Annotated in this window: 63 protein-coding genes, 2 tRNA genes and 3 pseudogenes (1 of these 68 running past the window's edge); 62 read left to right on the plus strand and 6 right to left on the minus strand. The window is 39.0% G+C overall.

Annotated elements, in window-relative coordinates; translation table 11 throughout:
* From BMW61_RS12335 to BMW61_RS12475, 29 genes and pseudogenes are all read left to right on the plus strand, one after another.
* Positions 1-316: transposase (locus tag BMW61_RS12335; RefSeq protein ID WP_175475186.1), on the plus strand; the 316-nt coding region annotated here is incomplete at its 5' end.
* 538 nt (positions 317-854) lie between these two features.
* Positions 855-2,666 carry a DNA methyltransferase gene (locus BMW61_RS12340; protein WP_091822362.1) on the plus strand — a complete coding sequence of 604 codons (1,812 nt, stop codon included), beginning with the start codon at positions 855-857 and terminating at the stop codon, positions 2,664-2,666.
* An 11-nt stretch (positions 2,667-2,677) separates the two neighbouring features.
* Positions 2,678-3,481, plus strand: a complete 804-nt coding sequence (locus tag BMW61_RS12345) for a GIY-YIG nuclease family protein (RefSeq protein ID WP_091822365.1) — start codon at positions 2,678-2,680, stop codon at positions 3,479-3,481.
* A gap of 437 nt (positions 3,482-3,918) precedes the next feature.
* On the plus strand, positions 3,919-4,137 hold the full coding sequence (locus BMW61_RS22935; RefSeq protein ID WP_242876737.1) for a YdbC family protein: 219 nt from the start codon (positions 3,919-3,921) through the stop codon (positions 4,135-4,137).
* Positions 4,138-4,161: 24 nt separating this feature from the next.
* Positions 4,162-5,100 (plus strand): DNA-processing protein DprA, encoded by a 939-nt coding sequence (locus tag BMW61_RS12355; RefSeq protein WP_091822368.1) that lies wholly within the window; start codon positions 4,162-4,164, stop codon positions 5,098-5,100.
* A 2-nt stretch (positions 5,101-5,102) separates the two neighbouring features.
* Positions 5,103-8,348 carry a UvrD-helicase domain-containing protein gene (locus BMW61_RS12360; protein WP_091822371.1) on the plus strand — a complete coding sequence of 1,082 codons (3,246 nt, stop codon included), beginning with the start codon at positions 5,103-5,105 and terminating at the stop codon, positions 8,346-8,348.
* Between the two features lie 4 nt (positions 8,349-8,352).
* Complete coding sequence (locus BMW61_RS12365) at positions 8,353-11,025, plus strand: hypothetical protein (protein WP_091822374.1); 2,673 nt, start codon at positions 8,353-8,355, stop codon at positions 11,023-11,025.
* Positions 11,018-11,194 (plus strand): hypothetical protein, encoded by a 177-nt coding sequence (locus BMW61_RS21920; protein ID WP_175475187.1) that lies wholly within the window; start codon positions 11,018-11,020, stop codon positions 11,192-11,194. The genes BMW61_RS12365 and BMW61_RS21920 overlap by 8 nt, the downstream gene beginning before the upstream one ends.
* 11 nt (positions 11,195-11,205) lie before the next feature.
* Positions 11,206-13,383: a sigma-70 family RNA polymerase sigma factor gene (locus BMW61_RS12370; RefSeq protein WP_091822377.1), complete on the plus strand. Its 2,178-nt coding sequence runs from the start codon at positions 11,206-11,208 to the stop codon at positions 13,381-13,383.
* A 198-nt stretch (positions 13,384-13,581) separates the two neighbouring features.
* Positions 13,582-13,887, plus strand: a complete 306-nt coding sequence (locus tag BMW61_RS12375) for a hypothetical protein (protein ID WP_091822379.1) — start codon at positions 13,582-13,584, stop codon at positions 13,885-13,887.
* Between the two features lie 98 nt (positions 13,888-13,985).
* A complete protein-coding gene (locus tag BMW61_RS12380) occupies positions 13,986-14,498 on the plus strand; it encodes a hypothetical protein (protein ID WP_139176300.1) in 513 nt (170 codons plus the stop codon).
* 29 nt (positions 14,499-14,527) lie between these two features.
* The gene (locus tag BMW61_RS12385; protein WP_091822383.1) at positions 14,528-14,764 is read left to right on the plus strand and encodes a hypothetical protein; all 237 of its coding nucleotides are present in this window, start codon (positions 14,528-14,530) and stop codon (positions 14,762-14,764) included.
* A 21-nt stretch (positions 14,765-14,785) separates the two neighbouring features.
* Positions 14,786-14,980, plus strand: coding sequence for a hypothetical protein (locus BMW61_RS12390; RefSeq protein WP_139176302.1), 195 nt, complete (start codon positions 14,786-14,788; stop codon positions 14,978-14,980).
* Between the two features lie 94 nt (positions 14,981-15,074).
* Positions 15,075-16,070 carry an HNH endonuclease gene (locus BMW61_RS12395; protein ID WP_091822389.1) on the plus strand — a complete coding sequence of 332 codons (996 nt, stop codon included), beginning with the start codon at positions 15,075-15,077 and terminating at the stop codon, positions 16,068-16,070.
* Positions 16,071-16,105: 35 nt separating this feature from the next.
* The gene (locus tag BMW61_RS12400; RefSeq protein ID WP_091822392.1) at positions 16,106-19,255 is read left to right on the plus strand and encodes a DEAD/DEAH box helicase; all 3,150 of its coding nucleotides are present in this window, start codon (positions 16,106-16,108) and stop codon (positions 19,253-19,255) included.
* Between the two features lie 31 nt (positions 19,256-19,286).
* Positions 19,287-19,640: an arsenate reductase family protein gene (locus BMW61_RS12405; protein ID WP_091822395.1), complete on the plus strand. Its 354-nt coding sequence runs from the start codon at positions 19,287-19,289 to the stop codon at positions 19,638-19,640.
* A 222-nt stretch (positions 19,641-19,862) separates the two neighbouring features.
* Positions 19,863-20,258, plus strand: a pseudogene (locus BMW61_RS22940) ((deoxy)nucleoside triphosphate pyrophosphohydrolase); the annotation flags it as partial.
* A gap of 81 nt (positions 20,259-20,339) precedes the next feature.
* Positions 20,340-20,843, plus strand: a pseudogene (locus BMW61_RS22945) (class I SAM-dependent methyltransferase); the annotation flags it as partial.
* 240 nt (positions 20,844-21,083) lie between these two features.
* The gene (locus tag BMW61_RS12420; protein ID WP_091822403.1) at positions 21,084-24,017 is read left to right on the plus strand and encodes an SIR2 family protein; all 2,934 of its coding nucleotides are present in this window, start codon (positions 21,084-21,086) and stop codon (positions 24,015-24,017) included.
* A gap of 48 nt (positions 24,018-24,065) precedes the next feature.
* A complete protein-coding gene (locus BMW61_RS12425; protein WP_091822406.1) occupies positions 24,066-24,593 on the plus strand; it encodes an NUDIX domain-containing protein in 528 nt (175 codons plus the stop codon).
* Between the two features lie 27 nt (positions 24,594-24,620).
* Positions 24,621-25,517: a hypothetical protein gene (locus BMW61_RS12430; RefSeq protein ID WP_091822409.1), complete on the plus strand. Its 897-nt coding sequence runs from the start codon at positions 24,621-24,623 to the stop codon at positions 25,515-25,517.
* 41 nt (positions 25,518-25,558) lie between these two features.
* A complete protein-coding gene (locus tag BMW61_RS22510) occupies positions 25,559-26,821 on the plus strand; it encodes a macro domain-containing protein (protein ID WP_242876729.1) in 1,263 nt (420 codons plus the stop codon).
* Positions 26,822-26,946: 125 nt separating this feature from the next.
* On the plus strand, positions 26,947-27,630 hold the full coding sequence (locus BMW61_RS12445) for a vWA domain-containing protein (RefSeq protein WP_091822412.1): 684 nt from the start codon (positions 26,947-26,949) through the stop codon (positions 27,628-27,630).
* Positions 27,631-27,690: 60 nt separating this feature from the next.
* Entirely contained in the window at positions 27,691-28,653 is a 963-nt protein-coding gene (locus BMW61_RS12450) for an ADP-ribosylglycohydrolase family protein (RefSeq protein ID WP_091822415.1), read from the plus strand.
* 531 nt (positions 28,654-29,184) lie between these two features.
* A complete protein-coding gene (locus tag BMW61_RS12455; RefSeq protein WP_091822418.1) occupies positions 29,185-29,706 on the plus strand; it encodes a hypothetical protein in 522 nt (173 codons plus the stop codon).
* 42 nt (positions 29,707-29,748) lie between these two features.
* Positions 29,749-30,018, plus strand: a complete 270-nt coding sequence (locus BMW61_RS12460; RefSeq protein ID WP_242876731.1) for a uroporphyrin-III methyltransferase — start codon at positions 29,749-29,751, stop codon at positions 30,016-30,018.
* A gap of 183 nt (positions 30,019-30,201) precedes the next feature.
* The gene (locus tag BMW61_RS12465; RefSeq protein ID WP_242876733.1) at positions 30,202-31,215 is read left to right on the plus strand and encodes a DNA/RNA non-specific endonuclease; all 1,014 of its coding nucleotides are present in this window, start codon (positions 30,202-30,204) and stop codon (positions 31,213-31,215) included.
* Positions 31,216-31,254: 39 nt separating this feature from the next.
* Complete coding sequence (locus tag BMW61_RS12470) at positions 31,255-32,502, plus strand: hypothetical protein (RefSeq protein WP_091822420.1); 1,248 nt, start codon at positions 31,255-31,257, stop codon at positions 32,500-32,502.
* A 16-nt stretch (positions 32,503-32,518) separates the two neighbouring features.
* The gene (locus BMW61_RS12475) at positions 32,519-34,597 is read left to right on the plus strand and encodes a tetratricopeptide repeat protein (RefSeq protein WP_091822423.1); all 2,079 of its coding nucleotides are present in this window, start codon (positions 32,519-32,521) and stop codon (positions 34,595-34,597) included.
* Between the two features lie 128 nt (positions 34,598-34,725).
* Here BMW61_RS12475 and BMW61_RS12480 read toward each other — a convergent pair whose 3' ends face one another.
* Positions 34,726-34,947: a hypothetical protein gene (locus BMW61_RS12480; protein WP_091822426.1), complete on the minus strand. Its 222-nt coding sequence runs from the start codon at positions 34,945-34,947 to the stop codon at positions 34,726-34,728.
* A 183-nt stretch (positions 34,948-35,130) separates the two neighbouring features.
* Here BMW61_RS12480 and BMW61_RS12485 point away from each other — a divergent pair, with 183 nt between their 5' ends.
* The gene (locus BMW61_RS12485) at positions 35,131-36,966 is read left to right on the plus strand and encodes an IS1096 element passenger TnpR family protein (RefSeq protein WP_091822429.1); all 1,836 of its coding nucleotides are present in this window, start codon (positions 35,131-35,133) and stop codon (positions 36,964-36,966) included.
* Between the two features lie 241 nt (positions 36,967-37,207).
* Here BMW61_RS12485 and BMW61_RS21925 read toward each other — a convergent pair whose 3' ends face one another.
* Complete coding sequence (locus tag BMW61_RS21925; protein ID WP_155829897.1) at positions 37,208-37,372, minus strand: hypothetical protein; 165 nt, start codon at positions 37,370-37,372, stop codon at positions 37,208-37,210.
* Positions 37,373-37,764: 392 nt separating this feature from the next.
* Between BMW61_RS21925 and BMW61_RS22815 the strand changes: the two genes are divergently transcribed.
* The 24 genes and pseudogenes from BMW61_RS22815 to BMW61_RS12600 all read left to right on the plus strand — a co-directional run bounded on the left by BMW61_RS22815 (position 37,765) and on the right by BMW61_RS12600 (position 50,345).
* A complete protein-coding gene (locus tag BMW61_RS22815; protein WP_091822432.1) occupies positions 37,765-38,079 on the plus strand; it encodes a PspC domain-containing protein in 315 nt (104 codons plus the stop codon).
* A 49-nt stretch (positions 38,080-38,128) separates the two neighbouring features.
* The gene (locus BMW61_RS12495) at positions 38,129-38,368 is read left to right on the plus strand and encodes a hypothetical protein (protein ID WP_091822434.1); all 240 of its coding nucleotides are present in this window, start codon (positions 38,129-38,131) and stop codon (positions 38,366-38,368) included.
* A 66-nt stretch (positions 38,369-38,434) separates the two neighbouring features.
* Positions 38,435-38,824, plus strand: a complete 390-nt coding sequence (locus tag BMW61_RS12500; RefSeq protein ID WP_022762044.1) for a DUF4342 domain-containing protein — start codon at positions 38,435-38,437, stop codon at positions 38,822-38,824.
* Between the two features lie 231 nt (positions 38,825-39,055).
* Complete coding sequence (locus tag BMW61_RS12505) at positions 39,056-39,355, plus strand: hypothetical protein (RefSeq protein WP_091822437.1); 300 nt, start codon at positions 39,056-39,058, stop codon at positions 39,353-39,355.
* Positions 39,356-39,381: 26 nt separating this feature from the next.
* Positions 39,382-39,618, plus strand: coding sequence for a GlsB/YeaQ/YmgE family stress response membrane protein (locus BMW61_RS12510; protein WP_091822440.1), 237 nt, complete (start codon positions 39,382-39,384; stop codon positions 39,616-39,618).
* 4 nt (positions 39,619-39,622) lie between these two features.
* The gene (locus BMW61_RS21605; protein ID WP_022762048.1) at positions 39,623-39,805 is read left to right on the plus strand and encodes a hypothetical protein; all 183 of its coding nucleotides are present in this window, start codon (positions 39,623-39,625) and stop codon (positions 39,803-39,805) included.
* Positions 39,766-39,882: pseudogene (locus tag BMW61_RS22950) on the plus strand (arsenate reductase family protein); the annotation flags it as partial. The gene BMW61_RS21605 and the pseudogene BMW61_RS22950, both read left to right, overlap by 40 nt.
* 3 nt (positions 39,883-39,885) lie before the next feature.
* Positions 39,886-40,473, plus strand: a complete 588-nt coding sequence (locus tag BMW61_RS12520) for an HD domain-containing protein (protein WP_022762049.1) — start codon at positions 39,886-39,888, stop codon at positions 40,471-40,473.
* A gap of 609 nt (positions 40,474-41,082) precedes the next feature.
* Positions 41,083-41,454 carry a hypothetical protein gene (locus BMW61_RS12530; RefSeq protein ID WP_091822445.1) on the plus strand — a complete coding sequence of 124 codons (372 nt, stop codon included), beginning with the start codon at positions 41,083-41,085 and terminating at the stop codon, positions 41,452-41,454.
* The gene (locus tag BMW61_RS12535; RefSeq protein WP_091822448.1) at positions 41,441-42,007 is read left to right on the plus strand and encodes an NUDIX hydrolase; all 567 of its coding nucleotides are present in this window, start codon (positions 41,441-41,443) and stop codon (positions 42,005-42,007) included. Before BMW61_RS12530 ends, BMW61_RS12535 begins: the two co-directional genes overlap by 14 nt.
* Entirely contained in the window at positions 42,004-42,480 is a 477-nt protein-coding gene (locus BMW61_RS12540) for a hypothetical protein (RefSeq protein ID WP_091822452.1), read from the plus strand. The genes BMW61_RS12535 and BMW61_RS12540 overlap by 4 nt, the downstream gene beginning before the upstream one ends.
* A 193-nt stretch (positions 42,481-42,673) precedes the next feature.
* Positions 42,674-43,189 carry a DUF2625 family protein gene (locus tag BMW61_RS12545; protein WP_175475188.1) on the plus strand — a complete coding sequence of 172 codons (516 nt, stop codon included), beginning with the start codon at positions 42,674-42,676 and terminating at the stop codon, positions 43,187-43,189.
* Between the two features lie 327 nt (positions 43,190-43,516).
* The gene (locus tag BMW61_RS12550) at positions 43,517-43,942 is read left to right on the plus strand and encodes a 2-thiouracil desulfurase family protein (protein WP_091822458.1); all 426 of its coding nucleotides are present in this window, start codon (positions 43,517-43,519) and stop codon (positions 43,940-43,942) included.
* 24 nt (positions 43,943-43,966) lie between these two features.
* Positions 43,967-44,200 carry a hypothetical protein gene (locus BMW61_RS12555; RefSeq protein WP_091822460.1) on the plus strand — a complete coding sequence of 78 codons (234 nt, stop codon included), beginning with the start codon at positions 43,967-43,969 and terminating at the stop codon, positions 44,198-44,200.
* Between the two features lie 40 nt (positions 44,201-44,240).
* Positions 44,241-45,299: an amidohydrolase family protein gene (locus BMW61_RS12560; RefSeq protein ID WP_026498978.1), complete on the plus strand. Its 1,059-nt coding sequence runs from the start codon at positions 44,241-44,243 to the stop codon at positions 45,297-45,299.
* Between the two features lie 103 nt (positions 45,300-45,402).
* On the plus strand, positions 45,403-45,585 hold the full coding sequence (locus BMW61_RS21610; RefSeq protein ID WP_139176304.1) for a hypothetical protein: 183 nt from the start codon (positions 45,403-45,405) through the stop codon (positions 45,583-45,585).
* A 9-nt stretch (positions 45,586-45,594) separates the two neighbouring features.
* Positions 45,595-45,969 (plus strand): DUF5688 family protein, encoded by a 375-nt coding sequence (locus tag BMW61_RS12565; RefSeq protein WP_330388522.1) that lies wholly within the window; start codon positions 45,595-45,597, stop codon positions 45,967-45,969.
* 209 nt (positions 45,970-46,178) lie between these two features.
* A complete protein-coding gene (locus tag BMW61_RS22820; RefSeq protein WP_091822466.1) occupies positions 46,179-46,559 on the plus strand; it encodes a DNA methyltransferase in 381 nt (126 codons plus the stop codon).
* Positions 46,560-47,128: 569 nt separating this feature from the next.
* On the plus strand, positions 47,129-47,386 hold the full coding sequence (locus BMW61_RS12575; RefSeq protein ID WP_091822469.1) for a helix-turn-helix domain-containing protein: 258 nt from the start codon (positions 47,129-47,131) through the stop codon (positions 47,384-47,386).
* A 172-nt stretch (positions 47,387-47,558) separates the two neighbouring features.
* Positions 47,559-47,633 (plus strand) — tRNA-His (locus BMW61_RS12580).
* 1 nt (position 47,634) lies between these two features.
* Positions 47,635-47,717, plus strand: a tRNA-Tyr gene (locus BMW61_RS12585).
* 157 nt (positions 47,718-47,874) lie between these two features.
* Positions 47,875-48,234, plus strand: a complete 360-nt coding sequence (locus BMW61_RS12590) for a helix-turn-helix domain-containing protein (RefSeq protein WP_091822472.1) — start codon at positions 47,875-47,877, stop codon at positions 48,232-48,234.
* Positions 48,235-48,236: 2 nt separating this feature from the next.
* Entirely contained in the window at positions 48,237-48,944 is a 708-nt protein-coding gene (locus BMW61_RS12595; protein ID WP_091822475.1) for a metallophosphoesterase, read from the plus strand.
* Positions 48,945-48,950: 6 nt separating this feature from the next.
* Positions 48,951-50,345 (plus strand): hypothetical protein, encoded by a 1,395-nt coding sequence (locus BMW61_RS12600; protein WP_091822477.1) that lies wholly within the window; start codon positions 48,951-48,953, stop codon positions 50,343-50,345.
* A 21-nt stretch (positions 50,346-50,366) separates the two neighbouring features.
* Here BMW61_RS12600 and BMW61_RS12605 read toward each other — a convergent pair whose 3' ends face one another.
* Positions 50,367-50,780 carry a hypothetical protein gene (locus tag BMW61_RS12605; protein WP_022762056.1) on the minus strand — a complete coding sequence of 138 codons (414 nt, stop codon included), beginning with the start codon at positions 50,778-50,780 and terminating at the stop codon, positions 50,367-50,369.
* 12 nt (positions 50,781-50,792) lie between these two features.
* Positions 50,793-51,647, minus strand: coding sequence for a Cof-type HAD-IIB family hydrolase (locus tag BMW61_RS12610; protein ID WP_091822480.1), 855 nt, complete (start codon positions 51,645-51,647; stop codon positions 50,793-50,795).
* A gap of 344 nt (positions 51,648-51,991) precedes the next feature.
* Between BMW61_RS12610 and BMW61_RS12615 the strand changes: the two genes are divergently transcribed.
* The 4 genes from BMW61_RS12615 to BMW61_RS12630 all read left to right on the plus strand — a co-directional run bounded on the left by BMW61_RS12615 (position 51,992) and on the right by BMW61_RS12630 (position 54,250).
* Positions 51,992-52,627 (plus strand): tetratricopeptide repeat protein, encoded by a 636-nt coding sequence (locus BMW61_RS12615; protein ID WP_091822483.1) that lies wholly within the window; start codon positions 51,992-51,994, stop codon positions 52,625-52,627.
* Positions 52,628-52,952: 325 nt separating this feature from the next.
* Positions 52,953-53,504: a DUF4298 domain-containing protein gene (locus BMW61_RS22525; RefSeq protein ID WP_242876734.1), complete on the plus strand. Its 552-nt coding sequence runs from the start codon at positions 52,953-52,955 to the stop codon at positions 53,502-53,504.
* A 4-nt stretch (positions 53,505-53,508) separates the two neighbouring features.
* Complete coding sequence (locus BMW61_RS12625) at positions 53,509-53,922, plus strand: EamA family transporter (protein ID WP_091822486.1); 414 nt, start codon at positions 53,509-53,511, stop codon at positions 53,920-53,922.
* Positions 53,923-53,929: 7 nt separating this feature from the next.
* A complete protein-coding gene (locus BMW61_RS12630) occupies positions 53,930-54,250 on the plus strand; it encodes a TIGR04076 family protein (RefSeq protein WP_330387423.1) in 321 nt (106 codons plus the stop codon).
* Between the two features lie 120 nt (positions 54,251-54,370).
* On the opposite strand, the gene BMW61_RS12635 is transcribed toward BMW61_RS12630, so the two are convergent.
* Positions 54,371-54,577, minus strand: coding sequence for a hypothetical protein (locus BMW61_RS12635; protein ID WP_091822491.1), 207 nt, complete (start codon positions 54,575-54,577; stop codon positions 54,371-54,373).
* Positions 54,578-54,801: 224 nt separating this feature from the next.
* Between BMW61_RS12635 and BMW61_RS12640 the strand changes: the two genes are divergently transcribed.
* Genes BMW61_RS12640 through BMW61_RS12655 form a run of 4 tightly spaced genes read left to right on the plus strand, consistent with a single transcriptional unit; the run spans position 54,802 to position 57,364 of the window.
* Positions 54,802-55,524: a DUF554 domain-containing protein gene (locus BMW61_RS12640; RefSeq protein WP_091822492.1), complete on the plus strand. Its 723-nt coding sequence runs from the start codon at positions 54,802-54,804 to the stop codon at positions 55,522-55,524.
* Positions 55,525-55,581: 57 nt separating this feature from the next.
* Entirely contained in the window at positions 55,582-56,328 is a 747-nt protein-coding gene (yaaA, locus tag BMW61_RS12645; protein WP_091822495.1) for a peroxide stress protein YaaA, read from the plus strand.
* A gap of 10 nt (positions 56,329-56,338) precedes the next feature.
* Positions 56,339-56,578: a hypothetical protein gene (locus tag BMW61_RS12650; protein WP_091822497.1), complete on the plus strand. Its 240-nt coding sequence runs from the start codon at positions 56,339-56,341 to the stop codon at positions 56,576-56,578.
* Positions 56,579-56,581: 3 nt separating this feature from the next.
* Positions 56,582-57,364, plus strand: coding sequence for a PhzF family phenazine biosynthesis protein (locus BMW61_RS12655; protein ID WP_091822500.1), 783 nt, complete (start codon positions 56,582-56,584; stop codon positions 57,362-57,364).
* 36 nt (positions 57,365-57,400) lie between these two features.
* Here BMW61_RS12655 and BMW61_RS12660 read toward each other — a convergent pair whose 3' ends face one another.
* Positions 57,401-57,671: the final stretch of a TetR/AcrR family transcriptional regulator gene (locus BMW61_RS12660; RefSeq protein ID WP_091822503.1), read on the minus strand. 275 nt of this gene lie beyond the right edge of the window; only the last 271 of its 546 coding nucleotides appear in the window; its start codon lies off the right edge, out of view; the stop codon is at positions 57,401-57,403.

Genomic DNA, 57,671 nt, shown 5'->3' on the forward strand with positions numbered 1-57,671 from the left:
AGATGTAATTCGTTTAGTGCTTGATAACCACAGTGTGCATACTTCAAGGAAAACAAAAGCTTTCTTGGAAACAATGCAAGGCAGATTTTTATTTGTATTCACTCCAAAGCATGGGTCATGGCTTAACATGATAGAAGGTTTCTTTGGCAAAATGACACGCCAGATGCTACGTGGAATAAGGGTAGGCACTAAACAAGAACTTGTTGATCGCATTTATCTATACTTTGAGGAGATAAATCAATCTCCGGTGGTGCATCATTGGAAATACAAAATGGATGAAATCGATGCAGCAGAGGATATAGCAAAAACGGTCTAGTTAATTTTTGCACGGACTACTAGTTAATTTTTGCACGGACTACTAGATGATGATAATGATATGTGGTTACCTAACATGATTACAGATATTACGCTTAAATCTGGAGATGACAGGGTACTTATTATTTGATGCTAAAAATTTGGTCGCCAGATGCAATCGAATTATGATGTGCAGAATTATAGAAATGAGAACTTATACAGATTTTTATATACGTAAAGAACTGGGATATGGAACAGACTGGTAAAGTTGCATGCATACTTTTATATGTAAAGACTGATGATGTATTCAAACCTGCTAATCAGTTTTCAATTGGAGGAAATAAGATAGCTGTAGGATAGTTGGATCTTAATTGGCGCTTTGCAGAAATATCTGCCAAATTGGAGAGGATAGTTGTAGATTTTTTGGCTGAAGCAGTATGAATTTAAAAGCGTATGCTTTATGAAAAAAATAGATCGTAAGTAGAATAATTACGAGAAAAGTAATGAAAGTATTAAAATAAAATTCTATAAGAAGAACTATGGAAGAGTGAGGGAGAAGGATGTCTGGAAGGTTGTTTCTTGGCACAGAGGCTATTGATGTCATGGAAGGAATGGCAGGAGAATCATATGATTTGATTTATGTTAATCCACCATATTTTACCAGTTATAAAGATTTCTTTTATGAAGGAGAATATAAAAGTGCACGGCATGCAGTAGCTGCTAAGACAGGAAAGAAAATCGGAGAGGTAACTATAGAAGAAACTAAAGAAGAGGAAGCTAAGGCAAGGAAAATTATATTAAAGCAATACACAGACTATATTTCACATGTTGTCGAGAATACATATCGTTTATTGAAAGATGACGGAATTGCTGTGTTCCTTGTACCGTGTAAAGAGTATGTTGATATAAACTATAAACTTGTATTTGACCAATTTTTTAAGTCTTCCACAAACGTAACAATAAAGCGGCGAGTGTCGCCTATTAGTAACAGAAATAATACGGATGACGTGTTATATTTTTGTTATAAAGCTTCAGATTATGTTTTTCCAGTGCTAAAAGAATTAAGGGATATTAAGTATTATCCAGAAAAGGATGATTTTGATAATTATCGTAAAGTACTTATGAAATCGCCAATATATTGCGAAAATTTATGCTTTACATGGCACGGTATTGATTTGTCAGAAGGTAAATCGTGGCGCTTTCCGAAGGAAAAACTTGATGAGCTGTATGATCAGAATCGAATAGTTATAAATGATAATAAAGTCTTTCTAAAAGAATATCGTACCGAGCATCCAGTAAAGGTTTCAACAGTTTGGGAGGCGGGTTATTCTAAATTTAAGAGAGCATTTCTTGATGAAAAAAGCATTTCAAGAATGTTTGATATGTTTGGAAAAGAACAAATGCGAGTCTTATGCCCGTATGAGAGAGATGGCATTTTTTCATATTTAGCAAATATTAATGGGTTTATTTGGGATTCTATTACTAGCGTAGATGTTGAGCCAGAAGCATTTGGTGAAATTCCGGAAGCTTCGTATACAACTATAAGTGATGTATGCACTGATAATAGAGTGATTTATAGGCAAGATATAGTTGCAAATACTGCAGATATTAACGCGCTACATCAAACAATAAAGGAATTGTCTTCGACATTAAAAGAAATACAGTCTACGGTTGGCATAGATGACGATGATGAAGCTTCGATAGATACTGTCATTGAAAAAATACATCAACTATATGAAACTAAAATATCAGTGTCAAATATTGAAAAAACTATGCCGGAGGCACAAGAATGGATTAATCCATATTGGGATAAGCTTGAAGACGAATCACGACATTTCATACCGATGGGTATACTTTTATACAACCTTATTGGCCAGGAAGAAAACGAGGATATTGCGCCTTCTATTATAGAATTTTGTAGAACATTTGAGGGTGAACTGTTTTCTAAAATGTTTGTAGGATATATTCAAGATTTAATAGACAGAAAAGTAACTATCGGTACATCTTTCCCGGAGGCATATCTAGATGAGGATACAAAAGTATTCGCATTTTTTTTGCAGGACTGTACAGAGAAATATCGTGAAGATTCGTCAAAATGGAAATTTGAAATAGGTAAGATGGCTCATGTTTTAACAAGAGTATTGGCAAAGAAACCCAAGAAACCAATATATGTAGACTTTAGAGCATATTTGAACAAAGCCTTTGAAGATGAATTTTTTAAAAAGGGTTTTGCAAATAAACTAGATTTTATTTCAAAACTTAGGAATTCATGTGCGCATCCATCTAGAGTTGATAGAGGGGATGCAGACGATGGGAAAAATCTTATAAGAGAAAAACTTTTAACAGTATTACAGTATTATAAAATATCTTAGAACAGGAAATAATGATGGAAGTAAAGAATATTATTTCATTTTTAGCTGAGAATAAGGGTGCTTTCAAAGTTCACTGTGGAAGAGGATCGATAGATACGTTTAAACCATTGCGACTATTTCTTCAAGACAGGGCGCTATTTAAAGCATGGCAGGAAGAACAGACACAGAAAAACTTCCAAAGAAAGTATATTCTTTCCCTTATATACTGGCGAAAGGATGAATGGATTTTTGCGGGTATATACGAGAGCTTGGATGTTAAAGAAACTCCTGATGGACCTGCGAGATATCGCTATACTACTGAACTTGTAGATGTTGCAACAGACCTAATCGGCAAATTGATTATTGGATTTAAAAAAGATTTCCGTGCTTCATATCTTTGTCTGGAAAACTATATTGATGACTTGGAAGTTTTGGAAATCACGAGAGATGTATGCAAAACAATTTTTCCTGGATATGACAATGTTAATGTTTCATGGCAAGAATTATCCGGCCTTATAGAAACAGATGCTTGGAAAACGGCCCTTGCTAACCAAAAAGGTGTATATCTGATTTCGGATTCTGTAAATGGCAAGAAATATGTTGGTTCCGCATACGGGGAGAATATGATTCTTGGACGTTGGAGGGATTATATTGCAAATGGTAATGGTGGAAATGTAGAGCTGAAAAACATAGATTTTAAGTATATTAAGGAAAACTTTCGATATAGCATTCTCGAGATATTCAAGAATACTACTGATGATGACACCATTCTTGCGCGAGAAACATGGTGGAAAGAGGTGTTAATGACAAGAGAGTTTGGGTATAACAAGAATTAGAAGGAAATTAGAATTATATAAAAGCTTATTTGTTTAAAAGAAGGAAACAATTTTGTTGATTTAGGCATTTACAAAGAACCGCTTTGGAGGTGCTAATGCGTATATTAAAAAACAATTTGTCCAGAGTCATGGCTCCATATGTTAAACGTAAAGATGGTGTGCTATGTGTAAAACGAGGAAAAGTAGATGATGCAATAAATGCAGTCCTTGAAGCATATGATAACGAGGGCTGTGCTACTGTGGAAACAAACGAAAATGGAAGAGAATACTTGATAGTCTATGCTGCGGATAAGAATCACCTTAGAAAAGTCCAAGAGTACTACATAGGAGAGTCAAAAGAGAAAAAATCTGAAGAAAGTGTTTCAAAGGCTACAGTAGAATCTTCATCTAAGAAAGATAATTCTGCAAAGGCTGATAAGCAGGAGAATAAAGAGATTATTAAGGGGGAGAATTTTGAAATCCTTAAGCAAGTTGGGGTATTATCTGAATCGTCTAAAGGATGGAGAAAAGAAATAAATATTATTTCTTGGCATGGTAAAGAACCTAAATATGATATTAGGGAATGGGATCCAGAACATAAAAAGATGGGCAAGGGGATAACACTTACAGAAGCAGAACTGAAAAAACTGGAGGATGTTTTAAAGTCTAGCCGGTAACCGTTTTAATATGAGGATTTTGTAATGAAAAAGCTCAGAGAAATTCTTTTCCTAAAAGCAGTAGGTGGTGTAGGGAATGCTAGGATTAGTAAGTTTTATCTTCAGTATTTGCGTAAGAATGATGGGATTGATGTACTAAAAGATCTTGTGTTAGCCAATGAAACAAAGGTTGATAAGGATAGTGTTAATGAGGCTATAGAAAGCTCTGGTACAATTTATAATGCAATTTTAGATAGAAATGATTTACAAGTATATACAATCTTGGATGCAGAATATCCTAATAAACTGAATGCACTTGGTAATAAACGACCTTGCATAATATATGTCAAAGGCGATGTATCGGCTATTGACGAAAGAAACATAGCAGTGGTAGGAACACGAGATCCTGTCGAGCATGCAGCAAATAAAGAGGTTTCTTTTGTAAAAGCAACCATTGAGTGTTCTGAACGTGTAATTGTCAGTGGCTTGGCAGCAGGATGCGATACTATTGCACATAAGGCGTGCATTGATGCTGGAGGTAAAACAGTTGCGGTGTTACCTTGTGGATTTGATCATATTGTTCCGGAAGAAAACAAAGCTTTTTGTGATAATATATTGGCTACAGGAGGAGTGTTAATTTCAGAGTATCCGCCTGATACGAAAGCAACGCAGTACACCTTTGTTGAGCGGGATGCCATTATTGCGGCACTTGGAGATGCGACGCTTGTTATGCAGTGTGGTATGAAGAGCGGAACTATGCACACTGTCAACGCGGCTGCAAAAATGCATCGCAAAATTGGCGTTTATAATCCTGGAGATAATGCGATTGGAGATTTTTCTGGAAATAGGTATATAATAGATAGTAAGGATGGAATTTCCATAAGCGATACGGAGGAGCTTGGAAAGTTTTTAGAATCATTGAGGGAATCAGAAGGTACTGACGAACCTGTTCAAATGACTATATTTGATATTATGGGTGATTGAAATTGGAGTTCAAACGTACTGATTCTGGAATTCAATATCTTTATGATTACTATCCGTCAAGATATTCAGAGCATAACGGCGTAAGTGAGAAGATTCTTAAATTTAAGGATAATGATGACTATGCCGTTGCTTCTTTATGCACTGATATTAAGGGTGCTATTGATGCATATTTCAAAAGAAGTCGAGAAGACTTATCTGATGTGATTGTCTGCATCGTTCCTTCACATGAAAAAGATATGTATAGCGATGCACTTAAGTTTCTTGCAAGTAGTGTTTGCGATGAGTTTGGATGTAAGAATGTGTGGAATCTTATACTCAGGACAAAGACCCATGAGAAATTGTCAGGTGGTGGAGATAGGAGTGTAAAAGGGCTTCTTGATACCATGGCGCTATACGCAGGATATGATTTAACAGCCAAAACAGTTGTGGTATTCGATGATGTTACTACTACCGGGAATACCATGGAGGCTGTAAAGAGACTGCTTAAAGAAAAAGGTGTTAAGGATATTTATGCCATAACGCTTGGAAGAACCTGTGAAGGTACAACAAAGACTGATCAACAAAATGTTGAGACGGATGACATAGAGCCGGATAATTCAGCGCGTGAACAGAAAGAAGAGATAAAAGATAGTATTTTGCCCATAAGTTCTATAAAGTATGAGGATGAACGTGAACATGCTCTTGGTGCGAAATATTCTGTGCTTTTGTGTGGGCAAAGTCTGTCTGAATATCTTGATAGTATAAAGGAATGGATTGACTATGGTATCAAGGTTTTATGGTTTGGTGACGATACTTCTGCAAAAGCACTTAATAGCATAGATAACAGCGATGATTATCAAAAAGCGCGTTTACTCCAGATTTTTGTAGTGAGCGGATATAAAGGAATTGTGATAGATGGGGATGATGAGTCTGGTCTTATTAATAGGCTGGAATCAGCATGCCCATCTTTTAATGCTGCGCAGTATAGGGTTGAGCATTGTAGCCCTGATGAACATGTTGTTGTTCAGGCAAGTGCCGGCACTGGCAAAACCTCTGTAATGATAGACAGAATAATGTATCTTATGCACACTGTTCCGGGGATTCATATGTACGATATCTATATGATCACGTTCACTAATGATGCCACGGAGGAGATGAATCGAAGGCTTCAGGATAATTTGTTGAACCGATATCATTTGACTGGAAATGTTAAGTATTTCAGATGGGTTGAAGAACAGTCCCAGATGAATATCAGTACTATTCATAGTTTTTCTTATGAAGTGCTTCGGAAGTATGGCATTAAGCAGGGATTTACCGGAAATCTTAGTATAAAGAGCTTCAAGAAAGACCGTAATGATCTGATCTTTGAATATATGGATAACCTGCTGGAAACAGATTCTTCCATAAAAGATCAAGTTGGAGAGCAGTATTATACGACGAAAGCCCTGATAGATATGTTCTGGGATGAGTGTGCAAAGGTTGGTCTGTCACATGAGGCAATTCATAACCTGAAATGGGGAGACACATTTCCTAATGAAGAATCAAACAAGTTCGGTAAGTTTGCAAAGGAAATAATCCCTAAGCTTGATGATGAGTTTTTCGAAGTAAAGCGCAAGATGGATGCAATATCCTTGAGCGATATCATAAGGGATCTACAGATGGTTCTTGGGGAATTCATAAAGCAGAAAGAAAGAGATGATGCTAGTGAGAGTCCATTATCTGGGCTAGGAATGAAGTATCTTTTTATAGATGAATTCCAGGATACAGATTTATCTCAGATAGATGTTGCTAATCAGTTGGTAAAACTAACAGGGACAAAGCTCTTTGTTGTTGGTGACGTAAAACAGAGTATATATGGCTTTAGAGGCGCAAATGACGAAGCATTTCAAACCCTGTATAAAGCACTTGATGGAAATGGAAACGGCACTGGTCATATAGACTTTTCACTGAAGAATAACTATAGAACTGCAGCAACCCTCATGCAATCAATGGACAAAATCTTTGCCAGATGGGGAAGCTCTGAGATGCTTAAATATGATGCTCCAGTAGTTCCGTTAAATAAGGATGCGTGTGGGGGGCTTGTAATATATCATTGCCTCGAACCAGAAAAACCAGACGGGGTAATACTTTCAGAGAGCGAGGAAGATAAGGAGAAGACTGAGGATTTCTTTGAAAGAAGACAGACTCTTTTTGAAGATCCATCACAGCCTTCAGCGAGAGAAATAACAGAGAATACAAAGAAAGCTCTTGATGATCTTATGGATAGGGTTGAGGAATTAAAGAAGTCAGGCAAAGATCCTGATGAGAAATTTAGAGTAGTACTGCTGACAAGAACCAATGGTCAGCTTGATCAGTTGTCTATGCTTCTTAGAAAACATAAGATTCCAAATGTGACGAAGAGGGAAGGCTATTTTTATAAAAGCGAGGCAGTGAGGGATTTTTATGCGTTAATATGTTCATTCCTATTTGAAAATGAACCGAAGTATATGTTCAATTTTTTGATGACACCTTTTGCTGGGGATGTTGGAACTATAGACATAAAGCGCATGGAGTCATTAAACGGGGATAAAGAGCAATTATGTTTATATCTGTCTGATTATGTCCGGAAAACAAAATGGGAAAAGTATAGGAACTGGCTAAGATTAAAGCCAATTATATCAGTTTTGAAGGACATAGTTGAACAAATTCCAGTAGTTGAGAACTTTATTTCTAGTACAAGGAGAGCCCTTCTGGATGATGGTTGGGATGAAGAGAATGCTAAAGCTGTAACTTATGCCAGGGCGTCACAATATAAAGCAAACCTCGAGAAGCTCATTGAGCTTATACAAAGTAATTTCAGTGAAGAGAGGCTTAGTCTATATGTGCTCTATGTTTTCTTAAAATCACAGATAGCCACAAACCGCGAGGAAGAAGAGCCTGAGACCAGAAATGATAATGATTATAAAAGTGTTCTGTGCATGACTACACATAAATCAAAGGGATTGGAGTTTGACACAATAATCCTTCCTTACACTGGGAAAAAGCTTCCGTCGAAAGAGAGAGCGGAAATGATTATTGACACCAAAGATCTTCGAGTTGGATGGAACGGAGGCGGATTAAACTTCCGGAATGAATTCTATACGGATATGCATGAGATGAAGGTGCATAAGGATAGGGCGGAAGAACATCGAATTTTGTATGTTGCAATGACGAGGGCAATAAACAAACTTATTGTTATCGAACCAATGCGACCTAAGGATGATACTTGGGCCAGCTATATAGGATTTTAAGGATATGGCAAGAAAAGTATACACCTATACTGAATTAAATAATCTTGGAAAATGCAGCTTTTGGAGTGAAATCAAGAATATTCCTCAGATTGTTGCTTCTAACGATATGAGATGGGCATTGAAAAATGATAGACCAGGGCATGAAGACGAATGGGATGGCCTTTTTGACTATGCCCTGGATTTCCATGCGATTTCCATGAATGAACTTCAGGGAGCCATTGAAGGGGGCTGGGCTGAGGATGCAAATAAGTTTGCTATATTTTCCCTGATTTCAAAAATGATTCGAGATTTAATCGATGATTCAGATGATATTTATGAGCAGAAATGGCTTCTTGGATGTATCAAAAATGTTGGTGGCATTTTTAATTCTATAAGCAGGCTTGAAGCAGCAGGTGTTAAGACAAATGAATTGTATACATTCGGGGATCAGAATGTAGAACTCCTGATAGAAATATGGAAAAAGCTTCTTGATAGCAGCATATATGATGAAAATGTTTTCGGACTTCCGCAGCTAAGAGAGCGGCTTGAATCTATAGAAAAACCTGAATTGATGCAGGAATTACTTAATAATGTGTATGGGTTTTCACCTCAGAGAAAGATATCAAAACTAGTCATACATGGTCTGTTTTATCTAACACCTTTCCAGGAGAGATTTTTGCATGCCATGGAAAAGACAGGGATCGAGCTTATTTTCTTGTTCCCTTACGACTCACGTTACCCATTTGCCTATGAAATATGGAAAAAAACCTATGGTGAAGATAAAAAATATGTGTCTATGGATAAATGGGTCAGTGCAGTAACAAATAAGGAAGACCCATGTGGTGATATTTTTGAAGGCAGAAAACCAAAGGTTAATAGGGAAGGCAGGGTCACTATTAGAGAATATGGATCCCTCATAGATTTTTCCAATGGTATTGCATGGAGTGCTGACCATGGGGAGGGCGTGTACTCTGCAGGAAGCAACGAGGCAAATGAGATTGTAAAAGCGTTTTATCCGAGGCTATATGGTGAAAGAAAGCTAATGGCATTCCCGATTGGTAAATTCATATGGAATATCAATGATATGTGGGATGAGAACGAGAATGCAATCTGCCTTTCTGAGTACAGCCTACTTGAGTGTTTTTCATCTGGATGGCTTACCCATGGGGAATATTCAGGTAAGGATTATGTAAATGACCTTACGAAGATCATGCCATTTTTCAGGGATTGCAATAGGATATCTGATTGGGAGACACGATTAGAAGAGCTTGAAGATATAGAGAAAAACTGTTTCTGGAATACTTCTAAAGGATCAGATAAGGATTCATACAGGTGGCAGCAGATGATGGGAAATCCTTTGGCTGATTTTAGCCAGTTTTCGGTCCCGGTAGAACGAGTAAAAGGCGTTATTGTGCTTATAAAGCATCTTTTATTTATAGCGCGTGAGCTTTTTGTAGACAACAGTGAAATAAATATTTCTGAGCATATTCGTAGATTAAATAAGATTCTGGATGGATGCGTAGTTACTGATGATGTATCAGAGTTGGAGCGAGAAATTGCCAGGAAGATTCTGTATAAGTTGAATACAGAAAATAATACAAGAATTAAATGCTTTCCTGCTGATGCTGCGAGGGCTTTGGAATTATATCTTGAAGGCACATATGATGAAGGTGAGATAAAAGGAAGAAACTGGGCTGTCATGCCTATGTACCATGTTGATGCAGCACATATTACTAAGAAGAAAAATGGAATTCATATCTGTTTATGTGACAATGATAGTATGCCTGGAGGTAAGGGGGCATATCCCTGGCCACTTAATGAAAATATTTTAAAGAACAGTTATGAAAAGAAGAAAAACGAACTGCTGAAATGCTGGCTGTATACGGCGGAAAACACATCCCTTGCAAATAGATATTTCATGTATTCAGCCCTAAAGCATAGGAATATATCTATATCATGGGTATCTGAGATAAGGGGAAAGAAGAGGGCAGAGTCACCTTATATCGGACTTATAAGGAGTTCTATAGATGTTAAGTATTTTGGTCCCAGGAAAAAAGGAGTTAAGTGGGGGCAGGTCGAAAATGCAGAAGTGGTAGATGCCAAGATTACTGAGCATTGCTCTGATGATCTGAACGCAGAGATTCCAAAGGAAGCCAAAATGGATTATGGAGTTTGTCCGTTAAGGTATTTATATGGATACATTGTAGATGATGCACCTAGCTTCCAGGATGAATTCATGCAGAGCTTCTCTATTACATCGCTTATTGTGGCTATTTCCAATGCCATGAAAGATAAGAACGTAAAAATTGAAGAGGTATATCAGAATGTAATGGATTTGTTCCCGGCTATAAAAAAATCAGCTAAACGACAGATTTACGATTACCTAACTGGAGATCGCAAGGATTATACGGAAGAAGATGAAGCGATAATTGGAAGAGATTTGTGTGGTGGCCTCTATTATACGGAGCAGCGACTTAGAACACACTTCCCGGATTATTCTGGACGAAAGGAAGCGCTGAAGGCATATGCAAAGCTGGATTCTGAAGAGGGTAAAAAAAGCATGAAGTTCACAAAGCCAGGTTTTGCTTATACACCAGAAGGTAAGGTAAAGAAGTCACATCCGTGTGCATTTTGCCCAAACGTGGATAACTGCAAGTATTCTGTTTTTCCAAGAGACAGGGAGAAGGTCTATGGTTAATGGAGATTTTTGGAAGGAAGTATCAAAATCCTGGGTTACAAAGAGCGATGGTATGACCAGACAAGTTAAGAAAGCATCTAAGACTATTACCAAAGAATCCAAAGAAGAATCGGATAAGCTCAGGCGAGATATGAATACATTCAACGATGATGATTTTGCGGATCTTTGAGGGAAACTACTATGGATGGGACTTTTTTGAATGCACAAAAGAAATGGCTGAAACTGACAGAAGAGCAGCAGAGGTGTGCAAACTACTCTGGAGATAAAACGCTAGTAATTAAGGCATATGCTGGAGGCGGAAAGAGTACTGTAATACAGTATATAGCAAAGAAATACATTGAAGAATACGAAGAAAACTATAATCCGAAGGCATATAATAAGGTACTTGTACTTACTTATAATAAGCCGCTTGCCAGCGCTACTGCGCAGATCCTTGGTATAAATGGTGATAGAAGACGTTTTATTAAGGTGAAGACCGTTAATAAGCACCTTTATGATATTTGTGTTGATATAGGGTTGGATAGAAAAACTGTCTGTGATGACAAAACACAGAAGCAGTTTATTCGTGAGGCTCTAAAACAGTATGGAAGAGCTAACTCTAAATGCCGTCTCTTGGATCATCCTGCATGTGATGAAACATTCTGGCAGGAAGAAATTGAGTGGATGAAGTCCATGAATGTTACTACTGTGGACTATGATTATTACATGTCCCTGGAAAGAAAGGGGCGTGGGACAAATCTTCGTATGTCGGAGACTGATAGAGCAGATGCTTTTCGCATATTTTGTTGCTACAGACATATATTAAAGCAAAATGGTATGGTCGACTGGGGAGATTTTGCACTTTATGTGGCAAGACACGGTTACCAGATATCTACAAAACATTTGTATGACCATGTCCTGATTGATGAGGCTCAGGATTTTTCACTGGCACAGATGAAAGCGGTAATGAATATCTTTAGAGAAGATATGACAATCGCTATGGACAATAATCAGAAACTTTATAATAAACAGTGGATTCCTAAAGATTTGGGAATAGATATTACAATAAAACGGCTTACTCAATCCATGAGAACTACAGCGCAGATAGACAGATTTGCGGAATCTTTAAGAAAAGGAAACGATAAATTTCTATCTGAGGATGATAGGAGTGATCATGTGGTTCCGAAGTTTAAGGGGCCAAAGCCTAATGTAGTACTGCTGAAATCCATAGAAGATGAAAAAAATTTATTGCTGGATATTGTAAAAAAATGGTTGAAAGACTTTAGTGATCAGACAATAGCGATTATTGCATCTAAGAATAACCAGCTGGATAATATTGCAACCTGGCTTAAGGAGGCTGGCATTCCAATAGAATTCATCAAGGGCGATCAGGATTTTAATATAACAAGACCTGGTGTTAAGCTTGTTACGACTCACAGTGCAAAAGGCCTGGAGTTTACCCGCGTTATTATTCCGCAATTTGTGGATGGTAATTATCCATATTCCTATTTGTATAGGCTTGAAATTGATAAAGAGAGACAGGACTATGAGGTAAGGGAGAGAAACAGGACCTATGTTGCTATGACCAGAGCGCAGCAGCGACTTGTCGTGACATGTGTAAAAGATAAAGCATCACCGTTTTTAAAGGATATTGATAAGAGTACATATGACCTAATTGATAATACAACGCAGCAAATAAGTGAAGATTTTATAGAGGATCATGAAGCGGAAGATGACGAAGACGATGGTACACTCTTAGCTTTAACTGATGAATCAGTTAAAGAGGGGGATTCGTCAGAAACAGTTGTTGATGATTCAATTACAGAGGAGTTCGAGAGAGTATTGTTTGATATCCTAGGATGTCTTAAAGAACGTGAGGAAAGAATAATTCGCCTTAGGTATGGATTGGAGGATGGAAAGAGACATACACTCGAGGAAATCGGTAAAGAATTTGGTGTAACTCGTGAACGCATCAGACAATTGGAACAAAAAGGCTTAAGAAAACTGCGGACTTTTTCAAGGCGGGATAGAATAAGGGCATATGTGGATCCAGAATTGGATATAGAAGAAATTCTCAGACAGTTTATGGAAAAAACACTGGTTATTAGACGGCCGAGGACTGCAGCAGAGCGCTTATTAGAATCTTCTGACTCAAAATATATAAATGAAGACGGTTCTATTAGCGATGACTTACCGATAGAGGAACTTGGATTATCTGATAGACCCTATAATTGTATAAAAGGGGCAGGTGTCAATACATTAGGAGAGTTATGTAGTATGAGTGTGGAGGATGTAAGAGAACTGGGCAATTTTGGTATTACCTCCATGAGGGAAGTTAGATCAGTTCTTCTTGAATATGACAGAGCATTAAAGAAATAATTTAGGAAATAGGCGGCCATATTGACCGCTTATTTCATTTTGTGGGAAATTCATCGAAAATTTTGTGCATAAGACTCAAGTTTTTATAATTCTTTAATAGCGACACTCGAACAAATGTGCGATAATACATTTACAGAATACCTGATTATATTGAACAGCACAGTTGAAAATGTTGAAGCAAGTAAAGAGAGGCTCGCTATGAAGAATGATGAGTGGAGGTTGACGCAGGAGCTACGAAGGCTACGGAAATATGGTTTTTTCCTTCAGGCAAGAAGATGCTCTGATAATCAGCATGATTATAGATATGATATTGTTTTTGCTAATTCAAATGAAATATTAGAGCCCTACTGCAGCTTAGAGGAAGTGCTGGGGATAATTAATTCAGTGGAAACTTGCCTTGACATGATAACCCAATATGGAAAATCTAGAGAAAAAGCGGAGGTTGGCACAAAAGAACAAAGATTCGATTGTGCAGGTGTGATTATTGGACAGCAAAAAGATTAAAGTGTAATCATAGAAAACAAATTGAATATGGATTGGGGATTTGAAAAAAGAATTGTTGGGGATGCAGCATCAGCTTCATTGAAAGGTAGGTAGTAGTTATGATGAAAAAGACTGTGATTGCATTTTCAACTTTTTTAGTATTTGGAATAATTGTTGGTTTTATGGGTACGACAGCTCATGCTGAAACTTGGAGAGAAAAAATAGATAGGATGAATAAGGAGTATGATCAGAAGCTTTTGGATGAACTGGAGGCAGCAGGTAATCTGACGCAGGATGCGATAGATGCGCTGGACGGTCCAAATAGCACAAGAAAACCTAATCACAAATCAAGCAGGAACAGCGGTAGTAATACCCAGAGCAACGGAACCGGAACAACACAAGGAAAGGGATGGGTTTATTCTTCGGATGAACTGCATGTAATTGGTCTTCCTGAGGGTTCAAACGGATATACGAAACCTGGTTATTACGGCGATGTAGATAAATCCTATTCATCAGGATATTCCGGTGCAGGTAAAGGTTGGGTATATGATGCGGATGAGCTTCATGTGATCGGTCTTCCTGAAGGCGAGGATGGATACACAATGCCGGGATACTACGGAGATATTGATTGATAACCTTACAGTGAGAGGGGCGTGACAATATGGAAACAATCCTCATATTATTAATAACACTTATAGTCCTGGGGTATCGGTCTTTAAAGAAGAATAGACATAAGATTATTAGAGGTGGTAAGAGAGCCTTTTTGAAGGTTATATCAATTATCCTTGCAACGTTTCTTGTATTATCAGTACTCATGACAGAGTTTTTGGAGTATATGCTTAAAAGAATTGGTGAGAAGGAACAGAAGTTGAAAACTCTGGATAAGTACGATTTGTGAAAGGTAGGTGTGAATATGTTAATGCATTTATTATTTGGTGGCGATGATGAACACGATGTAAGACTGTCAGATAAAGAGGTAGAGAAGCTTACTCAGAACATGTCGAGATCAGAGAAGAAAGAGTTCTGGCGCAGGCAAGAAGAGCTTGAAAGAGACAGGGCTGATAAGGAAGCTTGGCATTGGGCTATGGGTGATTGGGATGATGATGATTTTTGATTGATATTTAGATAATAATGATTTTATAAGTGCAGGCAGTATATAATTAGTTATACGGTTATAACAATAAAGTATCGGAGATATTAAATTAGATATGGCAGCAGGATACTTGTTAAAAGAAGCAGAGTACGAAGACAGACCACTATCAGATGATGAGATGTGGTCTGCTTTTGCATACCTTTTTTCAAGTAAATCCGTAAATGATACAAGTTATAAATTTGGATTTCTGAAATCTATTCTGGACAATTTATATAACACCGATAGTAAGCTGGTACTGACTTTTGATCAGCTTTTTGCAAAGTTTGCAGAAATTTACTGGAACCTGGTTTTGAAGCATCATATCAGACAGAAGAAACCTGGTAAACTAAATCGCCGGTCAGAATTGGAGAATGCGCTTTTATATGGCAAAGCAAAATATGACATTCTTGAAGATATTCCCTTTGAGAGTTTATCAGAAGATATGCGTATTGATATCTGTCATAAGGTCAAAATGAAATGTAAGGAAAATGTTGTTGGTGCATTGTATGCAGATCTTGGTGGGCTGTTTTATTCATTTTCCAAGAAGGGCGAGTGGATCAGGATTAATCCAAGGATGTACGAGTTCGTTTGTAAGCATAAGGTGGCTATAGAGAAGCTTAACTATTATGAATGGGCGAAGTTTCTTGAGAGAGTTAATGAGGATAGCGCCGTAGATCATCTTCTTAGCAAAATTGATGAGAGCACCCTCCGCACCCGTAGTAGTCTTGCGTATTACAGGGATATTCTATTCCAAGAATTCGAAAATAAATGCTTCTATTGTGGCAAGCCTGTCACGAAACATAGCGTAGAGGTGGATCATTTTATTCCATGGTCGTTTATAAAAGATGATCAAATTTGGAACTTTGTCCTGGCTTGTCCTGAGTGTAATAACAAGAAGAGAGATAAGTTGGCCCAGGTTGATTTCCTTACTAAGATATCTGAGCGGAATGAGATCATGATTGAGAGGGATCAGAGTAATAAGGAATCAGCAAGGCGTATAAAAATGATTTACACTTGGGCTCAGAAAAATGGCTATAACGAAATATGGACGCCAAAGAAAATGAGTGTTTAACATAAAGGTCAGTATACTGGCGTGAGGGGATACATATGTTGGAACCAGGATTATACGAGCAGGTCATAAATAAACAGATACAGTCAGAGCTTACAGGATCTTCAGATGATCTAAAGCGAGTTGAGAAGATTGATGGAGCTGAAGCATCTGAGATCCTTTCTAAGTATGTTTCGGAAGTTCTTCATAAGGCTCTGGATCGTATTTCTGATGATGAAAATCTTGAGGCGAAGATTGATCTGGTTAATAAGGTCGTTGGTCTGATATCAGAAGAAAATGATCTAAATGATCTGAAGGAATTGGCAGTAGCTGATAGTGCTGAGCAGCTTCTTGCACTGCTTTCAGAAAATGATCCTATGTACAAGATTGGCCAGCGTAATGCTAAGGATATAGTGCGTCCAGAAACATCAGTTGCTCAGAGTAGCCTGTTTACCGGGGCTATTCATGAACCGCAGATGTATTCTGAACTTCGGAAGGAAATGGAAACTGCAGATAGAATCGATATGTTGGTCTCCTTCATAAAATGGAGCGGTTTGCGGCTTCTGTTTAAAGAGCTAAAAGATTTTGTTGATCGTGGTGGGCAGCTTCGGATAATCACAACTTCTTATATGGGAGCTACGGATGTTAAAGCTATCGAAGAGCTTAGCAAGCTTCCTGGCACCGAAGTGCGCATATCCTATGATACTAAGCGAACCAGGCTTCATGCTAAGGCATATATTTTTTATAGAAAGACAGGCTTTACTACTGCATATGTAGGTTCATCCAACATGTCTAACGTAGCTATGTCCAGCGGTCTGGAGTGGAATATTAAAGTGACTACAAAGGATATGGCCCCAACAATACAGAAGATAGAGGCTACTTTTGACAGCTATTGGAATTCAACAACTTTTGAAAAATATACTCATGATAGCTATGACAAATTGAGGAAGGCATTACAAGCGGAGAGACATGGGGAAAAGACAGAGGGTTATGGTTTTATCGTAGACATCAACCCTTATCCGTATCAGCAGGAGATATTGGATAGGCTCGATGCCGAGAGAAGAATTAGAGGCAGAAATAAGAATCTTGTGGTGGCTGCCACAGGTACAGGAAAAACGCTTATAGCAGCTTTTGACTACAGGAGATTTTGCAAGAGAAATCCAGAGAAACAGAATAAACTACTTTTTGTAGTGCACAGGGAAGAAATCCTGAGACAGAGTAGAGAAGTATTCCGAGCAGTTTTAAAAAATCCCAATTTTGGTGAGCTGTATGTTGGTGGTGAGAAGCCGGAAAACTTGGATCACCTCTTTGTATCGATACAGACTGTGGCTTCACAGAAATTGTTTGAGATAATGTCACCGGATTATTACGACTTTATTGTCGTTGATGAGTTCCACCATGCTGCGGCACCTACCTATCAAGGGCTGTTAAGCTCATTCAAACCGCAAATATTGTTGGGGCTCACAGCTACACCGGAACGTATGGATGGAAAGAACGTCCTGGATTACTTTGATGGCAGAATAGCTGCTGAGATCAGACTTCCTGAGGCAATTGAGAGAAAGCTATTGTGCCCGTTCCAGTATTTTGGAGTATCAGATGAGACAGATTTGTCAGAGGTAAGATGGGTCAGAGGCGGTTATGATAAGTCTGAGCTTAGTAACTTGTATTCACTGAATAGAACTATTGCAGAAAAACGAGCAAATCATATCATCAATTCTTTATATAAGTATGTGACGGATATGGACAGTGTTCATGGTCTGGGATTCTGTGTCTCCATAGAGCACGCAAAGTTCATGAGTGACTACTTTAACGAAAAGGGAATTCCGGCAATAGCGCTTACATCGAGCTCTTCAGATGATGACAGGGCCAATGCTAAGAAAATGCTATTGTCTGGAGAAATGAAGTTTATCTTTGTCGTAGATCTGTACAATGAAGGTATAGATATTCCGGAAGTTGAGACTGTTTTGTTCCTAAGACCTACGGAATCACTTACGGTGTTCTTACAGCAGCTTGGAAGAGGCCTGCGTTTGTCGGATGGAAAGGAATGTCTGACAGTTCTTGATTTTATAGGACAGGCAAATAAGAAATACAACTTTGAAGAGAAGTTTTCAGCGCTGCTTGCTAATACAAACCATAGTGTGCAGTATGAAATAAAACATGGATTTACAGCACTTCCAAAGGGCTGTTATGTGCAGCTGGAAAAGAAGGCGTCTCAGGTTATTCTGAACAATATAAAGCAGTCCTTTGATAGCAGGGCAGGACTTGTATCAAGAATTGAGGCATTTACAGAGGATAGCGGATTAGAGCTTTCTCTGAAGAACTTCCTGAGCTACTATCATCTGAGTCCATATAGTATTTATGCCAAATACTCCTTTGTGAGACTTTGTGCTGATGCCGGTGTGATCAGTGATTTCAATGAATCGATTGAAGAGAAAATGACAAAGGCATTTGCAAAGTTTATCGCTGTGGATTCTGCGAAATGGATCCGGTTTTTACTGGATGTCTTGCCAAGGTTAAGTAATATCAATATCGGTATGTTATCTGATGCTGAGAAGCGGATGATGCAGATGTTCTATGTGACGCTTTGGCAGAGTACGGTAGACGATTGGAACGCTCCGGAAGTTAAACAGAATTTGGCTGAGCTTTGTAACAGCAAAAATATGTTTAGTGAGCTGATGGAAATCCTTAACTACAATCTTGAGAGAATAGATGTGGTAGGTGATGAAGTGAATCTGGGATTTGATTGTCCACTTGAATTATACTGTACATATACCAGAGATCAGATCCTTGTGGCTATGGATTTTATGAAGCCGCAGACTGTAAGAGAGGGTACTAAGTGGCTTGAGGATAAGAAGGTTGATACTTTCTTTGTAACTCTCAATAAGTCAGATAAGGATTATTCACCCACCACTATGTACAACGACTACTCTATCAATGAGGAGTTCTTCCATTGGCAGAGTCAGAGCACGACTTCTGATACGTCACCTACTGGTCAAAGGTATATAAATCATGTGAAGTATGGAAGCAAGATTCTGCTATTTGTCAGAGAGTTTAAGAAGGATATCGCAGGTGCAGCTCCGTACACATATCTTGGAACTGCAAAGTATGTAAGCCATTATGGAAGCAGGCCGATGAGCATAACATGGCACCTGGATAATCCGATACCTGCTAAATACATTAAAAAAACAAGCAAACTGGAAGTAGGATGACGCAAGAAAATTGATGCTTATGGAGGTGTACATGAATAAGGTATATTGCTATTCAAAATGTTCTACATGTAAGAAGGCTCTTAAATGGCTTGATAATAACAAAATTGAATATGAGCTGATTGATATTAAAGAGAATCATCCTGATGAGACAACTTTGCGAAAACTTCATAAAAAGAGTGGATTACCACTGAAGAGGTTTTTCAATACCAGCGGTAAGATTTATAAAGATATGGAATTATCCAAGCGCTTACCGGAAATGAGTGAAGATGATCAGTTTATGCTTCTTGCATCTGATGGGATGATTGTGAAGAGACCGCTGCTTATTACTGATAAAAATGTGCTGACCGGTTTCAAAGAGAGTGAATGGGAAAATGCTCTTTTGTGATACTGGTATATTTATGGGACACATAAAAGAGTATTGTGTATATATCAGATGGAGATCTGATACCTCCTTTCTACAAGGATTGGGTGTTTTGTGGTTGTCTTTACGTATAGCAAATGGGAGATGGTGGATGCTGTCTCCCAAATTGCATTAATGCTAAAATACATACTAGTAAAGATTATGATAGAAACAGATTTTTAAGAAAAAACAGCGAGAGATAAAGGCATGAAAACTGTTAACGTAGTCGCAGCAATAATCTGTGATGATTACAAAAGAAAAACGAAGATATTTGCAACCCAGCGTGGATATGGGGATTATAAGGATGGCTGGGAATTTCCCGGAGGAAAGATTGAAGAAGGTGAAACTCCTGAAGAAGCACTTGTGAGAGAGATTCGAGAAGAGCTTGGTGCGGATATTGAGGTCCATGATCTGATAGATGTCATCGATTATGATTATGAGACTTTTCACCTACATATGAACTGTTACTGGGCAACTGTTGCAGAAGGTAAGCTCCAACTTTTGGAGCATGAAGCAGCTAAGTGGCTTGAGGTTAATGACCTTAGGAGCGTGGACTGGCTTCCTGCGGATCTGGCACTTCTTTCAAAGATTGCTGAAGCGATGGTTGATAAGAACGTCGAGTATTATGACATGAATGCTGACTCGTTCTTTGCCGGAAGTGTTAACGCAGATATGTCATACGAGAGGGATCGGTTCATAGCACTACTTCCTGAGCATGGCCATGTTTTGGATGCAGGTTGTGGAAGTGGACGAGATAGTAAGGCATTTATGGAGGCAGGTTTTGAGGTAACAGCCTTTGATGCATCAGGGGAAATGAGGAAGAGAGCCTCTGAATATCTGGGACAGGAAGTTCTGGATATGAGGTTTGAGGATATCGATTTTCATAATGAATTTGATGGAGTCTGGGCTTGCGCATCACTTCTTCATGTGCCGGTAGATCAGCTTCCGGAGACAATGAAGAAGCTTAATGTTTCTCTTAAGAGCGGCGGAGTTATATATGCTTCGTTCAAATATGGCGATGGTACTAAGATGCGTGGAGACCGCAGATTCAGCGATTTTAATGAAAAAAGCATAGTTAAGCTATTCGAGGATGCGGGATTTGAGATTCTTTTCAATGAGGTTGGTACTGATAACAGACCCGGCAGGGAAGCTGAGATGTGGGTCAATGCAATAGCGAGGAAAAGTTGAGCATATTGAGGTTTTACAAGATAAGGAAGTTTGTAGGGCATATTGTTCAGAAAAGTAATTCACATCAATATAAGCAGTTTAGTGTGAATAAGCTCATACCGGATGTTGTTTGGATAAAGAACGCAGATAGGAATGAGCAAAGCAAACCAGTAGAAATGATGCAGCAGAGTTTAAGAGTTGGGTATATGTTAATGAATTATTAAGTGAATGTAATTTTAATATATCAAAAGGAAGGTCTATATGTACGAAAACGAATTTACTAGAATTATGGATGCTTCACAGAGCAATTCACTTACGTTCTTTGTTGGAGCAGGAGTTTCTAAACTAGCTGGTGCTCCGGGATGGGGTGAACTTATAAGTGATATAAGCGTAAAGCTGGGAATTAAACCCAAGAAAGAATATACACCAGAAGATTATTTAAAAATCCCACAGATGTATTATTATTCGTTGGAAGATAAAGATGAATATTACAAGTTTGTAGAAAGTAAAATAGACGGTAAAGAATTAATGCCAACTCCAATTCATAAGGAGATGTTTGATCTTAATCCTGTATCATTTATAACTACAAATTATGACACGTTATTGGAGGATGCTGCTGCTAAGTTCTGCCAAATATTGAGAGTGGTTGCACGTGATAAGGATGTTCCTTCTATCGCTGGGGATAGATACATTCTTAAAATACATGGTGATTTTAGAAATAAAAACTTTGTATTAAAAGAAGAAGATTATTTAAACTATAGTGAAAAATTCAAGCTTATAGAAACATTATTAAAGTCTATTTTTTCAACAAATACAGTTGTATTTATTGGTTATAGCTTAGGCGATTACAATATCAAGTTGATTCTTAATTGGGCAAAAGAACTCCTAAAGGAAGATTTTAGAAAACCTATTTTTCTGTATGTTGATGATGTATTGACTAAGGAGGAATTACAATACCATGAGTCAAGAGGATTGGCTGTAATAGAGTATTATAAAATTGGAGAGAAAAATGTAGATTATTTGAATAGATACCAACTATTCTTTGATGCATTAAAGAGATATGATTCTTATGATATTTCAGAAAAAAGTGCTGAGGAAGCTTTTGGGGTACTGTTTCATTTGTTAGAACCACTGAATAAACTAAAAGCATTAAGGCATGAAGATGTTTCTAGGAAATTATCTAAATATGATGTTTATATAGATAACAATGGAGTTTTAAGAGTATGGGAGAATAAACAAATATTTGTGAGATTTATAGAAATAGATCGAATGAATGAAATAGACAGATGCAAGCTGGATGTAAACGAATTGCGGATGTTTAATACTATAAAGAGAGTTTTTGAAAAGGCATGCCTCTGGGCAATTTTTGATGAATATGAACACTATAAGATTAAGCATTTTGATATTCAATTTGGTGATGAAAACTGTCTGCTGTTTAAATACAAAAAAATGAATAAATATGTAAGCAAACAATATAAGACATTGGATAGTAATATCAAAAAAGCATATTATTTGTATAAACTATATAGGTATAAAGAAGCCTTAAAATTGTTTATAGAGGTAGCAAGACAAGCTTTTGCTACAGGAGACTATCTATCATTTTATTTTGCTGAAATAAATTGCCATTCATTGAAAATTTTAATTAAGAAAAATATTTATTTTCGTGGATCATATATGAGGGAACTCGATGGAGATTTACTGGATGATAGGCTGATAGAGGATTTATTTAGCAAATTGCCATTTGAGTTTAGAAGAAAATATGTAAGTTTAAAAGATATTCATACCACAGCGCTGTTATATAAATATGCATATAACTCTTTCGAATCTGCAGATAAATTAGATGAAGTAATTGAATCAAAAACTATCGAATATGGATCTACTTCATGTGATAGAGCTTTGAGTAGGATAAATGATTATTTACATTTTATACAGGGAAACACTCTGGTTGTTGATGCTTTTGCTGAATATAAAAAGTCCGTAAAGAGAATCATGGAAGCTCTGATGCATAAGTATTCTATCCAGAATAAATGTGAAATTTTTACTGATGATGATTTTCCGCCGCAGAACGATAGGATTACATTTGATGAGATAGATTTTTATTGCTTCATAGAATGCTTTTATCCTGATGAAATAATAAGACTATTCAGAAGATATGATATTAAAACAATTGAATTTAAAGATAATAATGTTATTGAGCGAGCTGTGAGGAATATCGTTGATTATTATGAAATGATACAAAAGGAAAACGGGAGTTTTGTGGCGAATTCCTACTTGCAGACAAAGATCAAGAATGTTTTGGCTTTATTAAGATATATTGATATTTCCCTGAAATTGTTCGAATCTGTTTGTGCTTTTATATTAACCAACGACTTTGACCATATATCTATAAAAGATAAGGTAAATTTCTTGGGATGGCAGATATATGAGAGAGGAAAAAACAGTATTAGAATTACGAGAATAATTGAAAAAAAGTTACTCTTATATTTTGATGAACATAGGAAGGCTTTTGAATCAGGGGAAGAATATGATGATCCATATTCCGAAGGTGTTACCTATGATAATTTGGCTGATTATTTGCAATCAAATGGTAAAAACTATATTTCGCAGGAGTTATCTTACAGAATTGATCTACTAATTAATAATAATGAGAAGGAGCTATTTTCATCACACTATTTTAGGCATATAACAAAGTCGCAACAGAAAAAGGTATTGTCATGGTTGGGGAAAGAGATAGAGCAGAATTTTGATTATGAATTATTAACGTTTCTGTTGGAGAATAATTATAAGATAAGCGATAAAGTAAAAATACAGTTAATTGATCTTCTTAAAAAGGAAACTGCAGAAGAATCAAATATGAAATGCGTGAGAATATATCCTGTTAAAAAGAGATATTCAAAGCTGATACAGGTAGGATATGCGTGCCTTTTGGGGTGGTTACAACGTGATGAGTTCGAGCTTTTTGTGGGAATATCTGATGAATTTGATTTCTATTACCAGTACGAGGGTTTTGACTTTGAGAAATTTGATGTCAGATGGATATTGAGATTGAGAAATCCGATATTGAAGAAAATAGTAGAAAATAAAGATGTATATGTGAAAGTTCGGAAATGTATAGTACAGGCTATGAAGGCAAGGAAATTCACAAAGCAAGACAATGAGAAGTTACAAGGTATATTAATCAATTATTTTTGCTGAAATTACTTCGTAAAATAGAGTATATAGATTACGATTCTGGATTGATATATGGAATTTATTGAAATCTTTACAAGAGAAGGTAAGCCCACTGGGAAGATAATCGAAAAGCATGAGAAGAAACAGCCCGGAGATTATATAAAACACGTTCTTATCATCATGAAGACAAGTGACAGTCCTGCTCCCGGAAAAGGCGAAGGAAAGTATGTTGTCCAGCAGAGGTCTCTTCGGGCAAGATATTATCCCGGTAAATGGGATATGACAGGTGGCGGAGTAAGATCTGATGAAACTCCAAAGGAGGCTGCGGTCAGAGAATTGTCAGAAGAACTTGGGATAAAAGTATCGCCTGATGATTTGGAGCTTGCCTTTGAATATATCAAGGATTGGGATGACGGGACCGGACTTTTGGCATCGATTTTCATGCTGCGTGTTGATGTTCCTGAAGGGGGATTTGAATTTGACCGCTACGAGGTGAACGATGTCAGGGTTATGCCTTTTAGCGAGTTCTATGGTCATATCATGGATCATAATGATGAAGAGATGGGCAGAGGAATCAGGGATATAGAGGCAAAGCTGTAAGAAACGTAAAAATGAGGATATATATCGATGAAGAATCAGTATGTTGGTGATATTGGGGATTATGGAAAGTATGCGCTTCTTCGTGCTTTTGCTGAGGCTGGAATAAAGGTTGGGATCAACTGGTATCTGACTGAAGACGATGCCTCTAACGATGGTAAATTTACAAATTACCTGCAGGATGAGGCGTTTAGAAGATATTCGCCTGAAGTGTTTGATGCACTTGAAAAAATCGCGGATAACCAGGATAAAACTGTTAAAGACATTGAGGGTAGTGGAATTGTTCCAGGGGCGCTTTTTTACTCAGATGTACTGAATACTGTAGGAAAGCCAAGCGACAGAGAACAGGAACGCATGGCGTGGTTTCAGGAGAGTATAAATGAGCTTACGGATGCTGAACTTATTTATATGGATCCTGATAATGGTTTGCAGGAGGATAATGAGCCAGGTAAGCTAGGTGCTGAGAAGTATGTTCTTCCGGACGAAGTTGAGCAATACTACAGAGCAGGACAAAATGTTGTCTATTATTGTCACAAGGGACGAAGAAAGCTATGGGATTGGCATAATCACAAGAGTGTTATGTGCAAGATTCTTCCAGATGCAAAATATCTGGTGCTGACGTATCACAAAGGAACTCAGAGATCATATATTTTCCTTATTCATCCAGAAGATTTTCAGAAGTATAACAAGATTATTCGCCATTTTCAGGATGGTTGGCGTAAGATTTTTTCATTTGAGTACACAGAAAAAGGGGATCCGGCATCTGAACAAGTAGGAGATAAGTTTACAATTGAAAATACGGATGGATCCGTGATTACGCTGTACAAAAGGGCTGATGGCTGGATTCAGATTGAGAATAGTAAAGTAAAGAATTTGACTAAAGCTATGAGACCGGATTTAGTGTGCGATTTTCTCTGGGGAAGATAAGTGATATAAGCTAGAGTATCTTTTATTGAGGGGAGAATGTAATGCCGTTTTCAATTATCAGAAATGACATAACAAAGGTAAAAGCAGATGCCATTGTTAACACGGCAAATCCTGATGTTGCTATAGGTGATGGTGTTGATGCTGCTATATATAAAGCTGCGGGAGAAGAGAAACTTTTTGCTGCACGCAGGGAGATAGGAGTACTTGAACCGGGAGAAGTGGGTATTACTCCGGCTTTTGATCTTGACGCGAAGTATATTATTCATGCCAGTGGGCCCTGGTGGGAAGGCGGAAATAAAGGTGAAGCAGAGCTTCTGAGAAAGTGCTATGATAAGTCGCTTATACTAGCTGCTGATAATGGATGTGAGTCTATAGCTTTTCCGCTTCTTGCAACTGGGACTTATGGATTTCCAAAGGAACTTGGGATTCAGATAGCTGTTGACGCTTTTACGGCGTTTCTGCTTGATCATGAAATGCTGATTACTCTGGTTGTTTTTGGGGAGTATGCCTATCATGTTTCTGGTAAGATTTTTGATGATGTAAAGAGTTTTATTGATGAAGAGTATGTAAGTGCAGCTCTTGAGGATGAGTATCAGTATGATGGTATTCCTGAAGAACCGATGGAGTATATGCAGTGCGCAACTGCTTTTTCTGATGAGGAGTCAGATGCTGGAACTTCTGAAGAGCGTGATGAAGAAGAGGAATTCGATGAAGACTGGGAAGAGGAGCAGTCGGATCTATCTGATGAAATAGGATTTCCGGAACCAAATTACATTAAAACGCAAGGCGGTCCAAGGGAAAAGGGTAAGAATAAACGCGGAATTTTTGCTGATGCAATGAAAGCGATGTCAGCCGCAAGGATGGGTAAAGCTAAAGAATCCGCTCCCATGGAGTGCCAGGCTGAGATGATGTTTGGCACAGCCAAAGAGTCACAGTCCCTTGATGATGCTCTTAAGGAGATGTATACGGATTCCTTTGAGAAACATCTGCAGCAGCTGATTAACAAGAAGGGGCTGAAGAACTCTGAGATCTATGCGGTTGCCAATATTTCCAAGCAGTACTTTTCTAAGCTCCTGAAAGGACAGGTTAAGCCTTCCAAGGAAAAAGTGCTTTCCCTGGCTGTTGGGCTAAGATTAAACCTGGATGAGACGGTGGATTTCTTAAGACTCGCGGGATATGCGTTGTCCCCGATTTCGCAGACGGATGTTGTGGTCAAGTATTTCATAATCCATGAGGACTATAACGTTATGAAAATAGATATAACACTCTTTGATTACGGACTGGATCCGCTGTCGAAGGGATGAGGAAAATGGTCGCCTGTCGGTTGACCATTTTTATTTGCCACCATAGTAACATGACATTATCAGATAGAGCTCCGCTGCAGAGGGGCCGGTAGAAAACAAATGATTGTTACGATGGAGGTATCAAGATGAGTAAAGGTTATACAGAGATTGTTTATATACTGGACAGAAGCGGATCAATGGGCGGACTGGAGCTGGATACAATAGGCGGTTTTAATTCCATGATAAAGAAGCAGCGCGAGACAGGAGAAAAGGCATACGTATCAACGATCCTTTTCGATGATGTGACAGAGGTCCTTCATAACAGAGTTGATATCAGAGATGTTAAGGATATAACTCCTGATGAATACTACGTCAGAGGATGCACGGCGTTACTGGATGCAGTTGGCGGAGCAATAAAGCATACAGTAAATGCACACAAGAATGCTTCCAAGGATAAGAGACCGGAGAAGACTATTTTCGTGATAACAACTGATGGAATGGAAAATGCCAGCTGCAGATATTCCTACGGTCAGATCAAGAAGATGATCCAGCATGAGCAGAAGAAATATGGATGGCAGTTTATTTTCATAGGCGCGAATATTGATTCCTATGCTGAGGCACAGCGATTTGGCATTAAAAAGGAGAGAGCGGTCAACTATATGCACGATTCAGTAGGTACTGCAAATCTTTATGCAGGTGTATCAAAGGCAGTCTGCTCGGTTATGATGGCAGGAAGCGCCATGGACGCTGAAGAGGAGCTTAACTGCTGCGAATGGGATGCTGAGATTCGTGAGGATTATGCAAAGCGTAGTGGTCAACGCAGGAGATGATACGATGCGATGAGATTGGAAGGATGAGGTCAGAGGTATAAAAGGAGCGTGGTTTTTGTGATGGAATTTAATGCAGGCAGAAAGAGTTCTGATAATATATGGCTATCCGGAATAATGGGAGTTGTTGTGGGTGATGCTCTGGGTTGTCCTGTGCAGTTCATGTCCAGGGAAGAGGTTCGGGCAGATCCTGTGACAACCATGATCGGACACGGCACTTATGATATGCCGGTAGGAACATGGACTGATGACAGTAGTATGACTCTGGCGCTTCTTGACAGTATCAGGAATAAAAGTGGTATTGTCCTTCAGGATATCATGAACAGGTTTGTCAGATGGATTAGGAACGGCGAATATACGCCATTTGGTGAAGCTTTTGATGTGGGACATGGTACGATGGCGGCTATTGTCCGCTACATGAAGGGTGATGATTTGAAAAGCTGCGGTGGTACCACTGAACGTGATAACGGAAACGGTTCTCTGATGAGGATTCTCCCGGCATGCCTGTTTGCATATGAGAATAAACTTACGGACGAAGATGCGGTTTCCATGATCCATCAGGTAGCCGGGCTGACCCATAACCATATAAGAGGACAGATAGCTTGTGGACTTTATTATTCCTGTGTAAAAAGTGTGTTAGATGAAGAAGGATCTCTTTCGGAAAGACTGCAGATAGGCTTTGATAAAGGATTTGAGTTCTATAAGGAGTTTTTGCAGGATACATCAGAACTTTCGCATTATGACAGACTACGGGATATGAAGAAGTTTTCAGAAGTCCTGGAGTCTCAGATTAAGAGCAGCGGCTATGTAGTTGATACCATTGAAGCAGCTATCTGGTCGCTTATTACAACTGATTCCTTCAAAAGCTGCGAGCTGAAAGCGGTTAATCTTGGAGATGACACCGATACTATAGGTGCCATTGCAGGAGGTTTAGCGGGACTTTTTTACGGAGATGATGGGATTCCAAAGGAATGGCTTGAGGTTATTCAGAGGAGGGAATGGATCGAGGATCTTTGTAAATTATAACTTCATATGAGCCTGCGTAAGGGAGACACTATGCCTCCCTTTTTACCTGCTCAAAAGGGACTTTCTCCGAGGTTTGTCACCTGATTAACAGCTGTCATTTTTATAGGACATGTAAAGCGGGATAATTGTATTATCAAAAGAAGACACGTAGATATGCAGCTGAAGAGAAGGGAGAATTCCAGTATGGGAAAGGCTTTTGGGTTTGTGACAATTGGTATACCGGCAGCAATCCTGATGACCATGTTGCTTATGATGCCGCTGGTTGTCAGGTGAAAAGGAGGCTCTATGAAGCGATTTGTGTATTGGGTTAAAAAATGTGTGCGCGGACATAACAAGCATTGCAAGCACTTTTGCTGCATCTGTGAATATTATGAAATCTGCCACAAAGATGGTGCTTTTAACTAATGTAGCGCAGGGAAAATAAAACGTTATATTTCGCCGAAACGGGTGTGTATTTGTAGATAAATCAGGTTTATTCTTGTATAAAGAGGAACCACACCGTTTTCAAGTAAGAGAAGGAGGCGGTAAGTTATGAAGAAATCAATAATTAGTCTTTTAATAGCATTCGCTGTTGCAATTACCATATTTGGAACTACATCTGTGAGCACTTTGGCATACAACAGTCAGTGCGCTAAGTCCGGATGTACAAGGAAAAGAAGCACCGGAAGTATTTACTGCTATGAGCATAAGGGCGGATCTTCCAGCAGTAGCTCATATTCAAGCAATAAGAGCTATTCTTCTAACACAAGTACAAAGCATTGCGCTAAGGCAGGCTGCACCAGGAAGAGAAGCACAGGAAGTATCTACTGTTACGAGCATAAGCCTAAGGATACATCAAGTAGTAGCTCTTATAGTAGCAAGAGTTCTTCCAAAAAGAAGAGCAGTTCTGGTAAATCAAAGAAGAGTTACGACTATTACGGAGTTCATGATTATAAATCAGCCCAGGACTTTGCTGATGACAAGTATGAAGAGTTCTATGATTACGAGGACGATTACGAAGATGAGGACGAGGCATACGATGCAGCAGAGGACTACTGGAACGATAACCACTGAATAGTGTTGGCTGTGTTGTGGAGCTATTTAAGGAGGCATGTTATGACAGGACCTTTTGATGATATGTTTGGAAATACACCCTTTGATCTTAACCATGATGGCCATATAGATGGTGGCGAGTGGGCGTTTATAAATGATGCACTTTTCGCAGATGATAGCAGTTCAAGCACCAGCGAAGATGATGAGATTGATGACGAGCTTGAAATGGCGGGCTTGTCCAGAGATGATCTGGAGATGATGGACCAGGAAGAACGTCGCGAGGCACTTGAAGATGCCGGTTTTGATGCTGACGATTTTGAAGATGAGTTTTGATTGATCTGTTTGACATAATTTGCAGATTCCGAATGAAATGATCATCCTCTGGGTAGTAGGAATCTGTGGCCATGGGCCAGCAGCCTGGTAGGGGATTGCGTGTGATCAGCCGGGGTACTCCTTTCTAAAGAATTCGTGGTAAACGATTGTAATAGGTTTGGTACATAGTAGCGGAGGTATGCTGTGAGAAACATTTTCTTCTCAAAAATGATAGGCTCTGTAACTCTGATAACAGCATTACTATGCGCAAATATTCTGGGGACATGCGCTGCAGGCGGTGAGAAAACTGCTGATCAGACGATTCCTGCTTATAGCGGTAACCCTTCAGTAGAGATAAATGATAATAAGCCGGAGTTTACCAAGAGCGAGATAACAAAGATATCTTTTGAAAGCTATGGTGAACTGGATGATCTTGGCAGATGCACTCCTGCGATGGCAAGTATTGGTAAGGACCTCATGCCTACAAAGGACCGCGAGTCCATAAGTATGGTAAGACCGACCGGTTGGGAACAGGAGAAATATCCCGGACTTGTAGACTCTGATCCTCCGTATCTTTATAACAGATGCCATATGATCGGATTCCAGCTGACGGGTGAGAATGCCAATGAGCAGAACCTGATAACCGGCACAAGATATTTCAATGTCGAGGGCATGCTGCCTTATGAGAATGAAGTCGCTGATTATATCAGAACCACCGGTAATCATGTAATGTACAGGGTTACTCCAGTATTTGAAGGGAATAATCTGCTGTGCGATGGCGTGAAGATCGAGGCATTGTCCGTTGAGGATGGTGGTAAGGGCGTTAGCTTCAATGTTTTCTGCTATAACGTGCAGCCTGGTGTGATTATTGATTATTCTGATGGATCAAATAAGCTGGATCGGAACTATAAGGTGGATCAGAGTAAGAAGACAGATGAAAAGGGTGTTTCTGATGATGGCAGTCAGAACGGGAAGACAACCTTTACACTAGAAGAGTTTGCTACGACTGGAAGCGGAGATGACGCGGAAAACGTTTCAAGATCTGCTTCTGAGAAGACTTATTCTTATATAGGAAACCGGAATTCTCATGTTTTTCATTATCCGGATTGTGACAGCGTGAAGGATATGAAGGAGAAGAATAAGATTTATTTCGAGGATGCTACGAGGGATGAGGTTATAGAAAAGGGGTTTAAGCCGTGTGGGCGCTGTCGGCCCTAGATAAACTTATTGCTATCAATAGGAAGGTGATTGGTTAATATGGATTGGTATTGTGAAAAATGTAAATCATTTCATAGAGATGAAGAAATATGCCCGCAGATTAGAATTCAACTGAAAAATCATCCAGAGTGGCTATCTGATGCAGCAAATTTTACCATCGTTGCAGGCGAGGAGTGTCTTGTTACTACACAAGCATTAGATAAAGTTGCGCAAGAGATAAATGCGATGATTGGCAGTAATCTTTCTTATGAAGGAACAAAACAATTTGCCCGAGATATTCAGGTTTTCAGACGATTGGATGAGGAACCTTTTTCAAAAGCAGGCTATTTTTCAACACCGAATAGTGCTAAATCATATATAGAATATGTATATGAAACTGCAAAAGAAAAACCGCGTACACTTATAAGTTTAGAATCGAAATTAACAGGATATTCTGAAGAAGTCGAGTGGTTGAGGCAAAAACAAGGGCAGATATCTTCGCTTTGGGAAAAAAGCGAATTGTTATCAAACAATGCTCCAGGCATTGATGGGGTTACATATAATAGGTTTACTGGTAAACAAATTAGTAGAACTACCATAAAGGCATCATCAAATCCTATGACAAAGAATAGTACAGGAATTGCTGATGTAAAAAAAGCAATTGATAAAGGGTATGCTACTTCTAAGGATATAATATATGGACCTGAAGGAACAAAAATCGCTGCTGCTGATGCAGGTCTAATAAATCCGGTTGAAGAAAAAAATAATGTTGAAAGTATTAGGAAGTCTAATAAGCGACTAGAGAGAAAAATGACAGAAGGACAGGCATATACAAAACCTACTGCAATGCAGGTAGGAAAACATGCTTTTCATGGGGCAATTGTCGGAGGTGCCATTTCTTTGTCGGCTTCTGCTATTTCAACATATATACGCTATCGCAATGACGAAATAACAAGAGAAGAAGCATTTAAGAAAATATCAGAAGATAGTATCAAAGGGGCATTGGTAGGTGGTACTCTGGGCGGAGTAACAATTTTTATACCAGGTGGAACAATAGGATTTGTTACAGGAAATGCGATAGGGATATATATCAGTAGTTCAACTGCGAATATATTAGATGAAATATTTGGTAAAGGGGCTTTTGCTGCAACTTTGGATTCAGCTGGATATGTTTGTGGGATGACTTATAATCTAGATTATTGTATTAGAGAAATAGAGAAGAATAATTACGTTATAGATCGGAATATTGAAGAGACAAGAAATGTTCAAAATGATATTGAGAAGCTGCTAGTTGATTTTGATATTTAAGTGATGGGGCAAATCAATGAGTATTAATCAAGATATACAAACAACTGAGGATAATTTAAAAATTGTGGAATTGGAAGATTCATTAAAGAAATTATTATCATTATCCGAGGAACAATTCAAAACGATTAAGCATGAAAAGTGGTATACCCGCTTGTGGGATACCATCACTTTTTCGAACAAAGGTGAAATTAGAAGAGCAGAGCAGATATGTACGCTTGCTCAGGCACAACAGATTGTAGCCCAATACGTACTGAAAGCATCTCGCCAAAACAAAGATTTGTCAGATTTTGCTCTCAACAATGCTTCGTATATACAAAGACTGGCAGGGCAAGCTCGTTGCTTCAAAAAGGAATTAACAAGTATTTCTAACTTAATACTATTACTTAATGAGATAAATAATGAACAATATAGTGGTTTCACCTCAATAACAGCAATGTGTTTGATACTTTCTCAGCTAGATAATGATATTATGTCTGACAGAAGATCGATAAATAATATTCTACTGAGCTTAAATAACCACAATGTTCTTAATGGTGAGAATATTGATGTTATAGACTTCTTGATGGATGTTGGTAATATTTCTGAAGAAGAGATGCCGTTGGTTTATACAGAATTATCAACTATAAGTGAGAATTACTATGCAAATTTGGCTTTGGCGGTTATAGAAAAGACGTTTTTTGTGGAGAAACATGATATATCTAGAGAAGATGTCGTTTTGGAAGTTGCAATAGAATATAATGTTGAAAAAATATATGATACAACAACGCTCAATAAGATTTTTATTTCTTTCCTTAACAGTCTAATTAGTAAGAAGATTAAGGAGGGAGACTTTGCGCTTACAAATCCATCTGCAAAGCAAGAACGAGAAAATGCGGAGAAACTTTTCTATGCAGGTAAATTGGTTGAAGCTTATCCTAAATTTATTCATGCAGCAGATGCAGGGGATGCAAGGGCATGCTATTTTGCTGCATGTTATTATTTCCATGCGTACGGAACGACAGAAAAGAGTGATGAGTTATATGAGAAGTATGTGAATCTAGGAGTTCAAAGAAGGGATCCATTTTGTACACTAGAGTATTCAAAGTACCTTGATAATCAAGGAGAAAAAGAAAAATCTGAAGATTGGAAAAATAAAGTAATTTCTCAAGTGGGGAAGCTTGCAGATAAAGGTGATATGGTCGCTTGTCATTTGATTGCTAACGAGGCCTTTTCCTATATTTGGGACAATAGTTCATTTTTTTCAGAGAATAAAAAGGAGGAAGTATCATCTGAAACAGAAAAGGAAAGATTCAGAATTGCTGCGGGAATACATAAAAGCTATTCTGCTAAGGCAATGAATGGAGGCTATTGGCCAACTGCATTTTCTAAAACCTTTTCACCAGAGATGGTTATTGATAGTAAGAGTCGCAAGGAAGCTATAGAAAAATACGGGTGGATGTACGAAAATGTCGAATGGGCAGATATCCAAGTATTACTTGGATTTAATTATCTATCGATGGATAAAACTGTAAGAGCAAGATACTATAAAAGTGCAGCTGAATGCTTCGTAAAAGCATTCAAATTACAAAAAGATGACTCTTTATGTGGATTAATATCGTTTTTATTAAGCGCGGGAATTATTGGCGAATCAGTAGCTGATGGGATTGAGGCTAAAAATATTAAAGTTTTTTACTACAAAGGGCTGGATAGTAATGAACCTGCTAAGCTACAGCAAATAGGTGACTTATATTTTTACGGGTTAGGTGCTAACAATTTAGGAATGGATAAGGCATCCGCTTTTGAATATTATGAAAGAGCATATGAAAAGTATAATAATGAAAATGATGCCAGATTGAAAATACTTTTTAAGTCTGGGAAAGCAGAAACGGCATATATGATTGGGGTTATGTTTGCTGATGGTATAGGAATCGAAAAGAATATAAATCAGGCAGTACATTTTTATCAGATTGCAAGTGAAAATGGGGAGGAACGTGCTATAAAAGCATTAGCTAATTGTTATTTAAAAGGGATAGGTGTAGAAAAGAATATTGACCAATATACTAAACTAATTTCAAAGATAAAAAAAGATAATAGCATTATCGATAAAGAAGCATAAATAGAAAAATAAGCGTCAGAATCTTTGTAATGAAAGTTTTGGCGCTTTTTTCATTATTCAAATGGAGATATGAACATATTAAACGCCAGGATCTTTTATAATGAAGACCCTGGCGATTTTATGCGCTTTCATGATTTCACAACCTGGAAATCCTTATTCCAGATAAACTCAAGTCCGTCGAAGAGATAGGTAAGCTTGCCATCAGGATAAAGGCTGATGAACTTGCTTGTGATATCGGATGGATTATCTTTGGAATTATAGAAGACGCCACCAATGTCATTGTACCCCTGCTTGTCATAAACAAAACCGTCAATAGTTATCCTAGAAGGAAACAGTGCTAAATCTGGCATGATTGGACTCCTTTATATTGTGGAAGGGTTTACGTATCTCTACAAGATATTGTATCACTCGGATGAGAATTTGTACTTTAAGAAATAATAAAATTTTCTTCCAAAACCTAGGTTGACACAAAATGAGATAAACGATATCTTTAGGTCAGTAGCTACCAAACTTATCGAAAGGAAGCAGAAGCTGTGACGGAAAAGATACCGGATAACAACGAAGTTGATGAACTTTACCAGAATATTATAGACGAATACCAAACCATAAAGTCAATAGCCCAGATTGCAAAAAAGCTTGGGACCACCCAGGTGAGGGTGCAGAGGGTTTTGATCACGGAAGGTCTGTGGAGTTCAAAACGGACGAGGCAGATAGCAGAGCTTAGGCAGCAGGGCCTATCTACTGAAGAAATCGCAGAAAAGCTGGGGAAGGATGTAAGAACAATACAGACATTTTTGCCATATAGCCGCGGTCAGTATGGGAAATCCGATTCGAACGATGCCATTAAGTCCAAGGATTACCGGGATCGTATGCATGTTGCAGCTGAGAAGATGCATAATAAGGAGGCCGCTGCAATGAAGACTGATCGCTATAGTATAGATATGGATTATCTGATGAAAAACGGAGCCGGAGGGGAGGGTAATATAAATACGAAGCCCCACACCGAAGAAGAGCTTAAGAATAATCCGTTTTATAACAGTGAATCCGTATTTAGGCTAAAGTTGGAACTAGTGGAAGACTTTATTTACGGTGAAGATGATGGGCTAGGCATGGAAGGTGATGAAAAAGATACTTTCCTGAAACTTGCTAAAGCAAAGGAAGGAATATCCAGGGAAGTTCTGGTTCCTAGCACAATGAACCTTCATGCCATGCACTATATGATACAGCGCCTGTTCGGGTGGCAGAACAGTCATCTCCACAATTTTTCAATACCACCGGAGGAATTCAAGGCGCTTACAAGGGGAACGGTCGGAGGCTGGGAAAATCTCTGCGGAAGCTTGTTGCATTTTCCTAATGATGATTCAAACGATTTTTACTGGGATGATGACTATGAATCCGGTGAGAGCGTAAAGAGCTGGTTTAAGAGAAAATACATAGGCCCATACAGACAAAAGGCTGTGTGTGACACATATTTTGATGCGCAGAGGCAGATAAAGGATTTTTCAGAACATTTCACCAAGATAACAGCAGATATGACGCTTGATGAGATGGAACATCAGATTATAATGGAGGAAAATCTGAACTTCCTTTCAGAGAGACTGACACTTGGGGAACTGCTTACAACAAATGCGCCAAAGGAAGGGAAAACCAGGGAGAAGGCTTATAAAAAGTGGTTGGAGAGGCTTTCCGAAAAGAAGCAGGAAACTGAACAGATGATAGATGCCAAGGGTGCTGAGTATATTAAGGACCTGAATGATGCTGCAGACAGTCTTAAGTTATGGAGACGTAACAAAACTGCAGTTAATAGACGCATATACTATGGACACGCAGAAGATCTGAAAAAAGAGACAGGGCGTTGTGCAGATGAGTGGTTAGAATCAGCAGACTTTTTGATACCACTGTATGAGGACAGATGCAGTGATCTTTTTGACAAATATAATCCTAAGCTTACACCGCTTTTTGATACATTATATTATCTGTACGATTATGGTGATGACTGGTGCGTGAAGATTACAGTACTTGATCAGTATGACCGTAAGACTAACGCCGATCTCTCCACCTGCGGAGCAGTTGTCGTGGATATCATGAAGGAAAGAGATGGGCTTAGAAGATTCAGATATTTCCAGGATGGTAAGGAAGTTGATGAGGAATTACGCACGGAGCTGGCATATATAGATGTGAAACAGCGTCCTAAATGTGTTGCTGCAGACGGACTGTATATAGTTGATGATGTCGGTGGAATAGGTGGTTTTTGTGAAATGCTCGAGACACTTGCCGGTGATGATCCAGAAGAAAAGGAGAGTATGAAAACCTGGGCAAGAAGCCTTGGGTGGACTGGCAGGATGAGCAAGCCCGAGAATATGCTGTAATATTGGAATATGTAAAGCCGTGGTATTTGTATTGGTTCACAAGTACCGCGGCATTGTTTTTGAAGTTGCCCGGAACTGCGCTGTCCCGGGCGTGTTGTTATGAAGAATTGTATGAAAAAAGTTTCTTTGCTATTTCCAGAAGATTTTCATCTCCCGATGGATGTATATTAGCATCCGAAACTTAAGTGAACATAAAAAAAGAAGATCCCTTTTGGAATCTTCCGTTAGTGCTATATATGGATTACCAAACGAAGGTTACTGCGTTAGCAATATCTTCTGTGATAGTGTTATCTTTTACAAGCTTTCTAAGCCATTTCTCAAGGTTGTCAACCTTGTGGTTTGTCTGGATAAAGTGAATGCTCTTGCCTTCTACATCATTTGAAAGAAACAGTTCGTACATATACATAAGAGAAACCTCCATTTAATCATCTTATTTTTGTTTCATTCGTATTGGCCATTTGAATGTTCCTTGTCGCTTACAGGAAATATATCGATGGGTGAGAGAGATAACTTTAGAGGAAACTATAATGTTTTAAAAATACTTTTTTGGGTGGCATATTTGAAATTTTTATTCATGAAAAATAAATGAGTTCCGTGTAAATTCGGCCATAATCAGTGTAGGTTGGCCTGAAGTTTTTGTACTGGTGATACCATACGGTCAGGATAAGGATGTAAAAAACTCTGTAAAAGAAGAATAGACATGCCATTTTTGCGAGGAAGAACATTTATCTGAAGATATTTCAATTTTACAATCGTTATATAAACAGATGGTGCTTCTCAGAAAGTGAGGAAGTTGTTATGAATGGAAAGAAATTGTACAAGAGTGCAGATAAAAAGGTTTGTGGCGTGTGCGGAGGCATAGCAGAATATTTTGGCATAGATCCGACAGTGATAAGACTTGTATATGTGTTACTTGTCTTGTTTACAGGCGTTGGTATCCTGCCATACATAATTGCAGCGATAATCATGGATGAAAATCCTGAAAATGTTGTATCCGTTAAGAGAATCGAAGAAAACAGTTACTCGGCAGAGAATGTCTACGAATCAGCTGAGCCGGTAGGTTTCAAGCCTGATTCTGACGACAATGGTGAAATTAAAGGATTTAACCTTTGATCAGATGCCCCGGGATGAACTATCCCGGAGTTTTTATGAGGAGGACGGCATGAACAGCAGATTAAAGAAATACGCAGGTGCTTTAGCAATTATCGTTGGTGTTCTTCTTGCATGGGAAGCAGCCAGTGAGGCAAATACGATGTTCATGATAGAGAGCATCTGTCTTGCTGTCATTGGAATGTGCTATGTACTTCCTGTCAGGGATGTCATTAAGCGGCTGATGGGGGAAGCAGTAAAAGCGAAAGAAAAGCAGAAACAGCCGGAAACGGAATTGTTCCTTATCCGCTGATAATATAGATCAAAGTAGCAATTACAATAAGTTTTGTAGTCAAGGAAGCTTAAAGAGGAGGATTTTATGGACATCACACTTGAAGCAATTGAAAAGGTAATGAATCAGACAGGAGTCGACTACGCAGCAGCCAAGGAAGCGCTGCAGCAGACAAATGGCGATGCAGATGAGGCAATAAAGCTCCTTCAGCCCAAGGCATGTGAACTGGAAGAAGACGTAAAGAAGCTTATTGATAAGCTTAAGAAGATCGTTGAGGATGGCAATGTCGACAGAATTCAGGTGAAGAAGGGCGATGAGATTGTTCTCAGTGTCCCTGTAAATGTCGGGATCATCGGCGGAGTTCTTGGACTTGCAGCAGCACCCTGGGCACTTATAGCAGGATCTGTAGCAGCATTCGGACTTGGATGCAAGCTGGTGGTGGTTAAGAAGGACGGCTCCACTGACGAAGTGAAGTAAAACTGAATACAGGATTTACATATGCCTCGGGGATTAATCTTTATTCCCGGGGCATTTTAGAAATCTATTTCCTATATTTTACCACTTATGGGGAATATGGTTATCGATATTGCAACTATGAATATGTATTATGACATGAACCGGACATATACTTATATCATAAACAGACAGTTGTCTGCGGAAGAGTCCAAAATAGCTTGAACATATAAGCAGACGTCTGGGAGGTTTGTTATGGATAAAAAGAGTAAAAAGACAGTAGGGATCGCAGTTGTTTTTGTGATGATTTTCATGGGTATCATAATTGTGCTGAACAAGGCATCTGTGCAGAGAGCGTTAAAGTCAATAAATTCCGAGTATTCCGGAGGCCTTGACCGAACCGTAACGGTGTATGACTATGATGGAAACGAGATCACACAATATACCGGTAAGATTGATATAGAGGATACCGAGACAGGCGGAAAAGTAAAATTTGACCTGGATGGAAAAAGAACTATCATATATGGTGGTATCGTAATAGTGCAGGAAAACTGAGAAAAGTAAGATTGGAGGCAAACAACATGTTTGGAATTATTGGTGGACTTATCCTTGGAGCAATTGCAGGTTTCATAGGAAGCAATATCATGAATGAGAAATCCGGAACATTTAAGAACATCATTCTTGGAGTTCTTGGTGGTGTAGTTGGCGGATTTGTATTTAAACTCATCGGATTTACAGCTACAGGCATAATTGGAAGCCTGATTGTATCAACTGTTGGTGCATGTATATGCATCTGGCTTGGAAGGAAGCTGTTCTAGGACTATGAAATTTAGTATGTCACTTTCGAAAGCAGAAAAGATTATGGCATTCTTCAATCAATTGGATCCTGAAGGAACATATAAAGCTTCACAGGATTACAGGGTCTATTCTTATGAAGCAGATACAATAGCTCAGGGTATAAAATCAAAGATAAGCTGGAAAAACTGCTTGAGAATCAGCAGATAATAAAGACGCCGGTAGTGAGAAATGGTAAGCAGTCTACACTGGGATATCAGCCATATGTGTGGAAGAAATGGGAATAAGTAATGGATGACAGACTGAGAAAGCAAATGGAGTTTGCCTTGGAGATAGATAAAGAAAAGAATGTATTCAGGCAGACTCATCTATCAGGAAAAGGCAGAAATGAAAATGATGCGGAGCACGCCTGGCATATGGCTATTATGGCGTATCTGCTTAAGGAATACTCAAATAAGGATATTGATATTTCAAGGGTCATGATAATGTGCCTTATTCATGACATAGTTGAGATTGATGCCGGTGATACATATGCATACGACAAAGAGGGGCTTGCTACCCAAAAGGAACGCGAGGATGCAGCCAAGGAAAGGATATTCTCGATTTTACCGGAGGATCAGAAAAAGGAACTGACAGCTCTTTTTGATGAGTTTGAGGAAAATAAGACTCCTGAATCGAAGTTTGCGCATGCAATGGATAACCTCCAGCCACTTATGCTGAACAACAGTAACGGTGGAGGTGACTGGAGAGAGCATGGGGTTACCAAGGAACAGGTATATGGCAGGCAGTCAAAGACAAGAGAAGGTTCGGAAAAGCTATATGAGCTTACAGATCAGATAATAAGGGAACATATCAGTAAAGGAAACATAAAGGAATGAAGTTGAAAGGCAATACTATCTGTACCGCGCAGCAATAGTGCTGAATGATTTAGAAAGCGCAGAGAGATTCAAAAGATATGTGATGGATAATGCCGGAACTACATGGTATGGACAGGCTGTTAGGGAGAACTTTGTTCCGGAAAACAAACCGGTAAACTATCCTGGATATATTATTAGAACGGAAATGCTAAACAGCCCAAGCAAAGTGGATAACAGCAGACTGAAATATATGTTACTGGGAGTGCTGATTGTTCTGTTGTTCTATATTGTACCCAGGTTGTTATAAGAGGCGGCAAGGAATTATAAGATGGGCAGCTGTGGAGTTAAAAATCCGCAGCTGTTTTTATATGGAGCAACATTCACTATCTGATAAATGCCGATAAAGATGGCATGAAGCTGAAATAATAAATATAAGATAAGGTGGACATCGCTGAAGTGACTGTCCACCTTTTTAACGGCATATCTTTGTGTTTTATGAAAATCTATACGGACGCAAAGGTCAGAATAGTTTCTCTCATGTCATCAAAAGTAAGTTTTTGTAATGATAGCAATGGTGTAAAATGGTAGAGATATATTTTGTTAAAGAATAATTGTTGGCGGAGGAAAAAAGTGAAGTTCTTGAAGTGGTTAAATCTAATTCCCCTTGTAATGTTTGTGATTAGGGATATGCTCGGAATGGCTGATATTAATCCCATATGGATGATAGTTATTGCGGCATTTGTCATAATGAATGTTTTTATGGCTAAAAGCATGAAGGAGTATCTCCTGTCTTCGTTATTATTGCTGATATCATGCGTTGCTGGAATGATACTAAGTACATATTATTACTACTATTTTGTTAGTTCTGATTTTGAGACACCTATTGTCGGAGCTTTCATTGCGATGGTCTATGGAATATTCGTGCTTGTACTGGTGGGAGTTGGTACAGCTGTTTTTGCCATCAGGAACAGAAAAGAGGCAGTGAAAAATGGAGATATTTGATATAACTGACGATAACGGCATTCCGACCGGGGATACTGTAAGCAGAAGTGATGCACATGACAATGGTATTCCTCATAGGACAGCACATATATGGATCGTGAGAAAAGAGGGAGGAAAATATCAGGTCCTTCTTCAGAAGAGGAGTGCTGAAAAAGAGTCTTTTCCCGGGATGTATGATACATCATCGGCAGGACATATCCAGGCTGGTGATGAGCCACTTGAGTCTGCACAGAGAGAACTGTTTGAGGAACTTGGAATAAAGACTGTTGCAGGTGATCTTACTTTTGCAGGGAAGTTCCATATTAAGTATGAGATGGAATTCCATGGAAAAATGTTTAAGGACAATGAAGTGGCTTTTGTTTATGTGTATGAAAAGCCGGTGGATATTTCCAAGCTGAAGCTTCAGACAGAGGAAGTAGAAGACGTCAGGTGGTTTGATATCGATAAAGTCCATGAGGGATGCATACACAGGGATGTCACATTTTGTGTTCCGATGGAAGGGCTTGAGACAGTAATGAAGTATCTTAAGGAAAAAGAAGAGAGACTAAGATGAAGAAAATAGTAGTGACAGTGCTTGCGCTGATAATGGTAATAGGAACAGTAGGATGTGGTGCGAAAAAAGAAGATGCAGCGATAATCGGTGGAGCTGACGGACCAACATCTATTTTTCTTGCATCAAAAGTGAGTGATCCTGTGGTATCAGGAACCTGGCAGACAGCATCTATAGGCTATGAGGCTGATGGAGATATGCAGCCTGAATACTATGTGCAGTTTGGCGATGCAGAGATAATCTATGGTCATATGGAAAATAATGATTTTGTTCCGGATCATTTTGATAGTATTTCGCTATTCGAGGAACTGGAGACTGGAGGATACAAGATTAAGGCAGAGTCTGATAACGGAGTACAGTACACGTATCAGTCTTCTGAAGAAGATGCGGATATCCTGGAATACTATGAGACATGGAACGAGGATGAGTTTTCAGAGAAGTACAGTGGCGGCGCTTCTCTTAGCAGATGTGATTAAACTTTAGTCTATAGCTTGTTTTGAACAGTGAGTAATGAGGGAAACATGAAAAGACGAGTAGTATTATTTGTGTTTGCATTATGTCTTGTGGCTGGATGCGGTAAGCTTTAACGGTAACACCGGCTGCATAGATAAACCCGAGAATCTGATGAAATTACTGAAGAAGGATAACTAATTACAGAAGATGGATATATTGAATGAGTTACAGGATTTAATAAGCAGCTCGGAAAGAAAGATTACACAGTGCGAACCCGAAGGCATAATCGTCGACAACTGGATACGCCTGTTAAACAAACCGGATGACTGCATAAATGGCATTATTTATGAGGAACTGTCAGGATTATCCGTAATTGCAATCGATATTCTTGGTGGAATATTTGCCTTGGATGTCACCAGATTTGATCCGGGCAAAAAGGATATCTGGTATTTTGCTCCAGATACATTGGATTGGGAATGCATGGAAGTGCAGTACGATGATTTTTTTACATGGGTTTTTAGGGGTAACACAGAAAAATTCTATGGGACCATGAGATGGCAGGAATGGGAAAGGGATTGTGAAAATGTTGCATTCTATCAGGGAATTCTTATTTATCCTTTCTTGTGGGCAAAAGAATGTGATGTTGAAACTGCAAGCAAAAAAGCTGTACCTATGGATGAAATAATATCCTTGAACTTTGAGCTCCGTTCTAAGATTTCAGACAAAGGATAAATATATAAGCATAGATTTGGAAGGATGGAAGAAAACAATGTGGAAAGATCTGTTAAAACAGGTAAAAAAGGAAAGAAAAGAGTTTGATGAGGGAACTAATGGTCCGGCAAAGGCTGCATAATATATGGAATAGACGAGGAGTTCCTTGAGGATGATCCGGAGCAGGAAATCTCTGGATTTATAGAGAATAACGAAGGTTATGGAAGAAGTAGAGTCTTTTGATGCTCTGATAGAGGCGATATTAAAGGAATCGTTACAGTAAACAGTGATAGCTGGGAATGTTGAAAATTAGCCGTAAACACTAAATAATAAGACAGGAGCTCGTTTATGAAGATTATGGTCAGTGCCTGTTTGCTGGGACAGGATTGCAAGTATAATGGCGGCAACAATTATTGTGATAAAGTGGCTTCGTTTCTTGAGGGGCATGAAGTAATCCCTGTATGTCCTGAAGTGGAAGGTGGCCTTCCGGTACCAAGGATCCCTTGTGAAATAGTAGATGGTATAGTAACAAACAAGCAGGGTGAAAGCAAAGACAAAGAATTCAGAGCCGGTGCTGAGAAGTGTCTCCAAAAAGCCATCGCAGAAAAAGTTGATCTGGTAATACTTCAGTCAAGGAGTCCTTCCTGCGGAGTAAAGCAGATATATGATGGCAGCTTTAGCGGTAGACTCATTGAAGGTCAAGGAGTCTTTGCGGAACTCTTAAATAAACATGGGATTAAAACAATGGATTCAAGTGAACTTTTGGAGGGATGATCTACATTAATTGGAGATTTTTACATGGTCATTACATACAATGGTGAAAAATTAAGATATATTGAAGACTATTTTGGAGAACAGGTACTCTGGATTACAAACCCTTCACAAATATCCATGGAACACATGAAATTTGTCGGCGGATATCCAGATGAATACTGCATTTATCTGAAAGATCTGCCTGAGGCTGATGTTGCAAAAATCATATCACAAGTTGTAAATGATGCAGAAGGTAGAGGGAAGACTTCGAGAATATAACTTGCGGTTTAATTGAGAAAACCAAACGGGACTTGTGGAGATGAAATACTGTAGAGAAAAAATAAAAATACTAGAAGAGAATCCAGAATTGCAATTATGCGACAATGGTGATTTTAAGATAGATGTTGATTTAGTTGATAACTATGAAATTATTGATATGCATTGTCATTTATTTGCAGGCTTATCTCAGCTTTTTCCTTCTTTTTTACAGAAAGAAAAATGGAATAAAGAAAAATCATTAATGGATATGAGTTGCTTTCCATTTTCCATGAAACTGTTTGATTTAGATGAAATATATTTCACAAAATGTCCGACTACATTATTATCTTCAGATGGAATTAAGGCTCGGATAAAACTTTTTTCAGGTGCTTTGGTTTTGAATTATGCAACCGAAGAACGAATTATAATGGATATGAATTCTAATCATATTTCTAAATCGGTTGTTCAACAAATTAATCCGGCAAATAAAAGTTGTGCATCAACTATGAACGAGATGGTAGCGCGTAATAATCGCCTGCTTACATTTGCGTCGATTCACCCTTTTGATGAAAATATTCTATCCAAAATTGATGACTATATGAAGCTAGATATTAAGGGGTGGAAACTGAATCCTCATATTTGGAATGTACCAATCGATTGCGATAAAACAATTGAACTTCTTAAAGAGTTAGAAAAAACTGGACTTCCTATTTTGAGCTGCAGCGGTAAGGGATTACCCAAAGAAATGCTTGATTCATCAATACCAACAAAACAAACTAAAAAGGAAGTGACTACCCAGTCACTGGAGAAATTCAAAAAAGTACTAGCGTGTATTCCAAATGCAACATTTATCTTAGCTCACAGTGGATGCTTTGACTTTGATTATATGACAAGTATTTTAAAAGAGTTTCCAAACACATACACTGATATAAGTGTTCAGCCTTCAAAGAATATTAGGAAGCTTATTGATAGTGTTGGAAGTAGTAGACTTCTGTTTGGTACAGATTACCCATTTGTTTCACAGGCATTTTCTATTGTGTCAGTTTTACGAGCGACTGAACTAGAGCAAGATCGAAATAATATATTTAGTAACAATGCCAAACAATTACTTAAAATATAGTTTTTAGGATTTGGAAAAATGTGTTTGCTGAGGTGAATAATTGGATGTTATCGAAAGATAAAAGTGTCCCGCGACGCAAGGTGCATTTTCTTTTGCAAAAGATATGATTTTTAGTGAAGCGCTAGCTTCCGGTAGACGTGCCGGAACAGCGCTTTCTTTTTTGCCTGAAAAACATTTGAGAAGAGGAGAGGAAAATAACATGGACTTTGAGACATTTAAAGAGAATCTTGCGAAGGACGTGAAGGATGAGATGGACTCCAGAACAGGTGGCAGCTATGAAGTTTAGGCACGCAAGATCGATAAGATGAATGAAACTTATGAGGCTCTGACAGTGAAGGCCGAGGACAGTGCTGTCGGAGTGAATCTAAACGTGACTGCACATTATAAGGAGTATGGGGATGGAAAATCTTATGACTCTATTGTGAAAGGAGCTGCTGATGTTGCAGAGAATGCACATGATAACAGCCCTGCATTTGATCTGGCAAGATTCACTGATTATGACAAGATGAAGGACACACTTGCCATGGAGGTTGTTTCTGCAGAAAAGAATGTAGCGATCCTGGAGACTGTTCCTCATATGGAGAAAAGGCATATTGGGTATGCGATAGTGGAGATGAAATCTGGAAGTATTATTGCATTCATGAATCTGATGGAAAAGAGCTTAATGTAAAAATAAAAAAGGAATTGGTAATAAAGAATTGGGATCAAAAGCAGCAATTGGGAAAATAGATATCGATTATTTGCGGAGCCGGATATATATTCAGATGCTTACTCATATTAAGATTATTTCATCAACATATTATCTAAGTCACAGGGGAACAGGAGGAGATTCTACAATGACAACACCTACCATTTTACTTCTTTTAACAGCAATTACTAATGGATGCTTTTTACTTTCTCTTTAAGCTCATTTATATTGACCCACCATACAATACAGGGAATGATTTTGTTTATGCGGATGATTATAGCCTTTCAAAAGAGGAATACGAATTCGAAAAGGGTGATATTACAGAAGATGGAGTGAGACTGATCAGAAATACGGATTCTAATGGTCGTTTCCATTCCGACTGGTGCAGCATGATGTACCCACGATTGATGCTAGCTAGAAATCTATTGACTTTTGATGGGGCTATCTTTATTTCAATTGATGCATATCATGATGATTGGGCATTCAAATGGAGCATACATGCAAGAACTTATGACGATATAAGACGCGAATTGTCAAAATGCATTCAGGCCTATAAAAATAGTCGAGGTTAAAAGAACTTTTAGTAATGAAAAGTACGATATGGAATTGCCTTTATACCAGCAGTATGATGCATTACATTTGTAACCATGTTATTATTGGTACAACAAAGGAAAGAAATAGGGCGATGCCCGGAAAGGATTAAGCGATGTTTACAGCGACATTCAGAAGTTATCATAGTGAACGACCCTATGCACTGCACGGATATGAGCAGGGCTTTAATAGAATGCGTCCACATCAAGATAACTTAAAGCGAATGAGCTGTATGGAAATTTAACCGTTTTGGACTGATACCAGACATATACGCCGCTTATCTTGTGAAGGACAGGGTAAGCGGTATTTTTTATGCAATAAGGGCTTGTGGCGAAAATGGAATACGCACCTGACTTAGGGCTCAAAGCGTCCGGGGGACGCTTGCTCTGAGCCGACCGGAACGGAGTGTAGACAGACGTCGCAAGGCATGAGGGTTCGATCTACGTTTCACTTCGGTCCGCGCAAAGCCAGCATCCCCCGGATGCTGTGCGCCCCTCCAGGCCCATTAGCTCATGAAGTACCGCTGATAACAGGAAGAAGGAGAAAAACAATGTTTTACAATATTCCTGCGATCAACATGGTCGCAACAGGGCAGAGAATTTCAGATTTAAGAACAGCGGCAGGGATGTCCGTAAAGGATTTACAGGATGTATTCGGATTCGGAACCCCGAATGCTGTATACAAGTGGCAGAGAGGATTAGCTTTGTCAACAGTTGACAACTTGGTTGTATTATCGGCGGTATTTGGAGTTCCGATAGATGACATTATTGTAGTAGATACTGGCATGAAGGCGCAGATAAGCGCTTGAAAGCAAAATAAATTGCGGGACTGAGGGTAAAGCAGTTCCGCGCATGGTCTCCTAGTCTAAAGGGCGCAAGATCTCCGGGGGAGATCTGCTCTGCGCCGACCGAAACGGAGTGTAGACAGGACACAGCCCTTTCAAGGCTGAAGTACTCGGTTCAAGTCCGGTGGGGATCACTGTGGCCATAGTACAACGGTTAGTACGGCGGATTGTGGTTCCGCATATCCGGGTTCGATTCTCGGTGGTCACCCCATGGGTAGGTAGCCTAGCGGCGAAGGCAGGGGTCTGTAAAACCCTGACAACAGAAACGGCGTGAGTTCGAGTCTCACCCTGCCCACTATTTTCATTTATAGACAGCTCCTGATCATAATGAAAGGGGCTGTTTTGCCAATTTATCAACCACGAGTTAACTGACAATGGTGCGCTTTATCATTACAATAATATGTGAAGCTCCATGTTGTTTTAGTCTTGAAAGAGGTTAAGGAGATACTGGGATGATTAAGTGTAGTTATGACCAGCTTAAGGATATTTTGGAAAGATGCGGAATTATTGAAGCTCATAATGCTTTAGATTATTTTGCTTCCTGGGAGGAACCTGACAGATCTGCAGGTATAGACATGGAAGCTACAAAGAAAAGAATATGCGAGCTCATCAAGAAAAAGGGATTAAAAGATAAGACGATAGCGGAGAAGATGGGAATTACACCTCAGGCTGTAAATAAGTGGAGACACAAAGGGACTTTTCTTGTAATAGAGAACCTGTATATTCTTAGCGGATTATTGGGAGTCAGCATTGATGAGCTGATAGTTCCGGCAGCAGTGAAGAAGAATTATTGTTTGATCGAGAGACATTAGATATGAGCAGAGTGTTGGTTATTCCAGATGTGCATTTAAAGCCCTGGATTTTTGATAAAGCAGATAAAGTAACTCGGGATTCTTATGATGACATCGTAATTCTTGGAGACCTTGTAGACGATTGGAACAGGGGAAATGACCTCGATGTTTATAGGGAGACATTGGACAGGGCTGCAGAGTTTGGGAAAACTCATGACAAATCCCTGTGGTGTTATGGAAATCATGATGTTTCATATCTTTGGGATGCTATGGAATCAGGTTATTCAATACAAGCAAGAGAAACGGTTATTGAAGGGATTACCAAGCTGGAGCGTGTGCTTGAGGATCGCTACAGATTCGTGCATAAGATTGAAAATACTCTTTTCAGTCATGCAGGACTTACTGAGACTTTTGTACTTCATGCATGTGGATATCATATCAAAGATATAGATGAGATTATCACAAAAATTAATCATATGAAAAAGGACCAGTTATGGAGAAACAGTTCGCCAATCTGGGCAAGACCTCAAAATGATTTTTACAGGATGTTCAGGGACGACATTTTTTATCAGGTAGTCGGGCACACTCCAGTGGAGGAACCACTCAACCTGGGTGGAGTATTGTCTTTGGATCTTTTCTCTACATATTCTGACGGTTGTGCCTATGGTAATCAGAAACTATATATTGTAGATACTGAAGGAAGGTCTTATTCAGAAGCTGAGGAGCAGTGAAGAATTATGTTTTTTGAAGATGATGATAAACAATATAAACTGGTGGCACCGGACGTTGACAGTCTTATTCGTTATTTTGACAGCAGGGATTTGATCAATGCCAGAAAGTCGACTCCGGAATTATTTGCTGCCATGAAACCAATATTTGAAATACTAAAGCCGCTAGCACCAATTAGGAAGAATAGTGATGTAAAGGCGCTGTGGCTTAGGATTCCGCGAGGTACGATTGATGACTACGACAGCTTTGAAGATATGAAGCTTTATGGTGATGTAGAAACTTATGAGGAATATGAGCAGCACTGGAATCATGATTATCCGGATGAGTATCTCTGGTATGAACTTGTAGTTGCCTGGTGCCTCGATAGAAATGGTGAACTTAGTTATTATGGCATGGATCTGGGAAATGAGAGAATCATCGCTGCATCCATGGATGACGTAGTGTTTGAAGGAAGAGGATATTACGCTCAAGAGGCAGCAATGAAGCTTTGTGAGCTTATAATACCGGCAGTAAAGGAGGCCATGAGCCTTCTTAAGGAAGGAAAATATAATGATCTTGTCGAAAAAGAGCTTCCATATGAATTCCGTACAGGCGTAGTAAAGCGTTCTGATATCTGGAACACTGATCCGGAAACTAAGGAATATGCTTATGATGGATTATCTGAAGAAGCTGTGAGTAGGTTTAGGGAAATGATTAGTTCCGGTGTAAATGATCTGGAAAAAATCGGAAGGATCAAAGATTTTACTGCAAATGATTTCTTCAAGGCATGCAAACTAGGATATGATGCAATAGGAAAAGACACCAGTAGATTCTCATTATCAGAGATGTATATGCGTTTTTCGGATGGAAGGGACGAAGGCCTGACGGGTAAGGGCCATGGTCTTAATGAGGGTCCGGGTATAGATTTTGAAGATCCTAAAGCTTGGGATGAGTGGTATTACAACAGAGAGCAGCAAGGTGGTCATCCCTGGGAAGTTGTCCCCGGTGGAAACAGCACACACATGGAGCTGTATGTCTGCAATGATAAACGTGATCTTGAATGGGATTTACGAGGAGGCGAGATTACAGAGGAAGAGTATCAGGAAAAGATCAAAAAGGCAGGGTATTACTTTTATATAGTCGGCGTTCACAGACAGTTTGAGTCAATAAGCTTTTATCTTGCGTTATCAGATGCAGGACTTCCGGTAATCATTGGTAGTGCTGAAGAAATGGTGGCAAGTTTTGATGGATCAGATTATGTAGGAGTTGTTCCTCACCATATGTATACCAGATACTGTTCAGATCTTTTCCCTGATGAATATGGTGATATCATAGATTTTACACATGTTTATAAAGATGAGGATGCCTGGTTTGACAAGATCACATGGATTCCTGAGGAACCTGCAGTATTATTGCAGGACTGATTATAAAAGCATGGATGCAATTTATAGCAGGAAGTTTTCAGCGTAATACTCATTTGTAAGCTCTTTTATAAAGCCCTCAGGCGCTCTGACAACGGTACTTTCACATATGTTCCGGATGATGAGCGGATACTTGGGGGCTTTTGTGTTAAATCCGAGAAGGGCATATTTGTTGCCGTCGAGACCAACGAAGATCCTTTTATACATGCCTTTCCCAAGACCAAGGTGGGCATACTTCCATACATCGCGGTCAAATTCCCTTTGAGCGATATCATCCTTGTCATGACCGTTATTTACGGTAAGTTTGCTGGTGAAGTCATTTTCGGAATATGAGATGCTGCCAAGAGAGATGGTCACACCATATTTTTCTTCAAGGCTTGCGACAGCTTCTTTAAAGTCTCTACGGAACTCAGTTAGGGTATTCTTGTTTATTTCCATTGTTATCTCCAATTAAAGATCAAAATAGTCTCTGATAGCAAAGCCAACACCGTTATGGTCGCTGTCCTTTGTAATATAGTTTGCAAGCTTCTTTATATCACTGCGTGCATTCATCATGACGACAGAAATTCCTGCGGTGCTTAACATATCGCGGTCATTGTCGGCATCTCCGATAGCCATTGTTTCTTCTATGGAGATATCCAGGAGAGAAGACAGAGTCTTAAGGGCGGTACCTTTTGATACTCCCTCAGCATTCATTTCAAGGCTTGTTTCTTCTGCAAGTGCAAATGTAAGGGGGAGGTTTATTAATTCCTCATAACCGCGGTGACGGTCTTCCTGATTTCTGAAGTATATGTTTATCTTGGTGATGGAATCGTGCTTTCGACTTTCAGCAGCCATGTCATCAACCTGCCTGGTTACTTTAAGGTACATTGGCTGGTAAACTCCCATATGGAAATCGTCCATGTGGTTGATATCAGCTGAAGATACAATGGATTCATTTTCTGTGAGGAAAGTGAGCATTCCGTCGTATTTATCTGCGACTTCAATTATTCTTTCAAAGCAGGAAGAAGGTACTTCTTTTCTGTAAATGACCTTCTTGGCCATGCAGTCATATATTATTGCGCCACTGTAGCAGATGGCATAGCGGATCATGGGAGTTATCTCAAAGTACTCCTTCATTTCAACAAGCGCTCTGCCGGTTGCGTAAGAGAGATGTACTCCTTTATCAGCTACCAATGAAAGATCATCAAGCGTCTCAGGGAGAATCTTTTTATCCGATGTAAGAAGGGTGCCATCCATATCCATTGCGATCAGGCTATAGGGTAAGAAGCCTTCTTTGTTGTTAGCTTTATTTGAAATAGGCATAATTACGTCCTTTTGCAATCTTTTGTTCTTCCTTGCAAATTATACATGATTTTGAAGAAATGCCAAGGTGCGGCATATAATTTCAGACTGACTACTTGAATTCCATAACTGTCTTATGAAAGTCCATTTCTGTCATAATTGGTACATCAACTGTCTATTTAGATTCCATTAAATCCTGAAATCTTGATAAATACTCCCTTATTCTTTCTTTAGTCATCCTTAGTAACAATGAGCCAACAATGTGCCAATCAAAAAAAGACATATATCAGGAGATGGTAAAGTAAAGCTTGTTATGATTTACGGGGGCTACAATTATTACTGATGTTGTTGGGAGGAATTAAAAAATGTCAGATGGATCTGCGATTGAGATTCAGAATGGGTATGGTAAGGCTGTACAAAAACAGAAGAAAAAAATAAGAGTTGTAGGCTTGGTGACAATATTTGTCGTATCGATAATGGCAGCTGCATTTTGTGACCTGGAATTTGATAATAAGGCTACATCAATATTGGTTTATCTGATATATGGAGTAGCTGTTCTGATAATAACTACAATTATAAATGTTGTCTGGGCTATGGGACTTCTGAAAAAGATAGAGTCACTGAATCCGCTTTTGGAGAAGGATCCAGACATGTACATGGCAGAGCTCACGGATATGATTGGAAATCCCAAATCGGCAATCCTTAAGCAGATACTGCATCTGAACAGGGGAAGAGCCTATGTCTGCAAGCAGAAATATCAGGCTGCTCTTTCGGAGTTTGAAAATATTGGCGACAAAATTGTCCTGGATCCGAGAAGGAAGATTATGTACAGGATTATGCTTGCACTGTGTTACATGAACCTTGATAGAAAGCAGGAGGCCATGTCAATAATAGAGGAACAGCAGGGCGTCCTGACAGAGTTAAGAGAAAAAGGGGATTCGCTTGCAACGTCTCTTCTGTCGGTGCTTGATGAGGAAAAGTGGCAGGAAGAAGATGAGTAAGAATACGGTGATCGTAAGCCCTATGTGATTAATATATAAAAGCTGCATTTCTGCAGCTGAGTTTTTGAGGGTTAGCTGCCAGATTGTCATGTTTCTGGCAGCTTGTGTTTTATGAAGAAAAGTGTTCTTATGAGGGGTTCCAAGAGGTTTTGTGTTCCTCTTGATGTTTTTATGATAACTAATATTACTTAAGCCAAACTAAAATTCTGTGGGGAAAGTGTGAATATTCGGTGAAACCTTGATCTGCCTAAAATAGGTGCTTGTGGTGCCGGAATGCGAGTATAATATTTCATAAGATAAGATGCGATGAGATGGGAACGGACATATGAGTAAACACAAAATGGTAAATGGAAAGCTCCTTCAGATGAACAAGAGCTATGGCCAGCTTAAGAATAAACAGAAATCAAAGATAGCGGAGTGGATGTATCAGGCTTACAAGAAGCAGGTAAATGAAGGTATCAGCAATGAAGAAGCACTGTCACTTGTTTTGGATAAGATAGATGAGGCTCAGATATGGGTACCTGATTACGAGGTGGAGAAAAAGTACAACGGGAGTAAGAATAAATTCAAAAGAAGGCTTGCCAGTGAAAACATACCACAGCATATATATCAGATGGAAGCTCTCCTTGATAAAGCGACGGCAAGGCTTGATGTTTTGGAAGCGAAAATAGAAGAGTATAAGGAACTCCAGTCCGATATCAAAAGACTTGAGGAATACTATACAAGCCAGCAGTGGAAGGACGATTTCGCCATGGATGAGAAAGGGACTTTTCCTAAGAGACTGAAGCGTGGTGTTTTGTCAGAGGACGGAATCTATAACCTGTTGGAACGAAATAAGGAAATGATGGACTGGATAAATACAGGGAGTGAGGATTGAAGATATGTGGCTGTTATTTGCAATTCTTTCAGCAGTGTTTGCTGCGTTGACATCTATCCTGGCAAAGGTGGGTATAGATGGAGTTAATTCGAATCTTGCAACAGCAATAAGGACATGCGTTGTGGTGGTAATGGCCTGGGTTATGGTTTTTGTCACCAATGCTCAGGGTGGCATCAATACCATAAGCAGAAAGAGCTGGATATTTCTTATCCTTTCGGGACTGGCTACAGGAGCATCATGGCTATGTTATTACAAAGCTTTGCAGATGGGAGAGGCATCAAAGGTTGTTCCTATAGACAAATTGAGCGTTGTCATTACGCTTGTGTTGGCATTTGTTTTCCTGCATGAGGAGTTTACAACGAAGTCTCTTATAGGATGTGTGCTGATTGGAGCAGGCACGCTGATTATGGTGATGTAACGGAGGCATGATGAAGAAAGTAAGGATCACAGTAAAAAAGATTGCTCAGTATTCTGATCTGATGGAACAGTATGAAAATCCGATAGAACATGCGTGTAGCATGAGGCTTGAACAGAGCTTCATATGCAATGGATGGGAAAGACCGGAGGGTTTCTGTGAGAGTGCATGGGAAACCGTGTCGCCGTTTGTAATGACACTGGCTCATGGTGGTGAGAATTTCTATGACGGATGGATGAAGAACCCAAAGTCAGCAATGATTTCCTGTAACGATGGATTCAGACCGGTAAGTTTTTTGTTGGAAACAATGGATGAGGATATGATCATGTGACGTGCCGCAAAGATGAGGCCTTTAGAAAAGAACTCGATGGCAATAGAGAAAAGAGGATAGTTATGAAAAAGCTGACACACTAGAATTGTGGCAGCTTTTTCTCTCTTAACACTATACTTTTTATTCTTTTACGACGTTAGTAGATTCACCTTTATTATTTGAAAAATCTGATTCGATGAATTCAAGGTATTCACTGAGCTCCCTAAGCTCTCTCTCCATTGTTTCTGCAGCGAACATAAGAGCATTGCTGGCCTGATCATTTTCACTTAGGGCCAATCCATCTGATAAGAGCTGCAAATTGTTATTAAGACACATAAGAGTATGCATCTTACGAGATACCTCCTCAAAATATGTTTTGGAATGCTTGTAGGTATGATGATCGGAGCAATGATCGATAGGAAAAAGGCATCGGAAGAGAAGTTAGATGCATCTAATAGATAATAATAACAAGCGGCAGGATGCAGTTTCCTTTGAATTGTGTCCTGCCTTTTTCATGAGTATAATAATTCATAAAATATCAGGAGAAAAATGAAAAAAGGAAATATAAGAACATGATAATGTTGGGGACAATAATAAACAGTGCTGCTATAATCGTTGCTGGCTTCCTTGGGAATATAACCGGGAAGCTATTTAAAGAAGATCAACAGGATGCGCTTTGCAAGGTATGTGGTATAAGTACACTTTTCATAGCAATTTCAGGTGCTATGGAGGGTATGATGAAAGTTGAGAACAATGCACTCGTGGGTGGCAGATCCATGCTTGTGGTTCTAAGTCTTGCTATTGGAACGGTTATAGGAGAACTGATCGGAATAGAAAGAGCTTTTGAGCGTTTTGGAGAATGGCTTAAGATAAAAAGTGGTAATGGCAAGGATTCGGAATTTGTAAATGCGTTTGTGACTGCATCGCTTACGGTATGTATAGGAGCGATGGCTATTGTAGGTTCAATACAGGATGGAATCAACGGAGACTATTCGACACTTGCTGTAAAAGCTGTCTTAGATTTTATAATTGTTGCAATCATGACAGCTTCTATGGGAAAAGGCTGTGCTTTTTCAGTAATACCGGTATTTTTGCTTGAGGGATCAATAACTCTGCTTGCCAGACTGGTATCACCTATTATGACAGATATGGCTGTTTCGTATCTGTCGCTTATCGGAAGTATTCTGATCTTCTGTGTTGGTGTTAACCTTGTTTGGGGTAAAAAGGTAAGAGTAGCTAATATGCTGCCAGCTTTAGTGATAGCAGTTATAGCCGCATATATACCAGCTATGTGATGCAAAGTATAAATCAAAAGCAGACGATGATTCTGAAAAGATGCATGGAGAACTGTGATGAGAATTATTTTATCACCTGCAAAGAAGATGAATGTGGATACGGATAAACTTGAGTGCCAGGGGGTCCCGGTATTCCTTGATCAGACAGAGGAAATACTTGAGTGGCTCCGTAAGAAGGCGCATTCTGAATTACAGAAACTGTGGGGCTGCAATGATACAATTGCTGAGCAGAATTACAAACGCATTAAAGAGATGGATATCCGTAACAGACTGACACCTGCCATATTTTCATATGAAGGGATTGCATTTCAATATATGGCTCCTGCGGTGTTTGAAGACAGAAGCTATGATTATGTGCAGGAGCATCTTCGCATTCTTTCTGGTTTTTATGGTGTGCTGAAACCTATGGACGGAGTTACGCCATACAGGCTTGAGATGCAGGCTAAGGCATCAATTAATGGACATAAGGATTTATATGATCTGTGGGGATCCAGGCTCTATGATGAAGTAAGTGATGGTACCGGTGTTATAATAAATCTTGCATCGAAGGAGTATTCAAAGTGCATTGAAAAATACCTGAAACCGGATGACTGTTACATCACCATCACATTTGGCGAGATGGTAAATGGGAAGCTTGTGACAAAGGGGACATATGCCAAGATGGCCAGAGGAGAGATGGTGAAATACATGGCTGAAAACCAAATCGAAGATCCTAATGAGATAAAGAAGTTTGACCGGCTTGGATATACTTACAGAGATGACCTATCATGTGATACTGAAATCGTTTTTGAAAAGAGAAAGTGACGGGATATATATGAATGAAATGGAAAAGATAGCCAGAGAGAATCACCGTAACGGAAATAACTGTTCAGCCTCGCTTGCTATGGCGTTTGCTGAAAAACTAGGTGTGACACCTGAAGAGGCAAAAAAGATTGTACCAGCTCCGAGAAGCATTGACGGTAAATGCGGCGGGTATCTCAGTGTCGTGGCAATGCTTGAGAAGCTGAGAGTAGATAAAACCGGCGAATATGAGTTTAAAAAACGAGTGAGGTAAGCAATGAAACAATATATTGTTGATGCTTTTACAAACAAACCTTTTTCCGGGAATCCGGCGGCAGTTTGTGTAATGGATAAATGGTCGGAAGAAGATTTCATGATGAAGCTCGCGATGGAGAATAATCTGAGCGAGACAGCATTTATAGTCAAGGAGGAAGAGGGCTATCACCTCAGATGGTTTACTCCGGGATCTGAGGTTGAACTATGCGGTCATGCAACCCTGGCCTCCTCTTTTGTGATATTTAACTACTTTGAGCAGAATAAGGATGTAATAGAATTTAATACTCTCAGCGGAAAACTAACAATTGCTAGAAAAGGTAAACTCTATGAGATGGACTTTCCCACATATGAGCAGCAGGAGATACCAGTGACAGATGATATGGAAAGTGCTTTTGGAGTGAGACCCGTTAAGGCAATATTGGGACCTGATCTTGTATGCATTTTTGAATCTGAGGAGCAGATCCGAAACATGCAGCCGAATCAGAGTAAACTTGCTGAGTTACCCGGCCGTGGGCAGGATGTTACTGCAAAGGGAACAGATACAGACTGTGTATCACGTAGCTTCTTTCCTAAACTTTTGGTTCCTGAAGATCCCGTGTGCGGTTCTGCACATTGTCAGATAGCAGATTACTGGTCAAAAGAACTGGGAAAATCAGAGATTCATGCATATCAGGCATCAAAAAGAGGTGGTCATCTATACTGCAAACTGCTTGAGAACGGAAGAATAAAAATAAGTGGAGAGGCTACTTTGGTTGCTATCTCAGATATTGTTGTTAATTTTTAACTTCTAATATTTCAGTTTGTTGAGTAAATTGTATGATTATTTGGCAACATTATTGCATGACTGGTATATCAGCTCTGCCAGGTCCCTGGTGGGGGTGTCAAAACCACTTTGTATCCAGACACGCAGTACATTAAGGCTTCCGTACATAACGAAAGTGAAGAGGTAGTCTGCATTTTTGTTATCCAGGATTTCAGGCACTGCAGCTTTTACATTATTTGCAATTGTTTCGATTATAGTTTTCTGAAAATCTTCGGTATCCGGCTGGCACAGCAGGATTCCGAAGGTTTCTTTATTTTCTTTTACATAT

Source organism: Butyrivibrio sp. ob235, assembly GCF_900109475.1.
Lineage (GTDB): Bacteria > Bacillota > Clostridia > Lachnospirales > Lachnospiraceae > Butyrivibrio.

Coding starts and splice junctions, on each gene's coding strand:
- BMW61_RS21610 (WP_139176304.1), top strand. CDS start 45,403: ATGATTTTTAGTGAAGCGCTAGCTTCCGGTAGACGTGCCGGAACAGCG.
- BMW61_RS12445 (WP_091822412.1), top strand. CDS start 26,947: ATGAGTAAAGGTTATACAGAGATTGTTTATATACTGGACAGAAGCGGA.
- BMW61_RS12520 (WP_022762049.1), top strand. CDS start 39,886: ATGGATGACAGACTGAGAAAGCAAATGGAGTTTGCCTTGGAGATAGAT.
- BMW61_RS12450 (WP_091822415.1), top strand. CDS start 27,691: ATGGAATTTAATGCAGGCAGAAAGAGTTCTGATAATATATGGCTATCC.
- BMW61_RS12540 (WP_091822452.1), top strand. CDS start 42,004: ATGAAGAAAATAGTAGTGACAGTGCTTGCGCTGATAATGGTAATAGGA.
- BMW61_RS22525 (WP_242876734.1), top strand. CDS start 52,953: ATGAGTAAACACAAAATGGTAAATGGAAAGCTCCTTCAGATGAACAAG.
- BMW61_RS12610 (WP_091822480.1), bottom strand. CDS start 51,647: ATGCCTATTTCAAATAAAGCTAACAACAAAGAAGGCTTCTTACCCTAT.
- BMW61_RS12535 (WP_091822448.1), top strand. CDS start 41,441: ATGGAGATATTTGATATAACTGACGATAACGGCATTCCGACCGGGGAT.
- BMW61_RS12505 (WP_091822437.1), top strand. CDS start 39,056: ATGGATAAAAAGAGTAAAAAGACAGTAGGGATCGCAGTTGTTTTTGTG.
- BMW61_RS21925 (WP_155829897.1), bottom strand. CDS start 37,372: ATGTATATGTACGAACTGTTTCTTTCAAATGATGTAGAAGGCAAGAGC.
- BMW61_RS12480 (WP_091822426.1), bottom strand. CDS start 34,947: ATGCCAGATTTAGCACTGTTTCCTTCTAGGATAACTATTGACGGTTTT.
- BMW61_RS12365 (WP_091822374.1), top strand. CDS start 8,353: ATGGCAAGAAAAGTATACACCTATACTGAATTAAATAATCTTGGAAAA.
- BMW61_RS21605 (WP_022762048.1), top strand. CDS start 39,623: ATGAAATTTAGTATGTCACTTTCGAAAGCAGAAAAGATTATGGCATTC.
- BMW61_RS12625 (WP_091822486.1), top strand. CDS start 53,509: ATGTGGCTGTTATTTGCAATTCTTTCAGCAGTGTTTGCTGCGTTGACA.
- BMW61_RS12470 (WP_091822420.1), top strand. CDS start 31,255: ATGGATTGGTATTGTGAAAAATGTAAATCATTTCATAGAGATGAAGAA.
- BMW61_RS12550 (WP_091822458.1), top strand. CDS start 43,517: ATGAAGATTATGGTCAGTGCCTGTTTGCTGGGACAGGATTGCAAGTAT.
- BMW61_RS12495 (WP_091822434.1), top strand. CDS start 38,129: ATGAACAGCAGATTAAAGAAATACGCAGGTGCTTTAGCAATTATCGTT.
- BMW61_RS12600 (WP_091822477.1), top strand. CDS start 48,951: ATGTTTTTTGAAGATGATGATAAACAATATAAACTGGTGGCACCGGAC.
- BMW61_RS12425 (WP_091822406.1), top strand. CDS start 24,066: ATGGAATTTATTGAAATCTTTACAAGAGAAGGTAAGCCCACTGGGAAG.
- BMW61_RS12500 (WP_022762044.1), top strand. CDS start 38,435: ATGGACATCACACTTGAAGCAATTGAAAAGGTAATGAATCAGACAGGA.
- BMW61_RS12460 (WP_242876731.1), top strand. CDS start 29,749: ATGACAGGACCTTTTGATGATATGTTTGGAAATACACCCTTTGATCTT.
- BMW61_RS22820 (WP_091822466.1), top strand. CDS start 46,179: ATGGATGCTTTTTACTTTCTCTTTAAGCTCATTTATATTGACCCACCA.
- BMW61_RS12395 (WP_091822389.1), top strand. CDS start 15,075: ATGGCAGCAGGATACTTGTTAAAAGAAGCAGAGTACGAAGACAGACCA.
- BMW61_RS12355 (WP_091822368.1), top strand. CDS start 4,162: ATGAAAAAGCTCAGAGAAATTCTTTTCCTAAAAGCAGTAGGTGGTGTA.
- BMW61_RS12510 (WP_091822440.1), top strand. CDS start 39,382: ATGTTTGGAATTATTGGTGGACTTATCCTTGGAGCAATTGCAGGTTTC.
- BMW61_RS12345 (WP_091822365.1), top strand. CDS start 2,678: ATGATGGAAGTAAAGAATATTATTTCATTTTTAGCTGAGAATAAGGGT.
- BMW61_RS12430 (WP_091822409.1), top strand. CDS start 24,621: ATGAAGAATCAGTATGTTGGTGATATTGGGGATTATGGAAAGTATGCG.
- BMW61_RS21920 (WP_175475187.1), top strand. CDS start 11,018: ATGGTTAATGGAGATTTTTGGAAGGAAGTATCAAAATCCTGGGTTACA.
- BMW61_RS12370 (WP_091822377.1), top strand. CDS start 11,206: ATGGATGGGACTTTTTTGAATGCACAAAAGAAATGGCTGAAACTGACA.
- BMW61_RS12385 (WP_091822383.1), top strand. CDS start 14,528: ATGGAAACAATCCTCATATTATTAATAACACTTATAGTCCTGGGGTAT.
- BMW61_RS12340 (WP_091822362.1), top strand. CDS start 855: ATGTCTGGAAGGTTGTTTCTTGGCACAGAGGCTATTGATGTCATGGAA.
- BMW61_RS12375 (WP_091822379.1), top strand. CDS start 13,582: ATGAAGAATGATGAGTGGAGGTTGACGCAGGAGCTACGAAGGCTACGG.
- yaaA (WP_091822495.1), top strand. CDS start 55,582: ATGAGAATTATTTTATCACCTGCAAAGAAGATGAATGTGGATACGGAT.
- BMW61_RS12390 (WP_139176302.1), top strand. CDS start 14,786: ATGCATTTATTATTTGGTGGCGATGATGAACACGATGTAAGACTGTCA.
- BMW61_RS12420 (WP_091822403.1), top strand. CDS start 21,084: ATGTACGAAAACGAATTTACTAGAATTATGGATGCTTCACAGAGCAAT.
- BMW61_RS12650 (WP_091822497.1), top strand. CDS start 56,339: ATGAATGAAATGGAAAAGATAGCCAGAGAGAATCACCGTAACGGAAAT.
- BMW61_RS22510 (WP_242876729.1), top strand. CDS start 25,559: ATGCCGTTTTCAATTATCAGAAATGACATAACAAAGGTAAAAGCAGAT.
- BMW61_RS12400 (WP_091822392.1), top strand. CDS start 16,106: ATGTTGGAACCAGGATTATACGAGCAGGTCATAAATAAACAGATACAG.
- BMW61_RS12455 (WP_091822418.1), top strand. CDS start 29,185: ATGAAGAAATCAATAATTAGTCTTTTAATAGCATTCGCTGTTGCAATT.
- BMW61_RS12640 (WP_091822492.1), top strand. CDS start 54,802: ATGATAATGTTGGGGACAATAATAAACAGTGCTGCTATAATCGTTGCT.
- BMW61_RS12555 (WP_091822460.1), top strand. CDS start 43,967: ATGGTCATTACATACAATGGTGAAAAATTAAGATATATTGAAGACTAT.
- BMW61_RS22815 (WP_091822432.1), top strand. CDS start 37,765: ATGAATGGAAAGAAATTGTACAAGAGTGCAGATAAAAAGGTTTGTGGC.
- BMW61_RS12380 (WP_139176300.1), top strand. CDS start 13,986: ATGATGAAAAAGACTGTGATTGCATTTTCAACTTTTTTAGTATTTGGA.
- BMW61_RS12635 (WP_091822491.1), bottom strand. CDS start 54,577: ATGCATACTCTTATGTGTCTTAATAACAATTTGCAGCTCTTATCAGAT.
- BMW61_RS12655 (WP_091822500.1), top strand. CDS start 56,582: ATGAAACAATATATTGTTGATGCTTTTACAAACAAACCTTTTTCCGGG.
- BMW61_RS12595 (WP_091822475.1), top strand. CDS start 48,237: ATGAGCAGAGTGTTGGTTATTCCAGATGTGCATTTAAAGCCCTGGATT.
- BMW61_RS12475 (WP_091822423.1), top strand. CDS start 32,519: ATGAGTATTAATCAAGATATACAAACAACTGAGGATAATTTAAAAATT.
- BMW61_RS12630 (WP_330387423.1), top strand. CDS start 53,930: ATGATGAAGAAAGTAAGGATCACAGTAAAAAAGATTGCTCAGTATTCT.
- BMW61_RS12590 (WP_091822472.1), top strand. CDS start 47,875: ATGATTAAGTGTAGTTATGACCAGCTTAAGGATATTTTGGAAAGATGC.
- BMW61_RS12605 (WP_022762056.1), bottom strand. CDS start 50,780: ATGGAAATAAACAAGAATACCCTAACTGAGTTCCGTAGAGACTTTAAA.
- BMW61_RS12615 (WP_091822483.1), top strand. CDS start 51,992: ATGTCAGATGGATCTGCGATTGAGATTCAGAATGGGTATGGTAAGGCT.
- BMW61_RS12405 (WP_091822395.1), top strand. CDS start 19,287: ATGAATAAGGTATATTGCTATTCAAAATGTTCTACATGTAAGAAGGCT.
- BMW61_RS12560 (WP_026498978.1), top strand. CDS start 44,241: ATGAAATACTGTAGAGAAAAAATAAAAATACTAGAAGAGAATCCAGAA.
- BMW61_RS12575 (WP_091822469.1), top strand. CDS start 47,129: ATGTTTTACAATATTCCTGCGATCAACATGGTCGCAACAGGGCAGAGA.